This window comes from Sphaerisporangium sp. NPDC004334 (genome assembly GCF_053602655.1).
Window position 1 is genome coordinate 1 of the sequence record NZ_JBSGDZ010000030.1, and the last position, 57,401, is coordinate 57,401.

The 57,401-nt window shown below is 71.7% G+C and carries 50 protein-coding genes (1 of these 50 running past the window's edge); 30 read left to right on the forward strand and 20 right to left on the reverse strand.

What is annotated here, in order from left to right:
* The 4 genes from ACWEN6_RS32235 to ACWEN6_RS32250 form a co-directional block, all read right to left on the reverse strand.
* On the reverse strand, window positions 1–622 hold a 622-nt coding region (locus ACWEN6_RS32235), incomplete at its 3' end, for a substrate-binding domain-containing protein (RefSeq protein ID WP_452575523.1).
* Between the two features lie 82 nt (window positions 623–704).
* Window positions 705–1,736, reverse strand: a complete 1,032-nt coding sequence (locus ACWEN6_RS32240; protein ID WP_354852060.1) for an ABC transporter permease — start codon at window positions 1,734–1,736, stop codon at window positions 705–707.
* A complete protein-coding gene (locus tag ACWEN6_RS32245; protein ID WP_452575525.1) occupies window positions 1,733–3,220 on the reverse strand; it encodes a sugar ABC transporter ATP-binding protein in 1,488 nt (495 codons plus the stop codon). The genes ACWEN6_RS32240 and ACWEN6_RS32245 overlap by 4 nt, the downstream gene beginning before the upstream one ends.
* Before the next feature lie 260 nt (window positions 3,221–3,480).
* On the reverse strand, window positions 3,481–4,767 hold the full coding sequence (locus ACWEN6_RS32250) for an ROK family protein (protein WP_452575527.1): 1,287 nt from the start codon (window positions 4,765–4,767) through the stop codon (window positions 3,481–3,483).
* Window positions 4,768–5,006: 239 nt separating this feature from the next.
* Here ACWEN6_RS32250 and ACWEN6_RS32255 point away from each other — a divergent pair, with 239 nt between their 5' ends.
* The 4 genes from ACWEN6_RS32255 (at window position 5,007) to ACWEN6_RS32270 (ending at window position 13,895) form a co-directional block, all read left to right on the forward strand.
* Window positions 5,007–6,290 carry an ROK family protein gene (locus tag ACWEN6_RS32255; RefSeq protein ID WP_452575529.1) on the forward strand — a complete coding sequence of 428 codons (1,284 nt, stop codon included), beginning with the start codon at window positions 5,007–5,009 and terminating at the stop codon, window positions 6,288–6,290.
* A gap of 212 nt (window positions 6,291–6,502) precedes the next feature.
* Window positions 6,503–12,265, forward strand: coding sequence for a ThuA domain-containing protein (locus ACWEN6_RS32260; RefSeq protein WP_452575531.1), 5,763 nt, complete (start codon window positions 6,503–6,505; stop codon window positions 12,263–12,265).
* Window positions 12,266–12,711: 446 nt separating this feature from the next.
* A complete protein-coding gene (locus ACWEN6_RS32265; RefSeq protein ID WP_452575533.1) occupies window positions 12,712–13,320 on the forward strand; it encodes a hypothetical protein in 609 nt (202 codons plus the stop codon).
* Complete coding sequence (locus ACWEN6_RS32270; protein ID WP_452575535.1) at window positions 13,317–13,895, forward strand: hypothetical protein; 579 nt, start codon at window positions 13,317–13,319, stop codon at window positions 13,893–13,895. Before ACWEN6_RS32265 ends, ACWEN6_RS32270 begins: the two co-directional genes overlap by 4 nt.
* Before the next feature lie 120 nt (window positions 13,896–14,015).
* Here ACWEN6_RS32270 and ACWEN6_RS32275 read toward each other — a convergent pair whose 3' ends face one another.
* Window positions 14,016–14,507, reverse strand: a complete 492-nt coding sequence (locus tag ACWEN6_RS32275) for a hypothetical protein (RefSeq protein ID WP_452575537.1) — start codon at window positions 14,505–14,507, stop codon at window positions 14,016–14,018.
* 154 nt (window positions 14,508–14,661) lie between these two features.
* On the opposite strand from ACWEN6_RS32275, the gene ACWEN6_RS32280 reads away from it, so the two are divergent.
* Window positions 14,662–15,279: an ArsR/SmtB family transcription factor gene (locus ACWEN6_RS32280; protein ID WP_452575539.1), complete on the forward strand. Its 618-nt coding sequence runs from the start codon at window positions 14,662–14,664 to the stop codon at window positions 15,277–15,279.
* On the forward strand, window positions 15,266–16,573 hold the full coding sequence (locus tag ACWEN6_RS32285) for an MFS transporter (RefSeq protein WP_452575541.1): 1,308 nt from the start codon (window positions 15,266–15,268) through the stop codon (window positions 16,571–16,573). The genes ACWEN6_RS32280 and ACWEN6_RS32285 overlap by 14 nt, the downstream gene beginning before the upstream one ends.
* 67 nt (window positions 16,574–16,640) lie before the next feature.
* On the opposite strand, the gene ACWEN6_RS32290 is transcribed toward ACWEN6_RS32285, so the two are convergent.
* On the reverse strand, window positions 16,641–17,243 hold the full coding sequence (locus ACWEN6_RS32290; RefSeq protein ID WP_452575543.1) for a nucleotidyltransferase family protein: 603 nt from the start codon (window positions 17,241–17,243) through the stop codon (window positions 16,641–16,643).
* Between the two features lie 102 nt (window positions 17,244–17,345).
* Here ACWEN6_RS32290 and ACWEN6_RS32295 point away from each other — a divergent pair, with 102 nt between their 5' ends.
* From ACWEN6_RS32295 to ACWEN6_RS32310, 4 genes are all read left to right on the forward strand, one after another.
* Entirely contained in the window at window positions 17,346–17,903 is a 558-nt protein-coding gene (locus ACWEN6_RS32295) for a DUF1360 domain-containing protein (RefSeq protein WP_452575545.1), read from the forward strand.
* Between the two features lie 32 nt (window positions 17,904–17,935).
* Window positions 17,936–18,184 carry a hypothetical protein gene (locus tag ACWEN6_RS32300; RefSeq protein WP_354852040.1) on the forward strand — a complete coding sequence of 83 codons (249 nt, stop codon included), beginning with the start codon at window positions 17,936–17,938 and terminating at the stop codon, window positions 18,182–18,184.
* Window positions 18,181–18,714 carry a DUF6328 family protein gene (locus tag ACWEN6_RS32305; RefSeq protein WP_452575547.1) on the forward strand — a complete coding sequence of 178 codons (534 nt, stop codon included), beginning with the start codon at window positions 18,181–18,183 and terminating at the stop codon, window positions 18,712–18,714. Before ACWEN6_RS32300 ends, ACWEN6_RS32305 begins: the two co-directional genes overlap by 4 nt.
* A gap of 176 nt (window positions 18,715–18,890) precedes the next feature.
* Window positions 18,891–19,040, forward strand: a complete 150-nt coding sequence (locus ACWEN6_RS32310) for a GPGG-motif small membrane protein (protein ID WP_189166679.1) — start codon at window positions 18,891–18,893, stop codon at window positions 19,038–19,040.
* Window positions 19,041–19,249: 209 nt separating this feature from the next.
* On the opposite strand, the gene ACWEN6_RS32315 is transcribed toward ACWEN6_RS32310, so the two are convergent.
* Together ACWEN6_RS32315 and ACWEN6_RS32320 are read right to left on the reverse strand one after the other, a co-directional pair.
* Window positions 19,250–19,981 (reverse strand): metallophosphoesterase family protein, encoded by a 732-nt coding sequence (locus tag ACWEN6_RS32315; RefSeq protein WP_354926242.1) that lies wholly within the window; start codon window positions 19,979–19,981, stop codon window positions 19,250–19,252.
* Window positions 19,978–20,274 carry a BON domain-containing protein gene (locus tag ACWEN6_RS32320; RefSeq protein ID WP_354852034.1) on the reverse strand — a complete coding sequence of 99 codons (297 nt, stop codon included), beginning with the start codon at window positions 20,272–20,274 and terminating at the stop codon, window positions 19,978–19,980. Before ACWEN6_RS32320 ends, ACWEN6_RS32315 begins: the two co-directional genes overlap by 4 nt.
* A 412-nt stretch (window positions 20,275–20,686) precedes the next feature.
* Here ACWEN6_RS32320 and ACWEN6_RS32325 point away from each other — a divergent pair, with 412 nt between their 5' ends.
* The 4 genes from ACWEN6_RS32325 to ACWEN6_RS32340 all read left to right on the forward strand — a co-directional run bounded on the left by ACWEN6_RS32325 (window position 20,687) and on the right by ACWEN6_RS32340 (window position 24,271).
* Complete coding sequence (locus tag ACWEN6_RS32325; RefSeq protein WP_452575549.1) at window positions 20,687–21,904, forward strand: glycosyltransferase; 1,218 nt, start codon at window positions 20,687–20,689, stop codon at window positions 21,902–21,904.
* Between the two features lie 34 nt (window positions 21,905–21,938).
* Complete coding sequence (locus ACWEN6_RS32330) at window positions 21,939–22,835, forward strand: glycosyltransferase family 9 protein (protein ID WP_452575551.1); 897 nt, start codon at window positions 21,939–21,941, stop codon at window positions 22,833–22,835.
* A gap of 171 nt (window positions 22,836–23,006) precedes the next feature.
* Window positions 23,007–23,261, forward strand: a complete 255-nt coding sequence (locus ACWEN6_RS32335) for a hypothetical protein (protein ID WP_452575553.1) — start codon at window positions 23,007–23,009, stop codon at window positions 23,259–23,261.
* Entirely contained in the window at window positions 23,258–24,271 is a 1,014-nt protein-coding gene (locus ACWEN6_RS32340) for an SDR family oxidoreductase (protein ID WP_452575555.1), read from the forward strand. The genes ACWEN6_RS32335 and ACWEN6_RS32340 overlap by 4 nt, the downstream gene beginning before the upstream one ends.
* 176 nt (window positions 24,272–24,447) lie before the next feature.
* Here ACWEN6_RS32340 and ACWEN6_RS32345 read toward each other — a convergent pair whose 3' ends face one another.
* The 6 genes from ACWEN6_RS32345 to ACWEN6_RS32370 form a co-directional block, all read right to left on the reverse strand.
* On the reverse strand, window positions 24,448–24,711 hold the full coding sequence (locus tag ACWEN6_RS32345) for a DUF4235 domain-containing protein (protein ID WP_354852026.1): 264 nt from the start codon (window positions 24,709–24,711) through the stop codon (window positions 24,448–24,450).
* Between the two features lie 2 nt (window positions 24,712–24,713).
* On the reverse strand, window positions 24,714–25,172 hold the full coding sequence (locus ACWEN6_RS32350; protein WP_452575557.1) for a hypothetical protein: 459 nt from the start codon (window positions 25,170–25,172) through the stop codon (window positions 24,714–24,716).
* Between the two features lie 93 nt (window positions 25,173–25,265).
* Window positions 25,266–25,658: a ChaB family protein gene (locus tag ACWEN6_RS32355; protein ID WP_452575559.1), complete on the reverse strand. Its 393-nt coding sequence runs from the start codon at window positions 25,656–25,658 to the stop codon at window positions 25,266–25,268.
* 216 nt (window positions 25,659–25,874) lie between these two features.
* Entirely contained in the window at window positions 25,875–26,159 is a 285-nt protein-coding gene (locus tag ACWEN6_RS32360) for a DUF6458 family protein (protein ID WP_354852021.1), read from the reverse strand.
* 122 nt (window positions 26,160–26,281) lie between these two features.
* Window positions 26,282–27,271: an NlpC/P60 family protein gene (locus ACWEN6_RS32365; RefSeq protein WP_452575561.1), complete on the reverse strand. Its 990-nt coding sequence runs from the start codon at window positions 27,269–27,271 to the stop codon at window positions 26,282–26,284.
* Between the two features lie 139 nt (window positions 27,272–27,410).
* Window positions 27,411–29,057: an ABC-F family ATP-binding cassette domain-containing protein gene (locus ACWEN6_RS32370; RefSeq protein ID WP_452575563.1), complete on the reverse strand. Its 1,647-nt coding sequence runs from the start codon at window positions 29,055–29,057 to the stop codon at window positions 27,411–27,413.
* A gap of 185 nt (window positions 29,058–29,242) precedes the next feature.
* On the opposite strand from ACWEN6_RS32370, the gene ACWEN6_RS32375 reads away from it, so the two are divergent.
* The 3 genes from ACWEN6_RS32375 (at window position 29,243) to ACWEN6_RS32385 (ending at window position 31,369) form a co-directional block, all read left to right on the forward strand.
* A complete protein-coding gene (locus ACWEN6_RS32375; protein ID WP_354852063.1) occupies window positions 29,243–30,097 on the forward strand; it encodes a metallophosphoesterase family protein in 855 nt (284 codons plus the stop codon).
* 121 nt (window positions 30,098–30,218) lie between these two features.
* Window positions 30,219–30,800 carry a DinB family protein gene (locus tag ACWEN6_RS32380; protein WP_354926225.1) on the forward strand — a complete coding sequence of 194 codons (582 nt, stop codon included), beginning with the start codon at window positions 30,219–30,221 and terminating at the stop codon, window positions 30,798–30,800.
* A gap of 266 nt (window positions 30,801–31,066) precedes the next feature.
* Complete coding sequence (locus ACWEN6_RS32385; protein ID WP_452575565.1) at window positions 31,067–31,369, forward strand: putative quinol monooxygenase; 303 nt, start codon at window positions 31,067–31,069, stop codon at window positions 31,367–31,369.
* Window positions 31,370–31,404: 35 nt separating this feature from the next.
* On the opposite strand, the gene ACWEN6_RS32390 is transcribed toward ACWEN6_RS32385, so the two are convergent.
* Window positions 31,405–32,454, reverse strand: coding sequence for an alpha/beta hydrolase (locus ACWEN6_RS32390; RefSeq protein WP_452575567.1), 1,050 nt, complete (start codon window positions 32,452–32,454; stop codon window positions 31,405–31,407).
* A gap of 210 nt (window positions 32,455–32,664) precedes the next feature.
* Between ACWEN6_RS32390 and ACWEN6_RS32395 the strand changes: the two genes are divergently transcribed.
* A complete protein-coding gene (locus ACWEN6_RS32395) occupies window positions 32,665–33,234 on the forward strand; it encodes an NADPH-dependent FMN reductase (RefSeq protein WP_452575569.1) in 570 nt (189 codons plus the stop codon).
* A 344-nt stretch (window positions 33,235–33,578) separates the two neighbouring features.
* Window positions 33,579–34,466, forward strand: coding sequence for an SAM-dependent methyltransferase (locus tag ACWEN6_RS32400; RefSeq protein WP_452575571.1), 888 nt, complete (start codon window positions 33,579–33,581; stop codon window positions 34,464–34,466).
* 114 nt (window positions 34,467–34,580) lie between these two features.
* Here ACWEN6_RS32400 and ACWEN6_RS32405 read toward each other — a convergent pair whose 3' ends face one another.
* From ACWEN6_RS32405 to ACWEN6_RS32415, 3 genes are all read right to left on the reverse strand, one after another.
* Complete coding sequence (locus ACWEN6_RS32405) at window positions 34,581–35,189, reverse strand: hypothetical protein (protein WP_452575573.1); 609 nt, start codon at window positions 35,187–35,189, stop codon at window positions 34,581–34,583.
* A 4-nt stretch (window positions 35,190–35,193) separates the two neighbouring features.
* The gene (locus ACWEN6_RS32410; RefSeq protein ID WP_452575575.1) at window positions 35,194–35,526 is read right to left on the reverse strand and encodes a PadR family transcriptional regulator; all 333 of its coding nucleotides are present in this window, start codon (window positions 35,524–35,526) and stop codon (window positions 35,194–35,196) included.
* A gap of 244 nt (window positions 35,527–35,770) precedes the next feature.
* A complete protein-coding gene (locus ACWEN6_RS32415; protein ID WP_452575577.1) occupies window positions 35,771–36,412 on the reverse strand; it encodes a class I SAM-dependent methyltransferase in 642 nt (213 codons plus the stop codon).
* Window positions 36,413–36,582: 170 nt separating this feature from the next.
* On the opposite strand from ACWEN6_RS32415, the gene ACWEN6_RS32420 reads away from it, so the two are divergent.
* Window positions 36,583–37,143, forward strand: coding sequence for a sigma-70 family RNA polymerase sigma factor (locus ACWEN6_RS32420; protein WP_452575579.1), 561 nt, complete (start codon window positions 36,583–36,585; stop codon window positions 37,141–37,143).
* Between the two features lie 115 nt (window positions 37,144–37,258).
* On the opposite strand, the gene ACWEN6_RS32425 is transcribed toward ACWEN6_RS32420, so the two are convergent.
* Complete coding sequence (locus ACWEN6_RS32425; RefSeq protein ID WP_452575581.1) at window positions 37,259–39,007, reverse strand: LysM peptidoglycan-binding domain-containing protein; 1,749 nt, start codon at window positions 39,005–39,007, stop codon at window positions 37,259–37,261.
* Between the two features lie 194 nt (window positions 39,008–39,201).
* Here ACWEN6_RS32425 and ACWEN6_RS32430 point away from each other — a divergent pair, with 194 nt between their 5' ends.
* From ACWEN6_RS32430 to ACWEN6_RS32440, 3 genes are all read left to right on the forward strand, one after another.
* A complete protein-coding gene (locus tag ACWEN6_RS32430; protein ID WP_452575583.1) occupies window positions 39,202–41,358 on the forward strand; it encodes a putative T7SS-secreted protein in 2,157 nt (718 codons plus the stop codon).
* 88 nt (window positions 41,359–41,446) lie between these two features.
* A complete protein-coding gene (locus tag ACWEN6_RS32435) occupies window positions 41,447–41,740 on the forward strand; it encodes a WXG100 family type VII secretion target (RefSeq protein WP_354851990.1) in 294 nt (97 codons plus the stop codon).
* A 97-nt stretch (window positions 41,741–41,837) separates the two neighbouring features.
* The gene (locus ACWEN6_RS32440; protein WP_452575585.1) at window positions 41,838–46,223 is read left to right on the forward strand and encodes an FtsK/SpoIIIE domain-containing protein; all 4,386 of its coding nucleotides are present in this window, start codon (window positions 41,838–41,840) and stop codon (window positions 46,221–46,223) included.
* 112 nt (window positions 46,224–46,335) lie between these two features.
* Here ACWEN6_RS32440 and ACWEN6_RS32445 read toward each other — a convergent pair whose 3' ends face one another.
* On the reverse strand, window positions 46,336–47,052 hold the full coding sequence (locus tag ACWEN6_RS32445; protein ID WP_452575587.1) for a hypothetical protein: 717 nt from the start codon (window positions 47,050–47,052) through the stop codon (window positions 46,336–46,338).
* Between the two features lie 137 nt (window positions 47,053–47,189).
* Here ACWEN6_RS32445 and ACWEN6_RS32450 point away from each other — a divergent pair, with 137 nt between their 5' ends.
* From ACWEN6_RS32450 to ACWEN6_RS32480, 7 genes are all read left to right on the forward strand, one after another.
* The gene (locus tag ACWEN6_RS32450; protein WP_452575589.1) at window positions 47,190–47,468 is read left to right on the forward strand and encodes a hypothetical protein; all 279 of its coding nucleotides are present in this window, start codon (window positions 47,190–47,192) and stop codon (window positions 47,466–47,468) included.
* A complete protein-coding gene (locus tag ACWEN6_RS32455) occupies window positions 47,465–48,079 on the forward strand; it encodes a hypothetical protein (protein ID WP_452575591.1) in 615 nt (204 codons plus the stop codon). The genes ACWEN6_RS32450 and ACWEN6_RS32455 overlap by 4 nt, the downstream gene beginning before the upstream one ends.
* A gap of 150 nt (window positions 48,080–48,229) precedes the next feature.
* Window positions 48,230–51,349, forward strand: a complete 3,120-nt coding sequence (locus ACWEN6_RS32460) for an AfsR/SARP family transcriptional regulator (protein WP_452575593.1) — start codon at window positions 48,230–48,232, stop codon at window positions 51,347–51,349.
* A 247-nt stretch (window positions 51,350–51,596) separates the two neighbouring features.
* The gene (locus ACWEN6_RS32465; RefSeq protein ID WP_452575595.1) at window positions 51,597–52,733 is read left to right on the forward strand and encodes an ROK family protein; all 1,137 of its coding nucleotides are present in this window, start codon (window positions 51,597–51,599) and stop codon (window positions 52,731–52,733) included.
* Between the two features lie 114 nt (window positions 52,734–52,847).
* Entirely contained in the window at window positions 52,848–55,013 is a 2,166-nt protein-coding gene (locus ACWEN6_RS32470) for a discoidin domain-containing protein (protein ID WP_452575597.1), read from the forward strand.
* A 182-nt stretch (window positions 55,014–55,195) separates the two neighbouring features.
* Complete coding sequence (locus ACWEN6_RS32475; protein WP_452575599.1) at window positions 55,196–56,557, forward strand: beta-1,3-glucanase family protein; 1,362 nt, start codon at window positions 55,196–55,198, stop codon at window positions 56,555–56,557.
* Window positions 56,558–56,581: 24 nt separating this feature from the next.
* A protein-coding gene (locus ACWEN6_RS32480) for a discoidin domain-containing protein (protein WP_452575601.1) crosses the window boundary here: on the forward strand, window positions 56,582–57,401 show its beginning. It continues 2,255 nt past the right edge of the window; 820 of the gene's 3,075 nt are visible here — the first part of the coding sequence; it begins with the start codon at window positions 56,582–56,584; its stop codon lies off the right edge, out of view.

Genomic DNA, 57,401 nt, shown 5'->3' on the forward strand with positions numbered 1-57,401 from the left:
CGGCGAACCCCTTGCTGCGGTCCTGGGTCAGCGGCAGCGTCGCGATGCCCTGGATCTCCAGGATCACCGGGTTGGACACACCCTTGTCCTTCAGCATCTTGCCGATGAAGGTGCCCGCGGCCACGCCCATGCCGTAATTGTCCCCCCCGATCCAGGTGCGGTACGAGAGCTTGTCGGGGAAGACCCGGTCGACGTTGATCACCGGGATGCCGGCGTCCATCGCCTTGCGAGCCACCTGGTTCAACTGCTCACCATCATTGGGCAGGATCACCAGCGCACTCACCTTGGCGGCGATCAACGACTCCACCGCCGAGATCTGCTGGTTGATGTCATTGGTCGGCTCGACCGGCTTGAACTCCACATCGGAGTACTTCTTCGCCGCGTCCTGCGCGTTCTTGGTGATCGCCGCGATCCAGCCATGGTCGGCCGCCGGCGCCGAGAACCCGATGACCACCTTCTCGCCGGGCTTGTCGTTGTCCGTCCCCGCCGCCGCGGCGGCCTGGGTGGCGGCGGTGGAGGGCGCGGCGGCCGGCTCGTTGCTCGTGCAGGCGCTCACCAGGGCGCCGGCGCCGACGACGGCGCCGCTCACCAGGAAACCGCGCCGGCCTACGTTCTTTTCCATGATCTCTCCTTTGGGTGCAGCTGATCGCGTGCGCGATCCGGCCGCGAAGCCTTCGCCGCGAAGCGGAGAGGGCTCCGCGGTTTCAGGTGCCTGTCGCCAGGCTTCGCCGCTGCAACAGCACGGCGACGACGATGATGATCCCCTTGGCGATGAGCTGGTCGCTGGTGTTCAGCCCGTTCAGGATGAACAGGTTGGTGATCAACGTGAAGATCAGCAGCCCGAGGATGGAGCCGATGATGCTCCCCCGGCCGCCGGTGAGGAGCGTGCCGCCGATGATGACCGCGGCGATCGCGTCCAGTTCGTACAGATCGCCGTGCGTCGACGAACCGGTCGTCGTCCTGGCCATGATCAGTACCGCCGCGATGCCGCAGCACAGGCCGGACAGCACGTACAGCAGCACGGTGTGGCGGCGCACGTCGATGCCCGCCAGGCGCGCGGCCTCGGGGTTGCCGCCGACCGCGTAGGTGCGCCTGCCGAAGGTGGTGCGGTTCAGCAGGATCCAGCCCAGCAGCACGACGACGGCGAAGATGTACACCAGCACGGGCAGGCCGAGAACCCGCGTCGTGGACAGCCCCACGATCGCGTCGTTGCCCTGCTGCACGAGCTGGGTCCTGCGGTCCGACATGCGCTGCGCCAGTCCGCGGGCGGCCACCAGCATCGCCAGCGTGGCGATGAACGGCACCATCCGCCCGTAGGCGATCAGCAGCCCGTTGACCAGGCCGGCGCCGGCGCCCACCAGGACGGCGCACACGATCATCACGAACGGGCCGTAGGCCTGCGTGGCCAGCGTGGTGGCCCACACCGAGGCCAGCGCCATCAGGGCGCCGACCGACAGGTCGATGCCGCCGCCGATGATCACGAAGGTCATGCCGACGGTGATCACGCCGATGGTCGCGGTCAGCGACAGCACGCTCACCAGGTTGGACCCGGTGCCGAAGGCGTCGGGCACCGTCACCATGCCCACCGCCGCCAGCAACGCGAGCGCGATGATCAGTCCGAGATGGGGGATCGCCCCCAGGCGGTTCAGCGTCGTCGTGCCAGAGGCGGGTCCGCCGGTCCGTGACCGGCCGGTCGTCCCCTGTTCGTCCACCGCGGGCTTCAGGGAGTCGCTCACGCCGGTCTTCCTTCCATGATCATGTCGAGGACGTTGTGTTCGTCGAGGTCCCGGGCGTCGCTCTCGTGGATCACGCGCCCCTCCCGGATGACCAGCACCCGGTCGGCCAGGCCGAGCACCTCGGGGACCTCGCTGGAGACCAGCAGCACGCCGATCCCCTCGTCGGCCAGCTTCCTGATGACGGCGTACAGCTCCGCCCGGGCCCCGACGTCGACGCCGCGGGTCGGCTCGTCGAGCAGCAGCAGCCTGCGGCCGTTGATCAGCCAGCGCGCCAGCACCGCCTTCTGCTGGTTGCCGCCGGACAGGTTCTTGATCGGCCGTTCCAGGTGAGGGGGGCGGATGCCCAGGTCCTCGACCTGGCGCCAGGCGTCGGACGCCTCCCGGCGGCGGTCCATCCAGCCGAACCTGGCGTAGCGGCCGAGGCTGCTCAGCGAGATGTTGCGCATGACGCTCTGGTCGAGCAGCAGCGCCTGGGCCTTGCGCTCCTCGGGAGCGAGCCCCATGCCGGCCCGCACGGCGCGGGTGGTGCTGCCACCCCTCACCGGGACACCCTCCACGACGACCCGGCCCGCGGCGCGACGGGCTCCGTAGACCGCTTCGATGATCTCCGAGCGGCCCGACCCCACCAGCCCGGCCAGCCCGACGATCTCCCCGGCGCGCACGGTGAGCGACACGTCCCTGACCCGGCCGGGGACGCTCAGCCCTTCCACGCGCAGGATCTCCGGACGGCCTTCGTGGCTGCCGGACGCGGGCCGGGGCGGGAAGACGTGCTCGACGTTGCGGCCGGTCATGAGCGAGACCACCTGCGAGGTGGGCGTCTGCTTGGCCGGCAGTCCGACCGCGACCGTGCGCCCGTCCTTCAGGACCGTCACCCGGTCGCCGATCTCGCGGATCTCCTCCAGCCGGTGCGAGATGTAGATCACCGCCACGCCGCGCGCGGTGAGGTCGCGGATGATCCGGAACAGGTTGGCCACCTCGTCGTGGGCCAGGGCCGCCGACGGCTCGTCCATCACGATCAACCGGGTGTCGTACGACAGCGCCCGCGCCATGCTGACCACCTGCTTGGCCGCGGGCGCCAGCCGGCCCACCTCGGTCGCCGGGCGGATCTCGCCGTGGCCGAGCCCGCTCAGCAACTCCCGGGCGGCGCGGTTGACCTCGCCCTGGCTGACGAACCCCATCCGGGCCGGCTCGTGGCCGAGGAAGATGTTCTCGGCCACGCTCAGCCCGTCGACCAGGTCCAGTTCCTGGTAGATCGTGGAGACGCCCAGCCTGATCGCGGCGGTCGGACTGGTCAGGCGAACCGATTCGCCCCCGAAGGTGATGGTGCCCTCGTCCGGCTGGTGCGCTCCGGCCAGCACCTTGATGAGGGTCGACTTGCCCGCGCCGTTCTGGCCGAGCAGGCAGTGCACCTCCCCGGCGCGGACGTCGAGGTCGACGCCGTCGAGGGCGCGCACGCCGGGGAACTGCTTGACGATTCCTCGCATGACGAGGAGAGAAGCCGAGTCGGGAGATGACCGCGGCACGGGGAGCCTCCGGGGGTGTGTCTGGACGGCCGAGCGGGGAGAGGGGATCCCGTTCGCCGGCCGGGTCAGACGGCACGACTGGGACGGCACCGAAGTCGGCGAGGACGGTGACGTCACAGCTCTGACCGGCGGCCGGCGAACGGGACGCTTGGTGAAGGGCGGTGAGGACTGAAGGGAAGCGTCAGGGTGCGGTGGTGGTCGTTGCCTTCCGTGCCAGGGATCTACGAGTGGCGGATCGCGATGGTGGTGGGGTCGGACAGCACCCGCTGGATGACGACGTTGACCGCGCCCCGTGCGGCCGCGCCGAAGCCCAGGGTGGAGGCGAGGAAGCGGCAGCGGCCGGTGACGGCGGTCATGCCCAGCCCGTCCAACTCCGTCTGCGCGACGGGGATGAGCCGGTCGGCGAGCCGGGCGAAGTATCCGCCCAGCACGACGGCCCGCGGGTTGAACAGGTTGATCAGCAGCGCGGTTCCGCGCCCGAGCCACCGGCCCACCTCGGTGATGGCGGCGTCGACCCGGGGATCTCCTTCGGCCCGCCGTTGGTCGATCTCCGCCAGTCGCTCCTCGGGATCGCGCAGGAGGTGCCGGTCGGTGCCGTAGGCGTGGTCGGGGACCGCCATCCGCACCAGCGCCGCCAACCCCACCTTGGTCTCCCAGCAGCCGGTCCTGCCGCAGCCGCACGGCTCGCCCGACGGGTCGACCACGACGTGGCCGACCTCGCCCGCGAACCCGTCCGCTCCGCTCAGAGGACGGCCGCCGGAGATGATGCCGCAGCCCACACCGACCTCCCCGGTGAGGTAGACCAGGTCGGGCGTGCCCATGGCGACCCCTGAGGTGTACTCGGCCAGCGCGGCGAGGTTGGCGTCGTTGTCGATGGTGACGGGCACCCGCGCGGAGATGCCGGCGGACTTCAGCCGGTCGACCACCGGCACCTGGTGCCAGCCGAGGTTGGGGGCGACGACGACGGTGCCCGTGGCGGCGTTCACCAGTCCGGGGATGGCCACGGTGATCCCCGCCAGCGCGACTCCGAGCCGGTCGAGGTCCGTGACGGCCTTGTCGATCACCTGGGAGAGCTTGCCGAGGGAGCGGCCGGGGCCGGCCCCCATCGCGTCGAAGCCGATCCTGCGGTCGATGAGCACCCGTCCCGCCAGGTCGGTGGCGAACGCGGCGACGTAGTCGACGTTCACCTCCACTCCGAGGGCGCCGACCCTCGCGCCGTCGAGGGTGAGCGCGAGGCTCGGCCGCCCGACGGAGCCCGCGTGCTGCGGCCCGATCTCCTTGATCAGTCCCCGCGCCTGCAACTCCCCCACCAGGCTGGTGATGGTGGTCTTGTTCAGGCCGGTCTCGACGGCGACCGCCGACCGGGAGCATTGCCCGCGTTCGCTGACATGGCGAAGCACCAGGGAGAGGTTGGAACGGCGAACCGTGGTCTGGTCGGCGGGAAGCCCCGCCGGTCGGCCGAGACCCCTCGGTTCGACGAGGCGGCCGTCGGGCTGGTTGTGCTCCACGGCCCTCCCTTAATTGATTCGCATGGCTCGCCGAATTAAAGACATACACACCCGGATGAGACAAGCGGCGAGGGGCGACGAGCTGTGTAACGTTCCCGTAACGCGAGGTTTTTTGCTGCTGACCTGCCGTTCTCCGGCGCGATGCCAACTCGTTACCTCGCAATGGAGTGCATACCGGACATCTCCGTGTTACAAACCTCATTAATTGATCACAGAGATAAACGAAGGGCGGTGACCGCGTGACCCAGGACCCCCGCCTTATCCGCGCGGCGAGCGGCACCGCCCCGCCCACGAGCGCCACCGCACTGCGCAGGGCCAACCTGTCATCGGTGCTGCGGCAGCTTCGCGACCATGTGTCACGTTCCAGAGCCGACATCGCCGAGGCGACCGGCCTGCACCGGGCCACGGTCTCCAACCTCGTGGCCGAGCTCCTCGAATGGGACCTGGTGCGGGAAGTGGGCATCGAGCACGTCGGCGCGGTCGGCCGTCCCCGGCGGGCCGTGGCGCTGCACGGCGCCCACGTCGGCGCGCTGGGACTGGAGATCAACGTCGACTACATCTCGGTCCACGGCCGCGACCTCAGCGGTCACGTCCTGGTGGAGCGCCGGGTCAGCTTCGACGCGGTGGGCAGCGGCGCCGACAGGTCACTGCGCCGGCTCGGCCTGGTCGCCCGGGAGGCCATCGAGGCGATGAAGCGGGCCGGGGCCGTCCCGGCCGGCGTCGCGGTGGCGATCCCGGCCCTGGTCGACGTCGCGTGCGGCGTCGTGAGGTTCGCGCCCAACCTCGACTGGCACGACCTGCCGCTGGCCGATCGGCTGTCCTCCGCGCTCGGCCCGCTCAGCGTGCCGGTGATGGTGGACAACGACGCCAACCTGGCGGCTCTGGCCGAGTACACCTCGGGCGTCGCCGCCGGCACGCCGCACATGGTCTACCTCACCGGCGAGGTCGGCGTGGGCGGCGGGATCATCGTCGACGGCAGGCTGCTGCGCGGCGCGGACGGCTTCTCCGGGGAGGTGGGGCACCTGCCCGTCGACCCGGCCGGCGCCCGCTGCGGATGCGGGCGGCACGGCTGCTGGGAGACCAAGGTGGGCCTCGCGGCGCTGGCGCGTGCGGCGATGCCCGAGCAGGCGTACACGCTGCCCGGCCTCCCGGTGTCCGACCCGGAGGAACGGGCGACGGAGATCGCCCGGAGGCTGGCCGCGGGCGACCGCGACATGCTGGAGGCGGTCACGCAGGTCGGACGGTGGCTCGGGCTCGGCGGCTCGATCGTGGCCAACCTGTTCAACCCGCGCGTGATCGTCGTCGGCGGCTACTTCGCCACGCTGGCCGAGTGGCTGCTGCCGCACGCCCAGGCGGAGCTGGAGCGGCTCGTCGTGGCCGGCCCCGCCCCCCAGTGCAGATTCATCGCCTCTGATCTAGGTTTCGGCGCCGCGTCCCGCGGCGCCGCGAGCATGGTGGTCAACCACCTCATCGACGACCCAACGACGATCATGAGTTCCTTACCCAGGCCGGCGGTTCCCTGACGGCCTCCCAGTACCTGGAGACGGCACATCTCCAGTCACCGCAGTGTCCATCTCAGCAAGCGGCAACAAGCGCGGCGGCGCGCGCCTTGCCTGACGTCCCCCCGGTCAGGAAAGGGTTTCCCATGTCACCACGTTCTCGAACGTGGGCCAGGCCGTTCACCGCGGTCCTGCCAGCAGATCACCGTCGTCTCATTCGGACGACGGCGGCGACGATGGCCCTCGCCCTCGTCCTCCCCATCCTCACCTTCCTGGTGTCCTCGCCGAGCGCCGCGAACGCCGAGAGCACGGCGAGCGCCGCGGCCCCCGACTTCAAGGTCCTGGTCTTCTCCAAGACCACCGGCTTCCGGCACGACGCGATCCCCGAGGGCATCGCGGCCGTCCAGAAGCTCGGCCAGGAGAACAACTTCGCGGTCGACACGACCGAGGACAGCACCAAGTTCACCGACGAGAACCTGGCGCAGTACCAGGCCGTCATCTTCATGTCCACGACCGGCGACCCGCTGGGCACGCAGGACCAGAAGGACGCCTTCCAGCGCTACATCCAGGCCGGCGGCGGTTACGCCGGTGTCCACGCCGCCTCCGACAGCGGCTACAACTGGGCGTGGTACGGCAAGCTGGTCGGCGCGTACTTCAAGCAGCACCCGGCCATCCAGCAGGCAACCGTCAAGGTCGAGGACCCGGCGCACCCCTCCACCCAGGGGCTGCCGACGTCGTGGACCCGCACCGACGAGTGGTACGACTACCAGTCCAACCCCCGCGGCACCGTGCACGTGCTGGCGTCGATGGACGAGAAGTCCTACACCGGCGCCACCATGGGCATCGACCACCCGACGGTGTGGTGCCAGGACTACGACGGCGGCCGCTCCTGGTACACCGGCCTCGGCCACACCAAGGAGAGCTACGCCGAGCCGAACTTCCTGAAGATGCTGCTCGGCGGCATCGAGACCGCCGCGGGCGCCGTGAAGGCCGACTGCTCGGCCTCGCAGAGCGACAGCTTCGACAAGGTCAGCCTCGACGAGAACACCTCCAACCCGATGATGCTGGACGTGGCCAAGGACGGCCGGGTCTTCTACATCGACCGGCTGGGCGACGTCAAGATCATCAAGACCAGCGGCGGCTCCGTCACGGCCGGTCACCTGAACGTCTTCACCGCCAACGAGAGCGGCCTGCTCGGACTGGCGCTGGACCCGGCGTTCGACACCAACCACTGGCTGTACCTGTACCACTCGCCGGCGGGTGAGAACGTCGACCGGCTCAGCCGGTTCACGGTCACCGGGGACACCCTCGACATGTCCAGCGAGAAGAAGATCATGGACGTGCCGGTGCAGCGGGCCGAGTGCTGCCACCACGGCGGCGGCATGGTGATCGACGCCAAGACCGGCGACCTGTGGCTCGCCACCGGTGACAACACCAACCCGTTCGCCTCGGACGGCTACGCGCCGCTCGACGAGCAGGCGGGCCGGTCCTCCTGGGACTCCCAGCGCAGCGCCGGCAACACCAACAGCCTGAGCGGCAAGCTGCTGCGCATCCACCCCGAGACCAACGGCACCTACACCGTCCCCTCCGGCAACCTGTTCCCCGCGGGAACGGCGAAGACCAAGCCCGAGATCTACGGCATGGGCTTCCGCAATCCGTTCCGCATGGGCCTCGACCCGAAGACGGGCCGTCCCATGGTCGCCGAGTACGGCCCGGACGCCAACTCCGCGAACGCCAACCGCGGTCCGGAGAACACCGTCGAGTGGAACCTGGTCACCAAGCCGGGCAACTACGGCTGGCCGTACTGCAACGGCAACAACAAGCCGTTCGTCGACTACAACTTCGCGACCAAGACCTCCGGAGCGCCGTTCAACTGCGACGCGCCGGTCAACGACTCGCCCAACAACGACGGCCTGACCAACCTGCCGCCGGTGATCCCGGCGACGGTCTGGTACCACTACAACACCGACGCGCAGAACTTCCCCGAGCTGCACGGCGGGGCGCCGATGGGCGGACCGGTCTACCGGTACAACCCCGACCTGCAGTCGGCCACCAAGTGGCCGGCGTACTGGGACGGCAAGGCGATCTTCGGTGAGTGGAACAACAACCAGATGTTCTCGTTCCAGCTCGACGAGAACGGCGCCAAGCTGGTCAAGATCAACCAGATCCTCAAGACCCTGAGCTTCAAGAAGCCCATGGACATGAAGTTCGGCCCCGACGGTGCGCTGTACCTCATCGAGTGGGGATCGGGCTTCGGCGGCGACAACGCCGACTCGGGGGTCTACCGCGTCGACTACACCAAGGGCGTGCGCCCGCCGGTCGCCCGCGTCTCGGCCGACAAGACCGACGGCCCGGCGCCGCTGACCGTGCAGTTCTCCAGCGAGGGCTCACGGGACCCGGACGGCAAGACCATCACCTACGCGTGGGACTTCGACGCCGACGGCACGACCGACTCGACCGACCCCAACCCGTCGTACACCTACACCAAGGCGGGCAATTACAGCGCGGTCCTGACGATCACCAACCCCGAGGGCGTCACCGCCAATGCCAGCGTGCCGATCGTCGCGGGCAACACCCGCCCGACCGTCACCCTGCTCCCGCCGCCGGACGGAGGCTTCTTCGAGTTCGGTGACCAGGTGAAGTACAAGGTCGCCGTCACCGACCCCGAGGACGGGGACATCGACTGTGACAAGGTCCAGGTCCAGGCGTTCCTCGGTCACGACAGCCACTCCCACCCCCTCGACCAGCACACCGGTTGCGAGGGTGTGCTGCAGACGCTCACCGACAACGGTCACGGAATCGACGACAACCTCTTCTACGTGATCGAGGCCACCTACGCCGACAAGGGCGGCGCCGGCGGCGCGGCCAAGTCCCTCACCGGACGCGGCCAGGTCATCCTGCAGCCCAAGCGCAAGCAGGCCGAGCACTTCACCCAGACCGGCCGCGCCGCGGGCGGCACGGGCACCGACGCCCCGGGCGTCCAGGTGGAGGACACCACCGACCCGCAGGGCGGCACCAAGAACATCGGCAACATCCAGGACGGCGACTGGTGGTCCTACTCCCCGGTGTACCTGGGGAACATCAGCGCGGTCCGGCTGCGCGTCTCGTCGGCCACCTCCGGCGGCACCGTCCAGGTGCGGCTGGGCGACCCGGTGAACGGACAGCTGATCGGATCGGCCGACGTGCAGGGCACCGGAGGCTGGCAGACGTTCACCGACGTCACGATCAACCTGACCGACGCCCCGGCGCAGACCGGGACGCTGTACTTCGTCGTGCGCAAGCCGGCGAGCGCGGCCAACGACGCCTTCCTGATCAACGCCAACTGGGTCGACTTCATCGGCAAGGGCGTCACCGAGAACCAGCGCCCGCTGGTCACCGCGTCGGCGAAGCCCACGACGGGAACCTCTCCGCTGAAGGTCGACTTCACCGCGACGGCGACCGACCCCGACGGCGACGAGCCGCTCACCTACAAGTGGAACTTCGGCGTGGCCGGGGCTCCGGAGCCGACGACCGCCGCGGCGAGCTACACCTACAACGCGCCGGGCACCTACACCGCGACGGTGTCGGTGACCGACACCAAGGGTGCGGTGGCCACCGCCAAGGTCACGGTCAAGGTGGACGCGCCGGCCACGCAGTGCTTCACCGGCCGCTCCGACGACTTCCTGGGGACCACGCTCGACCGTGACCGCTGGTCGGTCATCCGGGAGAACCAGGACCTCAAGGTCGTGGACGGCAAGCTCATCATCCCGACGTCCACCACCGACATCTACAGCGCGGGCGGCAACACGACCAACATCGTCGTGCAGCCGGCGCCGTCGGGGGCCTGGACGGCCACCACCAAGCTGACGATGAACGCCCGCGACCAGTACCAGCAGGCGGGCCTGATCATCTACGGCGACGACGACAACTACGCCAAGATGGTGCTGCAGGCGCGGGGCAACAACTCCCACGCCAACCGCGTCTTCCAGTTCATCCGGGAGGACAAGGGCGCCCCCAACGAGGTCACGGCGAGCAACTCCGCCCAGCTCGGGGACACCTATCCCGACACGGTGTACGTGCGGTTCGTCAGCGACGGCACCAACATCACCGCCCACTACTCCTCCGACGGCGTCACCTTCACGGCCATGTCGCAGACCAAGCCGCTCGCCGGGATGACCAACCCGAAGATCGGTTTCCTCTCGCTGGCCGGCGCCAACCACCCGGTGGTGGACGCGGCGTTCGACTGGTTCCAGATCACGCCGGACGACAAGGCCACCAGGCCGGGCACGGACGACGAGTTCGACGGGACCTCCCTCGACGGCTGCCGCTGGGACGCCTCGGTGCGCCCCGACCCCACCGCGGCGCGGGTGACCGGCGGCAACCTGGAGATCGACACCCAGGCGGGTGACATCTACGGGACCGGCAACAGCTCGCCGAAGAACTTCATCCTGCAGCCGGCGCCGGAGGGCGACTGGACGCTGGAGACCAAGCTCGACGGATCGGCTATCAGCGAGCAGTACCACCAGGGTGGTCTGATCGTCTACACCGGTGACGACGACTACGTGAAGTTCGACCTGGTCGCCGACAGCACCCCCGGCTCGGCGGTCGCCCGCCGTCTGGAGTTGCGCAGCGAGGTCGGCGGCGCCGTGCAGGACCCGCAGCCGCAGCTGGGCAATGTCACCAGCGGCGTGTGGTGGCTGCGCCTGGTGAAGAAGGGTGACGCCTTCAGCGGGTTCTACTCCGCCGACGGCACCACCTGGACCGAGATCGCCGCGAACACCCCGGTGCGCAACAGCGTGGTGGCCAACGGCGGCAAGATCGGCCTGTTCGCCTTCGGCGCGAGCCAGACCAAGTCCGCGACCGTCAAGTTCGACTACTTCCACCTCTCCAAGGTGGTCGAGCAGTCCGACAAGACGGCCCCGGTGACGAGCGCCACGACCGACCCGGCGCAGCCGGACAGCGGCTGGTTCACCGCGTCGGCGCAGGTCACGCTGACCGCCGCCGACGAGGAGAACGGCAGCGGGGTCGACCGTACCGAGTACCAGCTGGACGGCGGCGCCTGGACCGCCTACACCGAGGCGATCGTCGTCTCCGGTGACGGCGCGCACACCCTCGCCTACCGTTCCGCCGACAAGGCGGGCAACGTCGAGGACGCCAAGACCCTCGAGGTCAAGGTGGACACCACGGCTCCGACGACCACCGCGGCGTCCGCTCCGGCGAACGACGACGGCTGGCACAACGGCGCCGTGCCGGTGACCCTGACCGCGGCGGACCAGGCGTCCGGCGTGGCCTCCACCGAGTACTCGCTGGACAAGGGCGCCTGGACGCCGTACACCACGGTCGTCGACATCTCCGGTGAGGGACAGCACGAGCTGCAGTACCGATCGACCGACAAGGCCGGCAACGTCGAGGACGTCAAGGCCGTGACGGTCAAGATCGACACCAAGGCCCCGACCGTCATGGTCACCGGGGTCGCCAACGGCGCCCAGTACGGCGACAGCCAGGACCTGAAGGTCGCCTGGCAGGCCATCGACAACGGGTCCGGCCTGAAGTCGGTCACCGGCACGCTGGACGGCCAGACGATCACCTCCGGGACCGTCGTCGCGCTGTACCCGCTGTCGCTGGCCGAGCACACGCTCACCGTCACCGCCGTCAACAAGGCCGGCAACACCACGGCACAGACGGTGAAGTTCACCATCGCCACCTCTACCGCCGAGATCGGCCGGTTGATCGACCGCTTCGAGAAGGAGAAGAAGCTCGACCGCAAGGCCGCCGAGAAGCTGCAGAAGGCGATCGCCGAGGTCCGCAAGGCCGAGGACGACAACGGCCACGGCCACGGCCACGGCGACAAGGGCAAGGGCAAGGACCAGAACAACGACAAGAAGATCGTCAAGGCTCTGGAGGACTTCAAGAAGGTCGTCAACGACAAGAAGGTCGTCAAGGACGCGCAGGTCCGCACCACGCTCGTGCGTGACGCGGACACGCTGATCGTCCGGTACGGCGGCACGCCGAAGAACTGATCACCAGCGGGGCCCCGGCCCCCAGGGGCGCCGGGCCACCGGAAGGAGACCCGGTGCCCCGCTGAACCCAGGGTGCCCCGTGACACGCGTCACGGGGCACCCGCCCCACTATCCCCCGAAAGCGCCCTGAGGAGGTGGCGGTCATCGGCCAGAACAGGAAAGCGACGCCGGTCCGGAACTCGTCAGCGTCCCAGAACCCCCCGGCCGGCGGTTCACCCGTCCGCACTCCGTCCCGGACCAAGAACGCACCTCGCACCGAGAACGCGTCTCGAACCGAGCACGCGTCCCGGACCGGGAGCACGCCCCGGACCGCAAGCACACCCCGCGCCGGCAACGCGCCCCGAGCCGGAAGCGCGTCCCGGACTTGGAACGCGCCCCGGCCCGGAAGCGCACCTCAGGCCTGGAACGCACCCAGGACCTGGAACGCGTCCCGGGTCTGGACGCTCGTGGCCGCGTTCGTGCTCGGGGCGCTTCTGTCCGGCGGCCTGGTCTTCGCGGTGACCGGGCCGGACTCCACCGAGCGGATGGCCGACCAGCTGCGGACCCAGGCCGCCCTCCGCGACAAGACGCAGATCAAGGACCTCACCGCGCTGGCGCGCACCACCCGCGACCGGCTCGCGCCCGTGCTGGAGGGACTGGCCCTGGCCATGCCCGACGGCGACGCCGCCGCCGGCCCCGCCGCGGTGACCTCCGCGGACGTCGACAAGTGGCGCGAGGCGGCCACCGCGGCCGTCGCGAGCTTCGCCGACCCGCCCTCGGGCGAGACCGCGACCAACGTGGCCAGGTCGAGTCTCGCCTCCGCCGTCCGGCAGCTCGCCACCACCGTCGACGCCTACGCCGCGGCGCGCGACCTGCGCGGACCGTCCGCCGCGAGCGCGCTGGAACGGGCCGCGCGGCAACGCTCCGACGCGCTGTTCACCTGGTCGGTCGGAGCCACCGCACTGGACGCCGTGAACGTCGAGGCCGGCTACGGACACCAGCACGTCTTCCTGCAGGCACCACCCGGCGACGGGGCGCTCACCCCCGACACCGAACCCGAGGGGCACCACCCGTGAACATGACACTCAGATACGCCATGACCGTCCTGCTGTCCGGACTCGCGCTGCTGCTCGGCGCATCGGCGGCCTCCGCCCACGGCGGGCCGATCAAGCTGGAGGTGGTCGGTGACGGCGCCCACAACATCAACGTCCTGGTGACCTACAAAGAGGACAACCACCCCGTCACGGAGACCGTCACCGCGACACTGCTCGCCACCTCCACCGACGGCCGCTCCTTCGGCCCGATCCCCCTCAGATCCTCATCCGAGGGCCAGAACCTCTACCACGCCGCCGAGCCGCTGCCGAGCGGCGAGTGGAAGGTCACGGTGACCGCCACCGACCCCGGCAAGGCACACAAGACGGTCAAGGTGACCGCCCAGGACCCCACCGCCCCCGCCGAGCAGGCGGCCGCCTCCCCCGCACCGCTGAACAACGCGGCGCCGAAGGCCCCCGCCCTGGACAACGCCGCGGCGGCCAACTCGGAGTCCGGCGACGACAGCCCCCTCGGCACCCTGCTCCTCATCGGCGCCCTCACCCTCGCCGCCGCCACCGCCGCCGTCCTCTACCTCCGCCGCACCCGCTCCCACCCCTGACCCGCGCCACGGCCGAGTCCGGCGAGCCCCACGAGCCCGGCGCCACGGCCCCGGCACCCCATCCTGGACGGGTGCCGGGGAGATCGCGGCGGAAGGCACGCCCGAGCGTGCTCCTGGGCGTCACTGACCGGTGGCAGGCCAGAATTGCAGGAGGAAGGACTCCGCCTCGTAGTCCTCGGCGTCCAGTTCGTATTCCGCGATCTCGTCATCGGTCAGGCGCCGCACACGGACATGGGCTCTGACGTACCAGACTTGACCGCTTGCGCCCAGGTCGATCGTTACGGGCGATGTCCCGCCTTCGATGTCGGTCAGGTTGATCCGGCCCGAGGTCAACAGAACCTGGTCGCTCACGTACGTGTCCCACGCTTCTGCCGACGACGATGGTGGACTGCCGTTCCACGTCTCGAATGCGAAGCCGGCAGTGTGCAGTCCGAGCGGGTCCTCACTCGCGGCGGTTCTGATGACCATGACATTGGGTGTGGTCTCGAACCAGTCGCCGCCGAGCTCCCACGGCTGTTCGCTGTCATCGGTGAGGCCATCCTGGTCGGCCAGAATGAAGTGGCCGTACAGAGGCTTGAACAAGTCGGTCGCCGACGACATCAACACAGCCACGGACACGTCCTTCCCGCTGTTCCAGGGCATTCGAGCCCGGCGCGGTCGAGAACAATACCTGCCGGATCGTTCATTCGGCTGTCAGATCCTTGGTGGCCCGGCGCTGGAGATGTGAGAGTTGACTCTCAGGATATGTGAGAGGACACTCTCACGTATGGAGACTGGGAATCGTCTGGGTGATATCGAGATCACTGATCCGCAGGCGATGCGGGCGTTGGCGCATCCGGTGCGGCTGGCGATCCTTGAGCGGCTGCAGCGGTACGGGGCGGCGACGGCGACGGAGCTGTCGCCGTACGTGGGAGCGACGCCGTCGGTGACGAGCTGGCATCTGCGGCACCTGGCCGGCTTCGGGCTGGTCCGCGATGCCGAGCCCGGCCCTGATCGCCGCCAGCGGCGATGGGAGGCGGTGGCGCGCGGCTTCCGGTTCGAGATGCCGGAGGATCCCGACGATGCGGAGGGCAGGGCGGCCGCGCGGGTTCTGTCCCGGGAGATGTTCCTGCGCTCGGCGGACCTGGCGAGCCGGTGGGCCGCCGAGGTCGAGCCCGAACTCGAACCGGAGTGGCTGAGGCTCGCGGGTCTGGCCAACACCCGCGTCGTCGTCTCCCCTGACGAACTCGCCGCCATCGAGGACGCGATCGAGCGGGTTCTCGCGCCCTACGTGACGCGTGAGCAGGCCGCGCGTCCGGCCGACGGCCGTGGCGTCCGGCTGCTGCGCTACGTCCTGCCGGAGGTGGCGAGGAGCAGACCAGCGGGCCGTCATGAGCGCCGTTGACCAGGCCGTAGCCGTATCGCTGTGGCGTGATCGGCGGTTCCGCCGTTTCTGGGCCGGCCAGTCGGTCTCGCAGTTCGGCGACCGGATCACCGAGTTGGCCCTGCCGCTGATCGCCGTGGGGGCGCTGCAGGCCTCGGCCGATCAGGTGGCGTGGCTGACCGCGCTCATCTGGACCCCCAACCTGCTCGCGATCGTCCTCGGCGCCTGGGTCGACCACCGCGCCGACAAGCGGCGCCTGATGGTTCTCGCCGACCTGGTGCGCGCGGCCGTGCTGCTCTCCCTCCCGGCCGCCTACCTCCTGGGAGCGGTGACGCTGGTCCAGTTGTACGCCGTGGCCCTGCTGACGGGCGCGGCCGGAGTGCTGTTCAACACCGCCTATCCGCCCTTCTTCGCCCACCTGGTGGCCAGGTCGTCCTACGTCGACGCGAACAGCAAGCTCAGTGCCGGCCGGTCCGCGTCGTACGTCGCCGGACCGGCGATCGGCGGCGCTCTGGTCCAGGCGTTGACCGCTCCCCTCGCCGTCGTCGTCGACGCGCTGACATTCCTGGCGTCAGCGGTCCTGATCGGCCGGGTCTCGATCGGCGAACCGCCGGCCGCTCATGACCACGCGGCGCCCTCGCTTCTGCGGCGTGCCAGGGAGGGACTGGTGTTCGTCGTCCGCCACCCCGTGCTGCGGGCGGGCCTCGGGTGCGCCGCGACCGTCAACTTCTTCACCTTCGTCGCGGGCAGCGGGCTGCTCGTGCTGTACGCCAGCCGGAACCTCGGACTGACCGCCGGAGTCATCGGCATGGCGTTCGGGATCGGCGCCACCGGCTCGCTCCTCGGCGCGATGATCGCCCCCAGGATCTCGCGACGAATCGGCGTGGGCCGCAGCATCGTCGTCGGCGCCGTGTTGTTCCCGGCGCCGATCGCCATCGCCGCCGCTGCGGACGGCCCCCTCTGGGCTCGCGCCGGAGCCCTGGCCCTGGCCGAATTCCTCTCCGGCGTCGGCGTCATGCTCTTCGACGTCAACCTCAACTCCCTGCAGGCGAACGTGATCCCCGACGGCATGCGCAGCCGGGTAGCCGGCGCGTTCAGCACGATCAATTACGGCTCACGTCCGGTGGGCGCCGTCCTGGGCGGCCTCCTCGCCACCCTCATCGGCCTGCGGGGAACCCTCTTCATCGCCGCCGTCGGCGGGGCACTGTCGCTGCTCTGGCTACTCCCCTCGCCGATCCCCCGCATCCGCTCCCTGACCCCGGACCGTCAGATGGCTGAGGACAGCGGTACCGACATGCGATCATCGCCTCGCTGACCTAGACCGATGCCCTCGATCACGAACAAGGGACCCGGCGGCCCGTATGGGGTCGAGCCACCGGGGGTCAGGGCCAGGTGGTGTCGGCGTGTTCGGGGGGTGGTTTGGGGCAGGCGACGCCCAGGCGGTCCAGGAGGGTGAGGAACGTCGAGGCGTACGGCGAGGTGGAGGCGGCGACGGCGACCCGGTCCCAGTCGACCTGCTCCCTGAGCGCGCGCACCTGCGGCAGGATCGAGCCGTAGTCGCAGCTGTGCTCCGACATGGGCAGGATCCATGAGATCACCAGGTCGGTGGCGTCCAGCACCGGCAGGTTCAGCGCCGCGACGTTGATCATGGTCGACCGGGCGATCATCTCGGCGGTGATCGGGCGCTCTTCGATGCGGAAGATGAGGTCGACGAGCCGGTCGCCCTCGTCGAACGCCTTGACCAGCCAGTCCTCCGGGGGCTTCGCGGTGCGGAAGCCGACCCCTTTGAGCATCTCCAGCGCGCGCGGCACGTCCTCCTCGACCAGGACGAAGTCGACGTCGTGCAACGACGGCGCCGCTCCGCGCGCGTACGCCGCGCAGCCTCCGGCGAGGGCGAACCGCACCCCGTCGGCTTTGAGAACCGACCCGGCGCGCTTCAACGTGTCGATGATCGCGTCGGTGACCTCATGCGTGTGACTTCCCAAGGCTCACCCCCATACGAGCGATGGCTGGAGATCTTCCGTACCCGTCTCGCCCCTCGCCAAACGCTGGGCATGGTCACCGCGGCCGGGGGTAGGCGGCGACCTATGGCGAACAATCTGACCAAGACGCTGCGTAAGGAGGAACGGGCCTACGGGAACGGCGCAGACCGGCCGCTCGGCTCCTACCTGCGCGTCCTTGGCGTATACGGCGGCGCGGTGGCGGGCCTGGTGGCCTTGGGAAGGGCGACGGGCGTACGGCCGCCTGAGCGGATCGCCGTTCTCGACCTGCTGCTGATGGGTGTGAGCACGCATCGGCTCTCCCGAACGATCACCAAGGACCCGGTCACGAGCCCGCTCCGGGCACCTTTCACACGGTACGCCGGACTCAGTGGACCCGCCGAACTGAGGGAGGAGGTCCGCGGCCACGGCGTCAGGCACGCCGTCGGCGAGCTGGTGACCTGCCCCTTCTGCATCGCGCAGTGGATCGCGACCGGCTACGCCGCGGGCATGGTCTGGGCGCCGCGCTTCACCCGCCTGGCCGGGGCGACCATGACCGCCGTCGCGATCTCCGACTGGCTCCAGCTCGCGTACTCGCGGCTGATGCAGGCGGCGGAGAACCCCGGCGGGCGGGGCGGGAACGACGGGGACGGCGAGCAGAAATAAGAAGGACAGAAATTAGAAGAAGAGGAGGAGTGATGACGGAGATCCCCTTCGGCACGTCGCTGAAGGTGTTCCAGGACAACCCGTACGGCAGATGGTTCGGCTACGCGCTGATCGCCTTGGCGGCCTCCACCCTTCTCACAGTGGTGGCGAGCGCGGCCGGCGTCATGTGGCTGACGATCATGATGGGGCTGCTGGCCTACGCCTCGCTCGGGGCCGCCCTGCTCTATGGGCGGCGGGCTGCGCGGGCGCACCGCCGCGAAGGGTACAGGGCACGCCGATGACCTTGGGTGAGGTGACCGGGCACGACCCCACCGGGCAGGAGTCGGACGAGACCCACAAGGAACGGGTGGACCGCGAGCTCGGCGAGCTGCTGCAGGGGCTGCGGGTGGCGGCCACGGGCGTGCAGGTGCTGTTCGCCTTCCTGCTGACCCTTCCCTTCTCCGCGGGCTTCGGCAAGGTGGACGAGGCGGGCCGCTGGCTGTTCTACGTGGCGATGCTCAGTGCCGCGATGGCGTCGGTCTGCTTCATCGCCCCGGCGACGCAGCACCGCATCCTGTTCCGCAGCACGCTGAAGGAGATGATGCTGCACCGGGCCAACCGGCTCGGCGTGGTGGGCGGCATCGCGCTGGCCCTGTCCATGACCTGCTCGACCGGGCTGGTCGTGGAGGCGTTCCTCGGCGTGCTGCCCGCGGCGCTGCTGGCGGGCGGGGTGGCGGGGCTGAGCGCCTGGCTGTGGTTCGTGCAGCCGCTGGTGTCCCTCGCCAGAAGGCGTGAGAGCCGCGCGTCCGCCGTCCGGCCGGGGACCTCATGATCGGCGGCTCGGAGGTGGCCGGCGCGCCGGGCCCGGTCGGTGCACCGCGTGCGACCGGCGGAGAGACGGTGCCGGCGGAATCGGCTCGGCACCTGGGGCGGCGTCTTGACCAAGCCTTGAGAGAAGTTGATCCGCTAACACGTTAATAGGGCATTTGTCAGGGCAGTGGGATGCCCATGGGTACACTTCTCTGGCTCATCGCCGTCGTTCTGGTCATCGCCGGGATCTACGTCATCCTGGCCCGTCGCGATCTCCTCTGGGGGATCGTCCTCATCGTCGTCGGGTTGCTCGTCGGCCCGGGTGGCGTAAGCATCTTTCATCCTTAGGCACGCCCCGCACATCGCGGGGCGTGTGAGACGCGGAAACGGCGGACCGGTCATCCGGTCCGCCGTTCCCCGTTGCCCATTGCCCGTCCTCGTTCCTCGTTCCCCGTTCACGTCGATCCTCGCCGTTCCACGTCGTGCCCGCCGTCTCGGGATCTCCCCGTCCGGGCCCGCCGGGGGCGGTGGGTCGCGCCGCCCCCGGGGCGCGGCGGTCAGCGCTCGGGGTCCTCGCCGCCCAGGCCGTACACCGCGTACGCCCGGCGCAGCACCGGGAGCGCCACGTTGCGGACGCGGACGCCGCCCGGGGTGAGGCCCTTCTCCACGCCGGAGTGGGCGTGCCCGTGGATGAACAGGTCGGCCCCTTCGGCGTCGACCGCCTCGGCGAGCAGGTAGCTGCCGAGGAAGGGATAGATCTCCAGCGGCTCGCCCGCGAGGGTGTCCTTGACCGGGGAGTAGTGGCTGAGCACGACCCGGTGATCGGTGTCCAGGCTCTTGAGCGCCTTGTGCCAGAGCTCGGAGATCTCTCTGGTGTGCCGGACGAACGCCTTCATCTGCGGCTCGCCGAACTCGCTCGCGCACTTGCCGGCGAACCCTCCGCCGAAGCCCTTGCCGCCCACCACCCCGAGCCGCAGGTCGCCGCACTCGATGATCGTGGACTCGTCCTGGAGCACCTGGATGCCGGCGTCGCGCAACAACGCCACGATCTCGTCCTCGGCGTCGGACTGGTAGTCGTGGTTGCCCAGGACGGTGACGACCGGAATCGGCAGGTCGCGGAACTCCTCGGCCACGACCCTGCCCTCCTCCGGCGTGCCGTGCCGGGTCAGGTCACCCGCGAGCATCAGGACGTCGGCGTGTTCCTCGATGCCGTCGAGCCTTCTTCGGTAGTGCCCGCGCAGATCCTCGCCGAGGTGGACGTCCCCGACGGCCGCGACTCTGATCTTCACAGGGTCTCCTCTTCTCCCGGCCCTCTGATCTCGACCACCGTGACCTCGTTGTGGACCGTCAGGCCCGGCGCGGTGTCTCCTGCCACCGCGGCCACGAGCCGGCGCCGTTCGTCGCACTCCACCTGGCCGCGCAGGAAGAGCTGGTCGCCTCTGATGAGCACACGGATCCCCAGCTCGTAGGTGCGCTCATCCTCCGCCAGCGCCCGTTGCACACGGGCGGCCAGGTAGTGCGGAGCGTCGTAGTGCGGAGCGTCGTGATGCGGGACGACGTGATGCGGGGCCTCGTAAGACATCGTCTACCCCCCTTGGATCGGCCAATCAGGATTCGCATGCCCGCCGTTCAGGCCGCGAAACCGGGGAGGTTTGGTCCTCTGCTTTCAGGATAGAAGGGTGCCCTAACAGCAAGAGCGGGAGAACTCAAGCCTCCGGACGCCAAGCCCGCCTTCCGGACAACGGAACATCGCCGACGCGGAACGCACGAAGGCTCGGCCGGCGATCGATCGTGACAACCGTGCACCCTGCCCCCGTGCACCTCAGTGATCGGGCGCCGCTCCGGCGGCGCCGCGGACGTTCCTGTTCGCGCCCTTGCCGGACGGCGCTCGCCGAGCGAGGTCACCGATGCGGATCCGCCCATCCCCGGTCGCCCGGGCATTCTCGACCCGGCGATCTCGCCGTGGCGCGTCCGCCGGACTTGGAGGAGACACGGTGAAGATCGCCATGGTGTCCGAACACGCCAGCCCTCTGGCCTCGGCCGGCGGCGCCGACTCGGGGGGACAGAATGTCCACGTCGCGGCGCTCGCCCGCGGCCTGGCCGCACAGGGCCACGAGGTGACGGTGTACACCCGCAGGGAAAGCGCGCACATCCCCGAGCAGGTCGAGCTGGCCGAGGGGGTGAGCGTCGTCCACGTGCCCGCCGGGCCGCCCCGGTGCGTCTCCAAGGACGACATCCTGCCCTGCATCCCCGACTTCGGGCACTGGCTGCGGCAGCGCTGGACCTTCCAGCCCCCCGACGTGGTGCACGCGCACTACTGGATGAGCGGCCTGGCGGCCCTGGCCGCGACCCGCGGCCTCGGCGTCCCCGTCGTCCAGACCTTCCACGCACTCGGTGTCGTCAAGCAGCGGCACCAGGGGGCCGAGGACACCAGCCCGCGCGAGCGCCCGCAGGCCGAGGGCCTGGTCGCCCGCCGGGTGGACCGGATCATCGCCACCTGCCTCGACGAAGTGCAGGAGCTGACGCGGATGAACGCGCCGCCGCCGTCGATCCGGACGGTGCCCTGCGGCGTCGACACCGCGATCTTCCGCCCGGACGGGCCCGTCGTGCCACGCCCCCGCCGGCCCCGGTTGCTGTCCATCGGACGGCTCGTGCCGCGCAAGGGCGTCGGCACGCTGATCGAGGCGATGCGGATGATCCCGGACGCGGAGCTGATCGTGGCCGGAGGCCCGTCCGCGGGCCGGCTGGACGACGACCCCGAGGTGCGGCGCCTTCGCCGCGCCGCGTCCGAGGCGGGGGTGGCCGGGCGGGTCCGGTTCGTGGGCGGCGTCTCCCACGACGAGGTCCCCGCGCTCATGCGCTCGGCCGACGTGGCCGTCTGCGTGCCGTGGTACGAGCCGTTCGGCATGGTCGCTTTGGAGGCCATGGCGTGCGGGGTGCCCGTGGTCGCCTCCGCGGTCGGCGGGCAGCGGGAGACGGTGGCCCACGGCCGGACCGGCCTGCTGGTGCCGCCGCGCGACCCGCGAACGCTGGCCGTGGCCGTCAACACCCTGCTGGCCGACCCGCGGTTGCGGGCGGCGTACGGCAGGGCGAGCGCCGAGCGGGCCCGCGCGCTCTACGGCTGGGAGCGGGTCTGCGCGCGGACGCGTTCGGTCTACGAGGAGGTCGTCGCGGGCGGGGTGGGCGCGTCCGGCGAGAGGAAGGCGTCATGACCTCTTCGCCGGTGATCCCCGGGGTGCCGGGACCATGAGCATCGCCCTGGTGTTGCGCGCGCTCGGCGTCGGCGGGCTGCTGACCGCCGTGCCGGCCCTGCGCGCGCTGCGCCAGGGAGGGTTGAACGTGGTGCTCGCCGCGCCCGGCGAACTGCGCGACCTGGCCGTGCTGACCGGCGCCGTCGAGGGGTTCGTCCCCGTGCGCGGGCTGGAGGGGCTGACGTGGAGCGCCCGCCGGCCCGACGTCGCGGTCAACATGCACGGGCCCGGGCCGCGCAGCACCCGGCTGCTGATGGACCTGCGGCCCCGGCGGCTGTGGGGGTTCGCCGACCCCGCCTTCCCCCGGCTGAAGGGTCCCGGCTGGGAGGACGGCGAGCACGAGGTCGAGCGGTGGTGCAGGCTCGTGCGCTGGTACGGCTCGCGCGTGGACCCCGGTGACCTGGCGCTCCCCGTGCCGCTGGTGGCCAATCCGGCGCCGGGTTCGGTCGTGGTCCACCCGGGGGCGCGGGACGTGGCGCGGCGCTGGCCGCCGGAGCGGTTCGCGGAGGTCGCGAGGGCCCTGACCGCCGAGGGGATGCGGGTCGTGGTCACCGGCACGCGGCGGGAGCGCCCGCTGGCCCTACTGGTGGCGGCGCAGGCGGGGCTGGCCCCGCACCGCGTGCTCGCCGGGCGCACGTCCCTGCGCGAACAGTGCGCGCTGGTCGCGGGCGCGCGCCTGGTGGTGAGCACGCACACCGGGACGGCGCACCTCGCGACCGCGTACGGCGTGCCGTCGGTGACCGTCTTCGGCCCGGACTCCCCCGCCCGCTGGGGGCCGCCGGCGGACCGTCCGTTCCATCGGGCGCTCGCGGGGGGCGGCGACACCGGGGCGGTGACCGTGGAGGACGTCCTGTCGGCCGCCCGCAGAGTGCTGTCGGTCGCGTGCCACTGACCGGGGCGGGAGGTTTGGAGCGACCGCTCGACGGTAGCTGGACGGAGTCGGCACGACGGCGGTGGGAGGGGATGCGGATGCGCCGGTCGGCTCCGCCGCCACCTGGCAGGAGCGCACATGACGTCGGATTTGTCGGGTATGGGAAATGTTCACCGGAAAGGGGTGCCCACGATGAGTGAAACACCGGAACAGCGATCGGAGACGGGCAAGCCGATGGTGACCGCGACACCTCGCGATGTCATCCACATCCGCCTGGCCTCGTTCGCGATCTTCCTCGCGCTGGCCCTCGGCGCGCTCGCGCTGGTGGCCAAGGCGACCATCGTGGCCGTCGTCCTCGGCGTGATCGCCGTGATCGCCGTCGTGGACATCATCTTCGCCGTACGGCGCCAGCGCCGCCTCGGCCTCGGACCGCGCTCCACCGGATGAGAGGACCAGACGTGCTGAAGGACAAGGTCGTCGTGGTGACCGGCGCCAGCGGCGGCGTCGGCCGCGCGGTGGTGCGGATGCTCGGCGAGAAGGGCGCGAAGATCGCCCTCATCGCGCGCGGCGAGACCGGCCTCGCGAACGCCGCCGTCGAGGCCGGCGCCGAAGGCGGCACCGCCAAGGTCTACCCGGCCGACATGGCCGACCACGAGCAGGTCGAGGCCGTCGCCGACGAGATCGAGAAGGACCTCGGCCCCATCGACGTGTGGATCAACGTGGCCTTCTCCTCGGTGTTCGCGCCGTTCACCGAGGTCGAGCCGGCCGAGTACGAGCGCACCACGGCGGTGACCTACCTCGGGTACGTGTGGGGCACCCGCGCCGCGCTGCGCCGGATGCGCCCGCGCAACCAGGGCACCATCGTCCAGGTCGGCTCCGCCCTGGCCTACCGCGGCATTCCCCTGCAGGCCGCCTACTGCGGCGCCAAGCACGCCATCAAGGGGTTCACCGAGTCGGTCCGCACCGAGCTGTTCAACGAGGGCAGCGACGTCCAGATCACCATGGTCCAGCTGCCGGCGGTCAACACGCCGCAGTTCGACTGGGTGCTCTCGCGGCTGCGCCGCCACCCGCAGCCCGTCCCGCCGATCTTCCAGCCGGAGGTCGCCGCCCAAGCCGTCGTGTTCGCGGCCGAGCACCCCGCCCGGCGCGAGTACTGGGTGGGCGGCAGCACCGCGGCCACCATCATCGGCGAGCGGATCGCCCCCGGCCTGATCGACCGCTACCTCGGCAGGACGGGCGTCAAGTCGCAGCAGACCGACGACAAGCGGCCGACCGGCGTCGCCAACCTGTGGGAACCCGCCGACGACGACCGCGACTTCGGCGCCCATGGCAGCTTCGACGGGCGCTCGAAGGACCACAGCGTCCAGGTGTGGCTCTCCCAGCACCGCGCCCTGGTCCTGACCGCCCTGGCCACCGCCGCCGCCGCGACCGCCGCCGGACTCGCCACCCGCCGCTGACCCGGCCCTGACCCGACCCCGAAGGCCGGCCCCGCAGGGCCGGCCTTTCTCATGCGCCCTTTCCCTGCGGATCCCACGAAGCTTTCCCCGGCAGATCCCACGAAAAAGCGCCGGGCCCTGTGGGGCGCCGGCGCTTCTTTCGGTCGGAGTGAGGGAACCGCTGTGCGGCCGAGGCGTCAGTCGCCGGGCCATTCGCCGGTGGCGTTCTGGACGCCTTCGGCGGTGGCGCGGTCGATCGCGGCCTTGACCAGGCCGAAGATCGCTCCCTGGATGGCCGCGGCGACCAGGACCTCGCTCCAGCCGTACTGCTTGGAGGTCGCCTGGGGAGCGTCGTCCTTGCCGGCCACCAGCTTCCAGACCTGCTTGAAGATCAAGCTGGACACGAAGCCGCCGGCCATGCCGGACAGCGCTCCCACGGACCTGTAGGCGAGCTTCTTCACGGTTACTTCTTCCTCCGCAGGATCCTCCACAGGAGCAGGGCGCCGGCCGCCACGGCCGCGGTCACCCACGGCCGGTTCTTCGCCTGGGTGACCACCTTGTCGGCGGCGTCCTTGACCTCGTCGGGCATGGTGGAGCGCGCCCTGTCGGCCAGTTCCCCGGCCTTGCCGGCCAGGTCGCTGTTCTTGGCCCTGGCGGCCAGTTCGCCGGCCTTGTCCCCCGCCTTCACCGCGAACTCGCCGGCCTTGTCCCCCGCTCGGGCGGCCAGGTCGCCGGCCTTGTCGCCGGCCTTGGCCGCCAGGTCCCCGGCCTTGTCCCCCGCCTTGGCCGCCAGGTCCCCCGCCACGTCGCCGGCTTTGGAAGCCAGCACGCCGGCCTTGTCGCCGGCCTTGACCGCGAGGTCGCCCGCGTTCTTCTTCACATCGACCAGCGCGTCGTGCGCGCGGCCCGTGGTGTCCGCCATCGTGTCCTCCTTTGCCGTGGACCCCCTGCTACCCGTCGGAAAGGGGCTCTAACGTGGGATCCCTTCACCGGCAGGTGGACGCTGGCGCACCGGTCAGCGCGCCTTGGCGGTGGCCCGGCGGTTGGCCTTCTTGATGGCTTCGACCAGCTGCTCCTTGTCCATCTTGGAGCGGCCCGGGATGCCGAGACGCGCGGCGACCTCGGCGAGGTGCTTCTTGCTGGCGTTCGCGTCGACGCCTTCGGCCGTCTTGCCCTGCTCGGGGGTGCTCCGAGCGGCCTGCGCGTCGGAGGGACCCTTCTTGCTCTTGGGCTCCCAGTGGTCGCCGACCTTCTCGAACGAGTGCTTCAGGGCGGAGAAGGCGGTGCGGTGCGCCCGCTCGCCCTCACCGTAGGTCTCGACGGCCGAGTCGTGGGCCTTGATCCAGGTCTCCTGCGCCTTCTTCGGCGAGCGCTCGATCGTGGACGGAAGTTCCTGCTTTCCCGGCATGGCGTGTGCCTCCCTGTGACTGGACGGAGTGACTCGACGGCCCCGCTCGCTGGGACGACGGTTGACGTTCCCGGCGGCGCGGTGCTCGCGCGTGCCGGGTCGCGAACTTTGCGCAACCCGGCACACTCCTGGAGCAGGCCATGACATTTCGTGACACGTCCGTACTGGACGGCACTGCCGCGGCCTCCGCCGCCGTCCCGGCGGCCACGTCCGAGGTCAGATCATGGGGTCGTCGTAGCGCCGCTCCTCGTACACCTGGGTGCGCGTGCTGTCGACCGGGGTCACGGGGTTGACCGGCACCGTGCTGACGGGGGTCGTCCGGGTCACGGCGGTGCGGCGCACGTTCGTCAGACGCCAGATGCCGAACAGCAGTCCGGCGATGCCTCCGAGCATCAGGATCACACCGACGACGTTGATGTCGACGCCCGCGAGGTCGAACTCGACGGCCCATGTGAGAATGGCGCCGAGCATGATCAGGAAGATGCTTCCGGCTATGGTCATGGAAAAGCCTCCTTCGCTCCTCGCCCCCCCTTCTTTCCCGCACACGAATCTCAAACGTCGAACCCGCCTCAAGCTCGGAGAACTCCGCCAGGAGCCGGTGCGCACGAAGGCCCGCGCGGGTGTCAGGGGCGGACGGCGCCCATCAGGCGGCCGCGCCAGTAGGAGTCCAGCGCCACCACCTTCACCACGTCACCGGTGTGCGGGGCGTGCACCATCTTGCCGTCGCCCGCGTAGATGCCCATGTGTCCCAGGCCGTTGCTGAACAGCAGGTCGCCGGCCTGCAGGTCGTTCAGCGAGACCCGGCGGCGGGCCCCCCACGCCCACTGCTGGTAGGTGGTGCGCGGCAGCCTCACCCCCGCCTTGGCCCACGACGCCTGGGCGAAACCGGAGCAGTCGTACGCGCCCGGCCCCGTCGCCCCCCAGCGATACGGCTTGCCCACCTGAGCGAAGGCGAACTGCAGCGCCACCCTGGCATTGCCCGACGCCGGGCCGTCGTAGCGGATGCCCCGGCTTTGGGGGTCGCCCGCGTTGAACTGGTTGAGCCGCCGCAGCAGCCTCTCCTGCTCGCCGACGAGCTTCTCGACCTTCTTCTTCTCCTTGCCCACCTCGGCGAGGGTCCGGGCCATGTCGTCGTAGGCGGTCTTGGCCTTGCCGCGCCTGGCCCGCAGCCCGCGCGTGGCGACGTCGAACTCCCGCAGCGTGCGCGCCTGCCCCTCCGACACCTGGTTGGCCACGGCGAGCGCGGACAGCAGCCCCGACGGGTCGTCCTGGCTGATGATGCCGGACACGCTGGTCATCTCCCCGTACTGGTACAGGTTCGAGGCCGCCGACACGACGCTCCGGCGCAGGTCCTCGACCTTGCCCCGCTCGCGGCCCAGCTCACCGTCGAGCTGCCGGTACTTCTTCCTGGCGGCCTTGTAGCGCTCGTTGACGGTGTTGTAGCGCTCGACCATCGCGTCCGCCTGGTCCTGCAACTTCGTCAGGCGCGCCTTCGCCTGGGCGATGGTGGGGCGCGGCTCGGCGACGGCGCTTCCCTGAGACGTGAGCAGCACGGCGGCGGCCAGCGCGGCCGCCGCCGGGACCAGCCCCTTGCGGATGCTGCGCACCGGCACGGAGACCCCTTCCCGATCGACCCGCGCCGTGCCCGGGGCCGCCACGGCACGCGGAAGCCAGGGCACGGCGATTCGCGCCAGGAGGTACGCGGGACCCGCCCCACCGGTTCACACCAATTGGGATCCGCGAGCGCGGGCGTCAGGTCTGGGCGGCCTCGCGCACCTTGCCGCCGTCCACCCGCAGGTGGCGCGTGGTGTGCACGGCCTTCAGCATCCGCCGGTCGTGGGTGACCAGCAGCAGCGTGCCCGGGTAGGAGTCCAGCGCGGACTCGAGCTGCTCGATGGCCGGCAGGTCGAGGTGGTTGGTCGGCTCGTCCAGCACCAGCAGGTTCACCCCGCGCGCCTGGAGCAGGGCGAGCGCCGCCCGGGTGCGCTCGCCGGGCGACAGGGTGGCCGCCGGCCGCAGCACGTGCGCGGCCCTCAGCCCGAACTTCGCCAGCAGCGTCCGCGCGTCGGCCGGCGCCATGTCCGGCACGGCGGCGCCGAAGGCCGACATGAGCGGCTCGTCCCCGAAGAACATGCCGCGCGCCTGGTCGACCTCGCCGACCACCACGCCGGGGCCGAGAGCGGTGTGCCCCTCGTCGAGCGGCACCCGGCCGAGCAGGGCCGCGAGCAGCGTCGTCTTGCCCGCGCCGTTGGCCCCGGTGATCGCCACGCGCTCGGCCCAGCCGACCTCCAGGTCGACCGGCCCGAGGGCGAACGCGCCGCGCCTGACCACGGCGCCGCGCAGGGTGGCGACGACCGCGCCGGCCCGGGGCGCGACGGCGATCTCCATGCGCAGCTCCCACTCCTTGCGGGGCTCCTCGACGACCTCCAGCCGCTCGATCATGCGCTCGGTCTGGCGGGCCTTGGCGGCCTGCTTCTCGGTCGCCTCGCTGCGGAACTTGCGGCCGATCTTGTCGTTGTCGGGCGCCTTGCGGCGGGCGTTCTTGACGCCCTTCTCCATCCACGCCCGCTGCGTCAGCGCCCTGGACTGCAGCGCCGCCCGCGTGTCGGCGAACTCCTCGTACTCGGCGCGTGCGTGCCGGCGGTCGACCTCCCGCTCGGCGAGGTAGGCCTCGTACCCGCCGCCGTAGACGTGCACCTGCTGCTGGGGAAGGTCGAGCTCGACGACCTTGGTCACCGTCCTGGCGAGGAACTCGCGGTCGTGGCTGACCACCACGGTGCCCGCGCGCAGCCCGTTGACGAAGCGCTCGAGCCGGTCGAGGCCGTCGAGGTCGAGGTCGTTGGTCGGCTCGTCGAGCAGGAAGACGTCGTACCGGCTGAGCAGCAGGGACGCCATGCCCGCGCGGGCGGCCTGGCCGCCGGACAGCGAGGTCATCGGCTGGTCGAGCCGCACGGCCAGGCCGAGCTCGGCGGCGACCTCCTCCGCGCGCTCGGTCAGGTCGGCGCCGCCGAGAGCGAGCCAGCGTTCCAGGCCGGCCGAGTAGGCGTCGTCCGCGCCGGGACGGCCCTCCACCAGGCCCTCGGTGGCCGCGTCGAGGTCGCGCTGCGCGGCGTCGACGCCCGTGCGGCGGGCGAGGAACGCCGCGACGGTCTCCCCCGGCCTGCGCTCGGGCTCCTGCGGCAGGTAGCCGACCACCGCGGAGGGCGGGCTGAGCTGCACCGACCCCTGCTCGGGGGCGGTGATGCCGGCGAGGATGCGCAGCAGCGTCGACTTGCCGGCGCCGTTCACCCCGACCAGGCCGATCACGTCCTCGGGGGCGACGACCAGGTTCAGCCCGGAGAACAGGGCCCGTTCGCCGTGCCCGGCGGCGAGATCCTTGGCGACGATGGTGGCGCTCATGCCCAAACGCTATCCGGCCCGGACCACACCGTCGCACAACCCGCCCGCCACCCCGCACGGCGGTTCCGCGGCGACGGCCCGGCCGCCCCCTCCCCCTTGCCCACCCCTACCCGCCATGGGAAGGCGGGTGCGCCGCCCGTCGCGGCATGACCGGTCAGGGAGATCCCGGCTACGATCGCCGTGTGATGATCGGAGGCGCGGACGGCGGCAACCTGATGGCGATAAGCGACCTGCATGTCGCCTACGCCGAGAACCGCGAGATCGTCGAACGCCTGCGGCCGCAGTCCGACGACGACTGGCTCGTCATCGCCGGCGACGTGGGCGAGTTCGTCGCCGACATCGAATGGGCGCTCACCGTGCTGGCGCGGCGCTTCGCCACCGTCATCTGGACGCCGGGCAACCACGAGCTCTGGACGCCGAAGGACGACCCCGTGCAGTTGCGCGGCGAGGCGCGGTACCGCCACCTGGTCGGCATCTGCCGCCGCCTCGGCGTGCTCACCCCGGAGGACCCGTACGCCGTGTGGACGGGCCCCGGTGGCCCGGTGACCATCGTGCCGTTGTTCCTGCTGTACGACTACACCTTCCGCGCGCCCGGCACCACCAAGGAGGAGGCGCTGGCGGGGGCGTACCAGGCGGGGGTGGTGTGCACCGACGAGTTCATGCTCCACCCCGACCCGTATCCGAGCCGCGACGCCTGGTGCCGGGCCCGGCTGCGCGAGACCGAGCGGCGCCTGCTGTCACGGGACCCGTCGATCCCGACCGTCCTGGTCAACCATTTCCCGCTGGTGCGCGAGCCCACCGACGTCCTGCGGCACCCCGAGTTCGCGCAGTGGTGCGGCACGGTCGAGACCGCCGACTGGCACCTGCGCTACAACGCCGCGACGGTGATCTACGGGCACCTGCACATCCCGCGCACGACCTGGTACGACGGCGTGCGCTTCCAGGAGGTCTCCCTGGGCTACCCGCGCGAGCGCCACATGTACAACGTCCCCGGGATGGACTCCCTCCGCCACGTCTTCCCCGACCTGTCCCACGCCTGAGCCCCGGTCCCACCTCTGGGTTTCCGCCGCCGGTGCGCGGATTCTGTCGGACCTGGCTGCGATGATGCGAGTGTCGCGCGCGACGTTCCCATCCGCCGCTCTGCCGAGAGGTGTGCTTCTCATGCCCGGACAGGTTCCTCCCATCGCGGACGAGCGCGAGGGGCTGCTCGCCTTCCTCGCCCAGCACAGGTACGTGCTGCGCCTCGCCGCCCACGGCCTCACCGAGGAGCAGGCGCGGGCCACCCCGTCGGCCTCCTCCCTCAGCGTCGGCGGCCTGATCAAGCACGCCGCCACCGTCGAGCGCGGCTGGGTCGCCATGGTGCTCCAACGGCCGGGCGGCGACTCCGAGGAGGAGTACGACGCCAACTTCCGCCTGGCGCCCGGCGAGACGCTGGCGGAGGTCCTCGACCTGTACGACCAGGTGGCCAAGGAGACCGAGGCCGCCATCGCCGGCATTCCCGATCTCGGGCAGGCCGTCCCGGTGCCCAAGGGGGTGCCGTGGTTCCCCGACGACGTCGAGGCATGGTCGGTCCGCTGGGTCCTGCTCCACCTGATCACCGAGACGGCACGGCACGCGGGCCACGCCGACATCGTGCGCGAGTCGATCGACGGGGCCGCCGCGTTCCCGCTCATGGCCGCCGCCGAGGGCTGGCCCGCCACTCCCTGGCTCCAGCCCTGGAAACCCCCTACCGACCACGCCTAGCGGACCTGGTCGCACACCCGGCACGCCGGCACGTCGCGCCGGCTCCCGGCCTTGCGCCGTCACCGCTCGCTCTGGCCCCCGGCCTGATGCCCGGCTTGGTGCCCCGCGTCCGGGTGACCCGGCCGGGGGTTCCCCTGCTCGTCCCGGAGTCCACCAAGGGCGGGCAACTTCCGGTTTATGGTTGTTCGTCGTATTCCTACGCCGGGTAGGACCTTGGGACGGAGAAGGCGTTACGGAGCACGCGCCAGCGGGAGGAGGGATGCCCGATGTTGACCGTCGGCCTGCTGGTGCGCGTCCATGCGCGGCCGGGCAAAGAGGCGGAGATCGAGAGCTTCCTGCGCGAGAGCCTCGGCCGCATCGAGGACGACTCCGACCCGCCGACGTGGTTCGCGCTGCGCATCAACTGCGCGACGTACGGCATCTTCAACGCCTTCACCGAGGACACCGGGCGGCAGGCGCACCTGAGCGGCAAGGTGGCGGCGACCCTGATGGAAAGGGCGGACGAGCTCTTCGTCCGGCCGCCGACCGTCGAACGGGTCGACGTCCTCGCCGCCAAACTGCCGACCTGACCGCCGAAGTGCCGCTCCGGCTCAGGGGTGTGCCGCTACCGGGTAGGCGGGGTGGTTCCGGGTTGGAGGCGCTCGGCCAGCCAGGTCAGTGACAGCGTGTAGCGGTAGTCGATGCCGCCGTGGCCGGCGTCGAACAGCTCGAAGCGGATGATCTCCTCCGAGACGCCGTGGGCGAGCAGCGCCTCCCGGAACGCCTGCGCGCCGATGTCGAGCTTGAACTCGTCCCTGGTCCCCGCGTCGATCCACACCGCGCGCATCGAGCGCATGGCCTCGGCGTACTTCGGGACCATGCGCACGGGGTCCCAGTCGAGCCAGCGCTGCCAGACCTGCGGCCGCAGCACCCCGGTGCGCGGGTCGAACGGCAGCTCGGGTGTGCCGTCCTCGGCGGCCGAGAACGCCGACGAGCAGCCGAGGACGCCGAGCAGCGTGCCGTCCGCCGGGTCGGTGAAGGCGGTGCGGCCGAGGAAGGCGTCGAACCATCTCCCGATGTCGCCGTCGTAGGCCCGCAGGTGACGCACGGCGTCCGCGAACTCGGGCAGGTAGCAGAACTCGTAGAGGGTGTCGCCCGCGTGGGTGGCGAAGGCGCCGAACAGGTCGGGGCGCAGCATCGGGGTGATCATCGCGCCGAAGCCGCCGCTGGACTTGCCCGTGATCGCACGATGGTCGCGGCCGGCGAGGGTGCGGTAGTGCGCGTCCACCCACGGCACGATCTCGTCGCAGAGGTAGGAGTGGTAACGGCCGGTGCCCGGCGAGTCGACGAACTGGCTGCCCCCATAACCGGTCCAGGCGTCCACGTAGACCACGATCACCGGCGGGGCCTGCTCCATGGCGAACACATGGTCGGCCGCCTCGGGGAACGGCAGCCGGAACGGCGTGCGGTTGCGCCACATGGCCACGTGACCGGTGTAGCCCTGGATGACGTACACGGTGGGGTAGCGCCGCTCCGGCTCGTCGTCGTAGCCCGGCGGCACGTAGACCCACAGGGGTCGCTGGTGGGGGTCCTTCAGTGGGTTCCCGCGCAACAGCTCGCTGTCGAACACGTGCTCGTCGAGCCGTCCCGCAAGGTCAGCCTGCCAGGGCAACATCGGCATCCTCCTTAGGCCCTCACATGCGTATCACGAACCTCCCTGGCGCGCCTCTCCAGTCATCACCGAGCCCTTCGTTGACATATCAGCATTTGCTCGCTACCTTATTCCACGCCGCAACTATTGCTGTGGCAAGCATGTGGAGCCGGTCTCCGGGCGTACGCGCCGGGGACCGATCGGCCGTGAGCAAGACAAGGGATTCGGACCACCATGACCAAGATCGCCATCATCCTCGGCAGCACCCGCCCGGGCCGTAACGGCGAGGCCGTCGCCAACTGGGTCTACGACATCGCCAAGCACCGCGGCGACGCCGAGTACGAGCTGGTCGACATCGCCGAGTACAACCTGCCGCACCTCGACGAGGCGATTCCGCCCTCCATGGGCCAGTACGCCAACGCGCACACCAAGGCGTGGGCGGCCAAGATCGCCTCCTTCGACGGCTACGTCTTCGTCACGCCGGAGTACAACCACTCCACCTCGGGTGCGCTGAAGAACGCCATCGACTTCCTCTACGCCGAGTGGAACAACAAGGCGGCCGGGTTCGTCAGCTACGGCAGCATGGGCGGCACCCGCGCGGTCGAGCACCTGCGCCTGATCATGGGCGAGCTGCAGGTGGCCGACGTCCGCGCCCAGGTGGCCCTGTCGCTGATCACGGACTTCGTCAACTACAGCCAGTTCGCGCCCGCCTCGTACCACACCGCGGCCGTCGACACCATGCTCGACCAGGTCGTCGCCTGGAGCAAGGCGCTGTCCTCACTGCGCCGGCCGATCGCCGCCTGAACGGGCCACACCGCCCCCATCGCGACGACGTCACCCGCGACCCGGGACGAACGCCGTTCTGACCGCGACGACGTCACCCCGACCGGGGACGGACATCGCCTCAGCCGCGACGGACGTCACCCGGACCGGGGACGGACATCGGCGAGGCGGCCCGGTCGCCGCCTCGCCGGATCCCCGGGCCCTCGCCCGGGGATCTCGCGTTTTCCGGGCTTCTCTCTCCTGCTGCCGCGCTGACCTGGGGGTCGTCCCGCACGGGTCGCACGGGCCCGTCCGGGCCGTACGCCGCCGCGCTCCGACCGGCGTACCCTCCGAGCAGAACCAACGCAATGCAGGAGGCTTCCCCCATGGCCGAGGACCGCACCCCCTCGAATACCGCGTCCGAGACAGAGCTCCCGGCAGCCGAGACGGAGGTCCCGGCCAACGCGCCGGACGACCTGGAGCGTCCCGCGCCGCCGCGCATCAACACCTCGGTCCCGCACTCCGCCCGCATCTGGAACTACCTGCTGGGCGGGAAGGACAACTACCCGGTCGACCGGATGGCCGGGGACAAGGTCCGCGAGGTCTTCCCCGGCATGGTGGACATCGCCCGACATTCCCGTCAGATGCTCACCCGCGCGGTGCGATTCCTCGCCGACGAGGCCGGCATCCGGCAGTTCCTGGACATCGGCACCGGCCTGCCCACGGTGGACAACACCCATGAGGTCGCCCAGCGCCTGGCCCCGGATTCGCGCATCGTCTACGTCGACAACGACCCCCTGGTGCTGGTGCACGCGCAAGCCCTGCTGACCAGCACGCCGGAGGGGGCGACCGACTACATCGAGGCGGACGTGCGCGACCCTGAGCTCATCTTGGCGGAGGCGGCCAAGACGCTCGACTTCACCAAGCCCACAGCGCTCATGCTGATGGGCATCCTCGGCCTGGTCCCCGACTACGACGAGGCCCGCTCGATCGTGAACCGGCTGATGGACGCCCTGCCCCCGGGCAGCTACCTGGCCCTCTACGACGGCGCCGACACCGATCCGTCGTACGTCGAGGCGCTGCGGCGCCACAACGCCGGGCCCGACGTCGTGGGGTACACCCCGCGCAGCCCCGAGCAGATCGCCGGCTACTTCGAGGGGTTCACCGTGCTCGAACCCGGCATCGTCTCGGTGTCCCGGTGGCGCGTCGACCCGGGCCTGTGGAACCAGGCGGCCGAGGTCGCCTGCGTCGGCGGCGTGGCCCACAAGTCCTGACCCGCCGGACCTCCTCCTCCGGCCACCCTCCGCGTGGCCCGTCGCGTGGCCCGTCCGCGTCGTCACACCGGCTCGGACGGGCCACGCGGCTCGGACGGGCCACGCGGAACGAGGTCACCGGCCGGGTCGACGACGGCCCCATCTCCCAGCGGTCACGCCCCGGCCCGCCGGCCTCTCGTCGGGCGCGGGTATTCCGACCACCCGCTGGTCCGGCCGGGGCAGCACCGGCGGCATGGGCGTGCCGTCCGCATGGAACTCGTGCAGGGCCAGCAGTTTGCGCCGCCGCCGCTCGTCCTCCAGCCAGCTGATGACCCACACCGCCACCGGTCCCATCAGTACCTCCGGCACCAGGCCCCATGGGCGCGGCACGCCGACCATCCATGACAGCACGAGCAGCACGACCGGCGACAGAGCGGTTCGCACGGTGGCACGCCACGCGCGGCGCCCTCTCAGCAGGTCGTCGCGTGCCCACCACCGGTATTCGTACGGCAGGCGCCAGTCGAGCAAACGGTAGCGCAGCCACGCGGCGAGCCGTGGATGCTCGCGAAAGCGCAGCGCGATGCCTCCACGGACCATGTCGAGCGAGTCGCGCAGAGTCGGCCGGGTCTGGCCGGGCTCGGCCAGGTCTTGCAGCGTCGCGAGCAGTTCGTCGCCGCGATGCTCGCGATAGCGCGGAGGGTAGGCCAACATGAGCCGCCTGGCGGCGCGCTCGTAGGAGTCCACTCGGTCACACCCCCATCCCTGGTCGGGCACGCAGGTTGAGCCGCCGCTGTGCGCCGGCGGCCAGACGGGCCAGGCGGGCGGTCTCCTCGGTGAGGACTTCCTCGCCCGGGCCGGTGAGCTCGTAGTAGCGCCGGTGCCTGCCGTCGACGACCTCTTCCCCGCTCACCCGCACCAGCCCTTCGGTCGCGAGGCGGTCGAGGGCGCCGTAGAGCGTGCCAGGCCCCAGGCGGACGCGCCCCTCCGACACCTCACGCACGGTCTTGATCACCCCGTACCCGTGCGAAGGCCCCTCGGCGAGAGCCAGCAGAATCAGATAACTCTGTTCACGCAACGCCATATCCGATATATATCGCCAAACGATGTATCCCACAAGGGGCGGGCACCCACGACACGGGCTCCACACGGGTCGGCCTCCACACGACACGGCCTTCCTGCGGATCGGCCGCACGCGGGGCCGGCGAAGCACGCGGGGACGATCGGCGGCGGGTGCGGCGGCGGCGAACGAAAGGGAGCGGGCTACGGGACGGGCGCGGAGGTGACGGCACCGACGACCAGGCGCGGCCCCCGACACGCGAGGACGGTCAGCGGCGGGCGGCGAAGTACGCGACGGCGCCGTCGCGGTCGACGGCGATCTCGCCGAGCCCCGCCGCTTCGAGCCAGAACGCCAGCTCCGCCGCCGTCCCCACCTCGCCGAAGACGCCGAAGCGCCGGAGGACCGCGATCGCCGCGTCCTGCCGCCGCCCGCCACCGCGCACCACCGACGTCCCCCTCAGCAGCCCGCTTGGCCGCAACACTCTCGCCATGTCCGCGAGCGCCGCGGCCGGGTCGGGGAAGCAGTGCAGGCCGAAGTAGCTCAGGCACAGGTCGAAGGTCGCGCCGGCGAAGGGCAGCGCCGTCACGCTCGCCTGCGTAAGGACCAGGTTCGCGAGCCCGTGACGCTCCGCGACGGCCCGCGCCCGTCGCAGCATCACCGGCGCGAGGTCCACCGCGACATACCGCCACGAGCCGTCTCGGGGGATGCCCCGGAAGGCGACGCCTCCCCCGCACGGGACGTCGAGCACCCGCGCCCCGCGGTCCGCCGACGAGCCGAGCGTGGCGATGTCGCGGTAGTGGCGCCGCAGGTCCGCGCCCCACATTGCACGCCCGCCGATCAGGCCCAGCCACCTGTGCTCGATCCCGACGTCGTACAGGACTCCGATCAGCCCGGCATCACGCCAATCCATGGCCTCACCACCCGACCGACACGGCGGAACGTCCCTATGACCGATTTCAGCACTTTTTCGGCAGTGGCGTCGACCTAAGCTCTGCCCGGCTCACGGCCCCGGCCGCGCGCCCCCACGTGGCGGCGCGATCATCCGCCACGGATCGGCCTGTGGTCCCTCTGGAAGGGAATATGAGAACGTCCCAATCGCTCACCCCGTCGGCCGCGCCGCAGGAGAATGCGGAGGGCACACGGGAACGCCACCTCGGCACCCTCGTGCGAGAGCACGAGAAGGCCCTGCTGGCCTACACCGAGAAGCTCCTGAACGACCGCCATCTGGCGGAGGACATCGTGCAGGAGACCATGGTCCGCGCCTGGCACAACGCCGAGCGGCTGCGCGACGGCGAGGGGTCGGTCCGCGGCTGGTTGCTCACGGTCGCCCGCAACCTCGTGATCGACCGGTCCAGGAGCGGGTTCCACCGGCACGAGGTGACCGGCGCCGACATGTTCGACCCCACGCAGCGCGACCACGCGGACGCCGTGGTGGCCTCGGTGGCGGTCGCGGAGATGCTCGGCTCGCTGTCGGCCGAGCACAGGGAGGTGCTGGTGCACACCTACCTGCGCGGACGCACCCTCCGGGAGGCGGCCGACGACCTCGGCATCCCCGTCGGCACCGCGAAGTCCCGGCAGCACTACGCCCTGGACCACCTCAGAAGACGCGAGCGCCCCACGCCCTCCCCCGCCCTGACCTGATCCGGGCTCGTACCGCCGAGGGCTCACGCGGAAGCCGGCGCGGCCGAACCCGGCACGGGATACCCGCCAAGCCGTCCGGCATGGCCTGACCCGCCGAACTCGCACGGCCGGGGGCTCACGCGGGGGCCGACACGGTGAGGTTCAGCACGGGGATCTCGACCGAGCCGTCCGGCTGGGCCTGCCAGCGCCAGTGGGCGCCGTCGGCGTCGCCGCACACCAGGGCGGTCCATCCGGTGGCCGGGTCGCAGAACGCGGCCAGGTCCGCGGCCTCCTCCCCCGTCTGCGGCCCGGGGACCACCAGCAACGCCCGCAGGAGGCGGCGCTGAGCCGCCGCGCGCAGCGTCCCCGTACCGCGCGCGCCCGCGACGACGGCCGCCGAGCCGGGCCTCGGCGCCTCGACCCGCGGCAGGCCGGCCGGCACCGCCACCGCCTCGGCCCCCGGCCGCGGCAGCACGGCGACCGGCGTGGCCGGGGCGTTCCGCGCCACCTCGGCGAGCAGACCCCGCACCACGTCGCCGGTCACGGCACGGTCGCCGGTCACGCTCAGCACCCCGTCGAGCCGGCTGAGGTCCACGAACACCTTGCCGCCCTGGTCGTCCACCCCGACCCGCACCAGCAACGGCGTCGGAGTTCCGGGGGCGGGGTGGGCCCGGCGGGCGGCGGGCGTGGGGGCGTCGGCCGGACGCCGCCACCGCGACCCGCCCAGGTCACGCCACGGCGCCGGCGGTTCGTCCCGGGTCGCCACCCACGCGGTGACGCCCGCGTCGTCCACCGACATCGCGTGCACCGGGTACCCTTCCGGGCCGGTCAGCTCGGAGAGCGCCGCGTAGGCGCGGCGCGGCGCCTCCACGTCCCCGGCGAAGGCCTGGGCCAGCGACCTGCGGTAGGCCAGCCGGCGCGCACGGCGGGCCGGCTCGCCGAGGCGGCGGATCAGTCGCGGGACCCAGGCGAACGCCCGCCGGAGCCGCCGCCTGGCCACGATCGCCGCGGTCAGCAGCCCGAGGAGCAGCGCGCCCAGCACGGAGAGCACGATGGGCAGCGGCAGCACGACGGCGTTCGCGGCGGGCGAGCCGCCCACGGGAGCGGACTCGTCCCCTTGGCCGGCACCTTTCCCCTGGCTGAAACCATTCCCCTGACCGGCACCGTTCCCTTGGCCAGAACCGTTCCCCTGACCGGCGCCGTCACCCTGGCCAGAACCGTCACCTTGGCCAGAGCCGGTGCTCTGACCTGAATCGTTCCCTTGGCCGGAATCGTTCCCCTGACCGGAACCGTTCTCCTGGCCGGAGCCGGGGCTCGTCTCGCGGGCGAGTTGGACGTCGGGGCCGTTGGCGTCGGCGGGCAGCCGCAGGATCCAGCCGGGCCGCACTTCGCGCGGATCCCGCAACGACGATCCGTCGGACTGGGGACGCCCGGCGTTGAGCTGGAAGATCTCACCGGCTCTGTTGGCGTCGCCCAGCGTGCGCGCCGCGATGGCGGTGAGCGAATCCGGTCGCCCGCCGTTCCGCTCCGCCGTCCGCACCACGTACACCTTGATCAGGTCGTCGCCGTCCCGCGCGGAGGTCGCGGAGAAGATCGCGCGGGAAGGGAGGCTCCTCGCGGTGACGACGCCCATCGCCCACGACCCGGGCACCGTCCCCGCGGACAAGGCCGCGGCCGGGGCGACCATCCCCGCGGGCGGGACCGCGGTCGGGGCGACCATCCCTGCGGACAAGACCGCGATCGGGGCGACCGTCCCCGGAGGCGGGACCGCGGTCGCGGCGGAGGCGTTCGCCGCGACCGGCGTCCACGCCGAGAAGAAGATCGCCCACAGAGCCGGGATCACGATGGCCGCCCGCCGCGCCCTCTCCCACCGACCGCTCACCATGTGGCCCACCCATTCCCGGCACGGCACCCGCCGGCCTCACCTCATGCGGGGTCCACTCGGACCTGCGCCTCTTCCGGGCACACGTGATGGAAGGGGAGAAAGTTCGACCTGAATTTCTTCCATCCGACCATGAACCCTTCGGTCCGCCGTCCCCGTGTATCGGGCGACAGGAGCCATCACTTCGGGGGGATCACGTGGCACGACGGCATACCTCGGGCTTCGACGTGCTCGGGATGTCGGACGATCCGGCACCTGGTGACCCGGACGAGATCCGGCGACTCGCCGACCGCTACCAGGAGATCGCGGACCAGGCGAGCACCGCCGCGCAGATCCTCGGCAAGGGCGGCGCCGTCGAGCAGGGAACCGGCAAGGCGATGGACGCCCTGCGCGCCCAGCTCAAGTCCCTCCCGGACAAACTGGCCAAGACTCGCGACTCCTTCGAGTCGGCCGCGAGCGCCTACAAGACCTATGCCTCTCAGCTCCAGGAGGCGCAGTCGCAGGTGGACCGCGCTATGGACCAGGCCGGGCCCGTCGCCGGCACGGCCGGGCAGAGCGCGCCGTCCCTGCCCCCGGACGCGAGCGACGAGCAGAAGGACGCGGCCCGCAAGCAGGAAGATGGCATCAACGCCGCCAACCAGACCATGTCCGCCGCCCGGAGCCTCGCCGAGCAGGCCCGGAGCCTGCGCGAGCAGGCCTCCAGCCGGGCCGGCCGGGAGTTGGACGACGCCGCGGCGAAGGCGATCCCCGAACGCAACTTCTTCCAGAAGATCGCGGACTTCTTCAAGGACTTCCCGTTCGTGAAGATCCTTCTCGACATCCTCGTGGCGGTCGTCACGATCTTCTTCCCGGTGATCGGGTTCGTCCTCGGCGCGGCGCTGTTCGCATTCCAGACGATCCAGCAATTAGCGACAGGCGACTTCAAACTCGGCGACTTCGCCGCCGGTCTGATCGCCCTGGTGCCCGGCGGATCCGTGCTCCGTGCCGGTGGACGGGGGATCAGCGCCGTCGGCACGAAGATCGCACCCGGGCTGTTCAAGGGCGGCGCGGAGTCGGGCAAATTCTTCCAGACGGTCTCCGGCAACATCGGCAAGATCAGCGAGACCTTCACCACCAGCAAGCCGTTCACCATCGCCTTCGACAGCCCAGGCGGCAAGCTCATCACCGGGACGATCGGCCAGTTCGGCAAGGGCGTCGGCGAGGAGGCGGTCGTCAAGAAGCTCAACGGCGACGAGATCACCGCGGGCAACCTGCTGGGGGGCGCGGCCGCCGCCGCCGTCGGCGGCGGGATCTTCAAGGGCATCAAGGCCGGCCGCGGCGGCGACTTCGGCGGGGGCGCCTTCACCCCCCGGCCGGACGGCCCCGAGGCCCCCGCTCCGGCCGCCGCCGGCGCGGCCGGTTCCGGCGCCGCCGCGCCCAAGCCCACGTTCAAGGACAATGCCATCCAGCAGGCCGAGGAGCTGATCCCGGAGGGCGCGTCCGCCGGTGTCAAGGTCGGCGTCGCGATCAGCGAGGGAGCGGATCCCAAGGAGGCGATAGCCGGCGAGGCGGGCAACATCCTGCCGAAGACCGTCGGCTCGGTCGGCAAGCGCCCGATCGCCGACAAGATCGACTCGATCTTCCCCACCAAGGGCACTCCCCGCCCGACCACCGGCGACAACGGCCCCGGCACCACGCCGTCCACCAACCCGCCCGACACCATTCCCTCCACACCCACCACGGGTCCCGACGCCGCGCCAGGCTCCCCCACCACCGCTCCGGCCTCCCCACCAGCGTCACCGACCACCGGCACCGGCCCCTCCTCGCCCGCCGCGGGTCCCGATGCCGCGCCGTCCTCTCCGACCGCCGCTACCGGCTCGGCGGCCTCATCACCGGCCGCCGGTCCCGACGCGGCGCCATCATCACCGGCCGCGGGCCCTGCTTCCGCCCCCGCCTCTCCCGTGGCGGCTCAGGGTCCGGATTCCGCGGGCGGCGCGGGCGCCACCTCCGCCGGGACGGCGGCGGGCTCGGGGTCCGCGCCGAGTTCCGCGACCGGTCCGGCCCCGGCCACCGCGGACACCGCGGCCACGCCGACGTCCGGCACGTCCGGGACCGGCAGCGCGTCCGGGACGGGCGGCGCCTCTGGGACGGGCGGCGGCACACCTCCGCCGTCGCCCACCGGCGCCACCGCCCCGGGCACACCTCCGCCGTCGCCCACCGGCGCCACCGCCTCCCCGAGCAGCGCCACCGCCCCGTCGTCGGGTGACGCGCCCCCGCCGTCGCCGAGTACGCAGGCGCAGAACACGCCGCTTCCGCCGTCTCCCACGGTGTCCGAGACCCCGGACACCCTCCCGCCGCCACCGGCCGCCCCCTGACCCCATCGGCCCGGCCGGCCTCGGACGGGCCCCACGAGACCGCCACCTTTCGGTGGATGGATGACAACGACCGTTCAGGAGAGAGACCATGCCCAACTTCACCGTCAACTCCGACGAGACCGCCTCGACCTCGGCGGCGCTGCTCAACGACTTCTCGCAGCTCCAGGACAAGCTCAGCGAGGTCCGCGGCAAGATCCAGAACCTGCTGGCGCAGGGGTACAGCACCCCGGCCGCGCAGCAGAAGTTCCAGCCCTTCTTCGACGAGTTCGCCAAGGGCTTCGACTCGGTGAACCAGTCGCTGCAGGGCATCGGCCAGTACGTGAAGGCCGTCGGCGAGGCGTTCTCGCAGACCGACGACCAGCTCGGCTCGAACCTGTCCTGACGGCCGGCCGCCACGGCGCCATGCCGCGGCGGCCCCGCCCCCGGGCCGGCCACCGCCGGCCCTCACCCGACCGCTTCGCACAAGGGACTCGATCACCGTGCGTCTGAACGTAAGCGTCCGGACCCCCCTGGACATGGAGGTCTCCACGGCCGTCACCGTGGACACCGACCCCTCCGCGCCGGTGGGGCGACTGGCCGCGGAACTGGCGAACGCCGTCGACCTCGGCGGCCACGCCAGGACGGCGGGTCCGGTGCTCTACATCGGCGCCGAGCCGGCCGACCCGGCGGCCACCCTGTACGCGGCCGGGGTCCGTGACGGCATGGACCTCGGGCTCGACGTCCCCGTTCCCGGGGAGCGGGAGCCCGAGGGCCTGGCCGAGTTGCGCGTGGTCAGCGGACCGGCGGCCGGGACGTCCTTCCGGCTGCCGCCCGGTGACTACGAGATCGGCGGCGGGGCCGCCTGCCGCGTCCGGCTGTCGGCCGGGGCGCCGCCGATCGCGGCCCGGGCGCGGGTCCGGGTGGACGGCACCGTGGAGGTGACGGCGCACGGCCAGGCGTCGCTCGACGGCAAGGAGCTGTCGGGGACGGCGACCTGGCCGGAGGGCAGCCAGCTCACCGCGGGCGGCAGCCTGCTGGAGCTCGCCGTCCCGGTGAGCAGGCGGGTGCCGCTGACCCCGGCGGCGGACGGCCTGGGCCTTGAGTTCAACCGGCCGCCGCGATTCCGGCCGTCCGGAGGCGGCGGCCGCTTCCGGCTGCCCACCGCGCCGACCAAGCCGGAGAAGCGGCCGATCCCGCTGCTGCCGATCCTGCTGGTGCCGGTGGGCGGCGCGCTGGTCGCCATCCTTACCACCGGCCGCTGGTCGTTCGTGTTCCTCGCCCTGCTGTCGCCGCTCGGCGCGCTGCTGACCCAGTTCGGCGGGCGCAAGCAGACGCAGGCGAGTTATCAGGAGAAGCTGCGCGAGCACGAGGCGTCCATGGCGCGCGTGCGCGCCGCCGTGGACGACGCGGTGCTGCGCGAGCAGAACGCGCTCCGCCTGTCGCTGCCCGACCCGGCGTCGCTGCTGCAGACGGCCTCGTCGCCGTCCGAGCGGCTGTGGGAGCGCAGGTGGCGCGACCCCGACTTCCTGGACGTGCGGGTGGGCACCGCCGATCTGCCGTCCTCGCTGAGCGTCGAGGACCCGACCCTGGAGGAGTACCGCCGCACCACGACGCCCTGGCTGACCCAGGTGCCCGTGGCGATCCCGTTGCGCGGCTCCGGTGTGACCGGCGTCGCCGGCCAGGACGCGGCGAACCTCGCGGGCTGGATGACCGCGCAGGCCGCGGCCCTGCACAGCCCGTCCGACCTGCGCATCGTCGTGCTGGCCGGCCCGGACGGCGAGGACGCCTGGTCGTGGGTGCGCTGGTTGCCGCACTGCCAGCCGCAGGGCGAGGACGCCTACGCGCTGGTGGGCAGCACCAGCGATTCGATGGCCCGCCGCATCGGCGAGCTCGGGCAGCTCGTGGCCTCGCGCGCGGCGGCCGGGGCGGACGCGCAGCGCGGCGGGGCGGCGGGCTCGCCCGACATCCTCGTCGTCCTCACCCAGGCCCGCCGGGCGCGTTCGCTTCCCGGAGTGGTCGGCCTGCTGCGCGACGGCCCCGCCGTCGGCGTCTACACGATCTGCGTGGACCGCGAGGAGCGGTCGCTGCCGGAGGAGTGCGCGGCGGTGGTCGCCGTCGAGGAGGACGGCGTCCGGGTGCGGACCGCGCAGGGCGCGGCGCCGGAGAACGTGCGCGTGGACTTTCCCGAGCGTGGCTGGTATGAGCGGCTCGCCCGCGCGCTCGCGCCGTTGCGGGGCGTCGGCGACACCGACGAGAGCGCCCTTCCCGGCTCGGTGCGGCTGCTGGACCTGCTGGGCATCGAGCCGCCCACGTCCGAGGCGATCTCGGCCGGGTGGGCGCTGGCGGGGCGCAGCACGCGGGCCGTCCTGGGCGCCGGCTACGACGGAGACTTCTCGGTGGACCTGGTGCGGGACGGCCCGCACGCGCTGATAGCCGGGACGACCGGCGCCGGCAAGTCCGAGCTGCTGCAGACCCTGGTGGCCACCCTCGCCGTCGTCAACCGCCCGGACGAGATGACGTTCGTGCTGGTCGACTACAAGGGCGGCAGCGCCTTCGCCGAGTGCGCCGACCTGCCGCACACCGTCGGCCTGGTCACCGACCTGGACACCCACCTGGTGGAACGCGCTCTGGTCTCCCTGGGCGCGGAGCTGCGTCGCCGGGAGCATCTGCTGGCCGAGGCGGGCGCGAAGGACATCGAGGATTATCTGGACAAGCGGACGCGTGGCGGCGATGTCCTGGCCGCGCTGCCCCGCCTGCTCCTGGTGATCGACGAGTTCGCCTCGATGGCCAGGGAACTGCCGGACTTCGTCGCCGGCCTGGTCAACATCGCCCAGCGCGGACGGTCGCTCGGCATCCACCTGGTGCTCGCCACGCAGCGGCCGAGCGGGGCGGTGACCGCTGACATCCGCGCCAACACCAACCTGCGGATCGCGCTGCGCACGACCGACGGCACCGAGAGCCGCGACATCATCGACGCGCCCGACTCCGGCGCCATCTCCCCCGGCACGCCCGGCCGCGCGTTCGCGCGGCTCGGGCCCTCGGCGCTGCTGCCGTTCCAGGCGGGGCGGGTGGGCGGGCGCCGGCCGGCCGGCTCGGTCGTGGCCTCCACCGAGGTGAGGGTGCGGGCTCGGGGCGTCGGCTGGCCGGAGCTCGGCGGCCCGCTGCCGCCGGCCGTCCGCGCCAAGAACGCGGCGGACGCGCAGGAGGCCATCACCGATCTCGCCGTGCTGGTGAGGACCATCGCGGACGCCGCGCGGGCGACGGGTGTGCCCGCCCAGCCCAGCCCGTGGCTGCCGCCGCTGCCCGAGGTGCTGGAGTGGGCGCCGCCCGCCGGGCCCAAGCCGCGCGACGACCGGGACGCGGCGCTGCCGCCGGTCAACTACGGCTTGATCGACCTGCCCGCCGACCAGGCGCGGCGCCCGCTGGTGCTGGACCTCGACCGTTCCGGGCACCTGCACATCATCGGCTCGCCGCGCAGCGGGCGCTCCCAGACCCTGCGCACGCTGGCCGCCGGGCTGGCCTCCGCCCACGGGGCCGACGACGTGCACATGTACGGCATCGACTGCGGCAACGGCGCCCTGAACGCGCTCACCGCGCTGCCGCACTGCGGAGCGGTCGTGGACCGCAACCAGATCGAGCGTCTCGGGCGTCTGCTGGACCGGCTCACCGCGGAGCTGACCGCCCGCCAGTCGCTGCTCGGCGCCCGCGGCACGGCCGACCTGGCGGAGTACCGGCGGATGGCGCCCCCCGGCGAACGGCCGCCGCACATCGTGCTCATGGTCGACCGGTTCGAGGTGTTCGAGCGGGAGTTCAGCAGCTACGACAACGGCAGCTACCTGGAGCGCATGCTGCGTCTGCTGCGCGACGGCGCCGGGGTGGGGCTGCACGTCGTGCTGGCCGGCGACCGTATCCTCGGTTCGGGCCGGTACGCGGGCACCACCGAGGACAAGATCGTTCTGCGGTTGAACGACCGCGCCGACTACTCCTCGGTCGGCCTCAGCTCCCGGTCGGCGCCCTCCGCCCCCCCTCCGGGCCGCGGCATCCGGGTGCAGGACACCAGCGAGGTGCAGATCGCCGTCCTCGGGCCCGACCTGTCGGGAACCGCCCAGGCGTCCATCCTCACGGCCCTCGGCGAGGAGCTGACCGCCCGCGAGGCCGACGTCCCGCGGTCGCGGCGGCCGATCCGGCTGGACCTGCTGCCCGACCGGATCACCTACGAGAGCGCCTCGGCGCTGCGCGCCGCCCCGGGGCCGATGCGCCCGCTCGTCGCCATCGGCGGGGACACGCTGACCGCCCTCGGCCCCGACCTGGCCGACGTCCCGACGTTCGTCATCGCCGGGCCGCCCCGGACCGGCCGCAGCACCGCGCTGGTCACCGTGGCGCGCTCGCTGCTGGAACAGGGGACGGGCGTGATCATCCTCGCGCCGCGCCGTTCGCCGCTGCGCGACCTCGCGGGGACGCCGGGCGTGCGGATCGTCTTCACCGACGCGGAGGTCACGGTCGCGGACTTCCGAGCGGCGCTCGGCGACGTCCCGGAGGACAACGCGGTGATCATCGTGGACGACGCGGAGCTGTTCATGCAGTCGGAGATCGACGCCGACCTGTCGCTGCTCGCCCGCGGCGGCGCGGGGAACGGCTGGGGTCTGGTGCTGGCGGGCAACGCCGAGGCGCTGTCACTCGGGCTCGCCGGCTGGGTGGGGCAGGTGAAGCGGAACCGGTCGGGGATGCTGCTGTCCCCGCAGGGCCTCAGCGACGGCGAGGTCATCGGGGTGCGGCTCACCCGCGGCCTGGTCGGCCGCGCGCCGCAGCCGGGGCGCGGCCTGCTCCACCTCGGAGACGGCACATTGACCACCGTGCAGGCGCCGTATACGGCGCCCGCCGGCTGACGGCGGCGCGAACCGCCCGTCGATCGCGGTGGGGCGGATCCGGGACGATCTCCCTGACCCGCCCCACCGCCATGTCGCGGCCGGCCCGTTCCCGCGGCACCGGCCGGGGGTCTCACTTGATGGGGGTCGCCTTGGAGCCGTCGAGGGCGACGGCGAACCAGGTGCCGCCGACCCCCTGGCCCTTCTCGTCGCCGGGGACCTGGTCCTTGGAGAAGCGGTAGACCGGCCAGCCGCCGATGGTGAGCTGGATACGGCCGTCGCCGCGCCGGATCGCTCCGACGGCCGCCGGCCGGACGCCTCGGACGTACACCTTGCCGCCCAGCTTGATCGTGACGGGCGGCCAGGTGACGGCGCAGTCGCCTTCGCAGGTGGAGCGGGACGGATCGGCCGAATCCTTGTCGAACCGGTAGAGGGTCGACTGGTTGACGTCGACGACGTGGGCGTCCAGTGTGCGGGAGCGGACGCCGGTGAGCTGGACCCAGACCGGGGGCTGCTCCTGGACCGCGTCCCCGGTCACCGTCCCGCCGTCACCGGTCGCGCCGTTGTCCGCGGCCGATCCGTTGACGAGCTGCAGCGGGCCGCCGGGGCCGAACTCCTGGCCGCCGGTGTCGCCCGTGCCCGCCGGAGCGGACGAGGCGGGGTCCGCGGCGGGCGGCGCCGAGGAGGACGGCGGGGCGGGAGCCGGGGCGGAGGAGGCGGGAGCGGCGTCGTTGATGCTGATGACCTTGCCGCAGCCGGCCGCGCCGGTCATGCCGCACAGGGCGACGGCCACGGCCAGCGCGCGGACGCCCGCCCGGCCGGCCGGGCGGGGGTTGCTTTGGATTCTCACTCGCGGAACACGAGGCGAACGGCCCGAGGGGTTCAAAACCGTGCCGGAGTGTGAACCTTCGGGGGGCCCGGCTACGTGTGCAGGGGAGCAGACGGTACGCGGTACCGAGGAGAAGAGAGATCCGCCCGGGGGGCACGATGGCCAAAATCGATATTCCGGATGCCGAGCTGGAGCAGGTGTCGCGGGCGCTGGGCTCGGTACTGGACCACATCGACACCGACAAGTCGGGCATCGACCTGGATCGCGCCCTGGGCTCCCCGCTGATCGATCAGGGTGAGCACTTCGAGAAGCGCTGGAAGGACGGGCGCATCCAGCTCCACCACCAGTGCGAGACGATCAAGAAGGCCGTCGACCAGATCGTGCAGCAGATGAACGAGACGGACCAGAAGGCCGTGGCCCACCTGGACGCCAAATGATCGCCCCCGTCGACCGTTTCGTCCTCGACGTGCCGGACTCCTGGGCGGATCTCGACGTCTCGGGCGACGCGCTCGCCGAGACCCGCGCCGCCGCCCTCGCCATGACCAACGGCGTGCGGGAGAAGGCGGCGATCAACGACCTGTTCCGCCAGGCCCGCGAGGTCGCCAGGGCCGCGCGCCGCCGCGGCGCGCTGTTCGCCGCCGGCACCGCGACGATGTTCGACGACGGGCTCTTCATGGGGTACACGATGGTCTTCGCCGTCACCGTGCCGCCGGGCCGCGAGCTGACGCTGCCGGTGCTGACCGCCCAGTTGGCGCCCGGCGCGTCCGGGCCGGGCGCCGACAGGACGCCCACGGACCGGAAGGTGACCACCGTCACTCTGCCCGACATCGGGCAGGTGGCCAGGATCACCGGCACCGAGGACGCCTCCTTCACCACCGAACTTTCCGTACGGATGCTCACCATGCACACCGTGGTGCCGCTTCCGGGCGCCGAGCGCGACTATCTGATCATCACCTGCGCCAGCCCCAACCTCCCGCTGGAGGCGGCGGTCTACGCGTTGTTCGACGCGATCAGCGGGACGTTCCGGTTCCTGCCCGCCGGGGGATAGCGCCGGGCCGTTCCTACCGAATCCGAATCGCTTTCTGCACGGCCATACTCCTCCATCTCCCATACTTGACGAAAGTGACGCGCATGGCCGCGTCCATGATGATCGTCAAGAACGTGGCAGGTCAGGGGTACTGTGCCATTGGAATCGGAGATGACGCCCAACGGTCAGGTGCGGTTCGCGGTCCTCGGGCCCGTACTCGCCTGGCGGGGCGACGAAGAGATGGCGCTCGGGCCGCCGAAGCAGCGCGAGGTGCTTTCGATCCTGCTCGCCCGGGCCGGCCGTCCCACCGGGCTGGCCGAGATCGTCGACGTCCTCTGGAGACACGACCCGCCCGAGAGCGCGGTCAACGTCGTCCAGCGGCACATCGGGGCGCTGCGGCGGCTGCTGGAGCCCGGCCTGCCGCGGCGCGCGGTCGGACGCTGGCTGGTGCGCAGCGGCGGCGGCTACCGGCTCGATCTGGACGAACGCTCGCTGGACCTGCTCCGTTTCCGCGCCCTGACCGGCCGGGCGCGCGCGGCCTCCGACGACGAGACCGCGGCGAGCCTGCTGACCGAGGCGCTCGACCTGTGGCGAGGGCCGGCCGCCGACGGCGTCTCCGAAGAGGTACGGGTCCACCCGCTGTTCTCGGCCCTGGACCAGGAGTACCTGGAGGTGCTGAAGGAGGCGGCCGACACCGCGCTGCGGGCGGGCTCGGTCGCGCGGCTCGTCCCGCGGCTCCAGCAGGCGGCCGAGGCGAACCCGCTCGACGAGCCCCTGCACACGCGGCTGCTGCTCGTGCTGGCGGCCACCGGCCACCGCGCGGGGGCGCTGGAGGTGTACCGGGCGATGTACACCCGGCTGGACGAGGCTCTCGGCATCAGCCCGGGCCCCGGCCTGCGCGCGGCCCACGAGCGGGTGCTCCAGGAGACACAGGCCCCTTCGCCCGGCGCCTCGGCGCGCTCTCTCCTGTCGTCCGGGCCTGCCCCGCCGACCGGGTCCGCCCCGCCGACCGGGTCCGCCCCGCCGACCGGGTCCGCCGCTCCGGGCGGGTCCGCCGGGCCCGCGTCCGCGACCGGGCCGGACGCGAGCGCGTCCGCCGGTGACCAGGGGCCCGCGTCCTCCGCGGGCGGCGGGTCCGGGGCCGGCCGGGACGCGGGACACACCGGGCAAGCCGGGCCTATCGTGCAGGCCGGGCACACCGTGCAGGCCGGGCACACCGTGCAGGCCGGTCCCATCGGGCAAGCCGGGCAGACCGGGGAGATCGTGCGACCGGCGCAGTTGCCGGCGGACCTGCCGTCGTTCGCCGGGCGGCGCGCCGAACTGGCCGGCGTGCACGACCTGCTCCCTTGCGGGGACGGCCCCCCGGCGACCGCGGTGATCAGCACCATCGGCGGCATGGCCGGCATCGGCAAGACCACGCTGGCCGTGCACTGGGCCCACCGCATCGCGCACCGGTTCCCCGACGGCCAGCTCTACGTCAACCTGCGCGGCTTCAGCCCCGGCGGCCCACAGGACCCCTCCGAGGTGCTTCGCCACTTCCTCGGAGCGCTCGGCGTCTCGGCGCGCGACATGCCCAGCGGCCTGGACGTCCTCGCGGCACGGTACCGGAGCCTGCTGGCCGAGCGGCGGGTGCTCGTGCTGCTGGACAACGCCCGCGACTCAGAGCAGGTCCGGCCGCTGCTTCCCGGCACGCCCGGCTGCCTGGCCATCGTCACCAGCCGCCACCGGCTCTCGGGGCTGGTGGCAGGTGAGGGCGCCCGCTCGCTGACGCTGGAGGCGCTGTCGGACGCCGAGGCCCGCGAGTTCCTGGCGCTGCGGCTCAGCCCAGGCCGGGTGAGCGCGGAGCCGGCGGCGGTGCGGGAGATCACCGCGCTGTGCGCCCGCCTGCCGATCGCGCTGGCCATCGCGGCGGCGCGGGCGGCGACCAACCCGGCCTTCCCGCTCGCCGCCATCGCGGCCGAGCTGCGCGCGGCCCACGGCAGCCTGGACGCCTTCACCGGCGCGGACGGCGCGGACGTCGGCGCGGTGTTCTCCTGGTCCTACCAGGCGCTCACCCCGCCCGCGGCGAGGCTGTTCCGCCTGCTGGCCCTGCATCCGGGCCCCGACGTCAGCGTCTCGGCCGCCGCCGCGCTCGCGGGGGTCCCCGTCCGCCGGGCCCGTGCGCCGCTGGCCGAGTTGACCCGCGCGCACCTGCTCACCGAGCACGTCCCGGGCCGTTACACCGGCCACGACCTGCTGCGCGCGTACGCCGCCGAGCGGGGTGAGGCCGAGGACACCGAGGCCGACCGGCGGGCTGCGGTCCGGCGGATGGTGGACCACTACCTGCACTCGGCGCACCGGGCGGCCCGGCTGTTCACCTCGCACCGCGACGCGATCCCGTTGCCGCCGCCCGCGCCCGGGGTGCACCCCGACGAGCCGGCCGATCTGGAGGAGGCGTCCGACTGGCTGACCGTCGAGCACGTCGTGCTGCTCGCCGTCGTGGCGACGGCCGCGGACGCCGGTCTGGACGACTCGGCCTGGCGGCTGGCCTGGGCGATGGCCCACTTCCTCGGCAGGCGCGGGCACTGGCATGATCTCGCCGCCTCGCACCGCGTCGCCCTCAAGGCCGCGCAGCGCCTCGGCGACCGCACGGGCATGGCCCACTCCCACCGCGGCCTGTCCCGCGCCGCGGCCCACCTCGGCCGCCACGACGAGGCGATGCTCCACCTGGACCGCGCGCTGGAGCTGTTCGCCGACACCGGGGACGTCGTCGCGCAGGCGCACACCCACCGCATCCTCAGCTGGGTGCTCGAACTGCGCGGCAGGTACGAGAGCGCGCTGATCCACGCCCAGCGGGCCCACCAGTTGTTCCTGGTCGCGGGCCACCATCCGGGCCAGGCCGCCTCGCTGAACGCGGTGGGGTGGTACCACGCCCTGCTGGGCCGCCACGAGCATGCGCTGATCCACTGCCGGCGCGCCCTGACCCTGCTGGAGGGTCTCGGCGACCACTACGCCCAGGCCGACACGCTGGACAGCATCGGCTACGCCCTGCACCATCTGGGCCGCTACGAGGAGGCGACCGCGAGCTACGAGCGGGCCCTGGAGCTGTACCGGCGGTTCGGCATCCGGTACGCCGAGTCCGACACGCTGACCCGCCTGAGCGAGACCCACCTGGCGGCCGGCCGCCGGGAGAAGGCGCGCGGCGCCCTGCGGCGGGCGCTGGCCGGTCTGGACGAGCTGGGCCATGGGGGCGCCGACGACGTCCGGGCCAGGCTCCACGCTCTGGAGACCACCTCCGCCGCCCTGTCGTAGCCTCCCGGACACCGGTTCGGCCATGGCCGGTCTCCTCTCCTCGCCCGGAGGGATTTCCCGGAGCATAATCTAAGCCTTGAACAAAGTCGTCGCACCGGAGGACACGCTTCGGTAACGCGACCGGCGCGGCGCTCGCACGCAGGGGTTTCGGGCCTTGAATTAACATGACCGGGAATCAAGGGAGGCGGGGCCAATGGGCAGGCCGGAGCGCAGAACCGTGCGAGACGTGCGGCGGGGGAACCGGGCCATGCTCCTGCGTGCCCTGTATTTCGGCGGGGCCGCGAGCCGCAACGACCTGTGCGACGCGACCGGTCTGAGCGGCGCCACGGTCAGCACGATGACCGGAGACCTGCTCGGCGACAACGTCCTGGTCGAGGCCGGGCTGGTCGACTCCGACGGCGGCCGGCCCCGCGTGCTGCTGCGCGTCAACCCCGAGTTCGGCTTCGTGGTCGGCGTGGACGTGGGCGAGACGCAGGTCAGGGTCGAGCTGTTCGACCTGGACATGAACGAGCGGGCCCGGGCCCTGTACGCGGTCCACTCGGCGCGGCACGATCCCGAGCTGGTCGCGCGGCACATCCTGGTCGGCATCGACTCGGTGATCAGCGAGGGCGGGGTGTCCCCCGGCCAGGTACTCGGCGTCGGCGTCGGCGTGCCGGGCATCGTCGAGCCGGGGCCGGACGCGCTCGTCCAGGCCGAGACCTTCGGCTGGCAGGCGGTCCCGCTCGGGGCGATGCTGCGGGCGGGCACGTCGCTGCCGCTGCTGGTGGACAACGGCGCCAAGACGATGGGCCAGGCCGAGCTGTGGTTCGGCACGGGGCGCGGCACGTCGGACACGGTGGTCATGCTGATCGGCTCGCGGGTCGGCGGCACGATCGTCACCGACGGCGGCATCTACCGCGGGGCCGGGCACGCCGCGGGTGAGATCGGGCACCTGAAGATCGTCGCAGGCGGGCGCCTGTGCAAGTGCGGCGGTCGCGGCTGCCTGGAGGCCTACGTCGGCGCCGAGGCCATCTTGGACCGTGCCGGAGTGGTGGCCGACTCGGCCGAGGAGGAGACCGCGCTGGCCCGGCTGCTCGAATCACGCTCCCCGGTGCTCGACGAGACCGTCGAACTGCTCGGCGTCGGGCTGTCCAACCTCATCCACCTGTTCAACCCCGAGCGCATCGTGATCGGCGGCTGGGCCGGCCTGATGCTCGGGAAGAGCCTGCTGGTGGACATCCGCGCCGCGACGGCGGCCAACACCCTGCTCCAGCCCTACAAGACCACCTCGATCGTGCTGGGACGCCTCGGCCCGGAGGCCGTCGCCATGGGCGCGGCGACCCTGGTCATCGAGCAGTTCCTCCAGGACGCGCGGTTTCCCGCTCCTGCCGGCACTATGTCATAGAAGTTAAATTAAGCATTGACACTACGGCCCGCACATGTGCACGCTCTTGCGAGAGAGCGCTCTCCGCACCCCCGCCACTTCGGTGGCGCACCCCCCATGTCGTGAGGAGAAGCAGTGCACTTGTCCCGGCGCTCCGGCAGGCATGTCCTGTCGGGGACGTTTCTCGCCCTCGTCGCCTTCGTGGCGTCGTTCATGGTCACCGGGCCGGCCGCCGCGGCCGACACCCTGTTGTCGCAAGGCAGGCCGGTCACCGCCTCGTCCGCCGAGAACGCCGGCACGCCCGCCACCGCGGCGGTCGACGGCGACACCGGGACGCGCTGGTCGAGCGCGTTCAGCGACCCCCAGTGGATCCAGGTCGACCTCGGCGCGACCGCCACCATCAGCCAGGTCGTGCTCCGGTGGGAGGCGGCGTACGGCAAGGCCTTCAAGATCCAGGTCTCCGGCGACGCGTCCTCCTGGACCGACGTCTACTCCACCACCACCGGCACCGGCGGCACCCAGACGCTGGCCGTCTCCGGCAGCGGGCGCTACGTCCGCATGTACGGCACCGCCCGGGCCACCGGCTACGGCTACTCACTGTGGGAGTTCCAGGTGTACGGCAGCACCGGCGGTGGCGGCCCGAACCTGCCCGGCGGCGGCGACCTCGGCTCCAATGTGATCGTCTTCGACCCGTCCATGGCGAGCTCCACCATCCAGAGCAGGCTGAACTCCGTCTTCAGCACCCAGGAGTCCAACCAGTTCGGCACCCAGCGCTACGCGCTGCTGTTCAAGCCGGGCAGCTACAACGTCAACGCCAACATCGGCTTCTACACCTCCATCGCCGGCCTCGGCCGCAACCCCGACGACGTCACGATCAACGGCGGCGTCACCGTCGACGCCGGCTGGTTCGGCGGCAACGCCACCCAGAACTTCTGGCGGTCGGCGGAGAACCTGTCGATCACCCCGACCGGCGGCGAGAACCGCTGGGCGGTGTCGCAGGCGGCGCCGTTCCGGCGCATCCACGTGCGGGGCAACCTCAACCTCGCGCCTTCCGGCTATGGCTGGGCCAGCGGCGGCTACATCTCCGACAGCAAGATCGACGGCACCGTGGGCCCGTACTCCCAGCAGCAGTGGCTCACCCGTGACAGCCAGATCGGCGGCTGGACCAACGGCGTGTGGAACATGGTGTTCTCCGGCGTGGTCGGCGCTCCCGCGCAGAGCTTCCCGAACCCGCCGTACACCACCATCGGCCAGAGCCCGGTGACCAGGGAGAAGCCCTACCTGTACGTGGACTCCGCGGGCAACTACAACGTGTTCGTCCCCTCGCTGCGCCAGAACACCAGCGGCGCCTCGTGGTCGGGCGGGTCCACCCCCGGCTCGTCGCTCCCGCTCAGCGCCTTCTACGTCGCCAAGCCGTCCGACAGCGCCGCCACCCTCAACCAGGCGCTGGCCCAGGGCCTGAACCTGCTGTTCACCCCGGGCGTGTACCACCTCAACCAGACGCTCAACGTGACCAGGGCCAACACCGTCGTCCTCGGCATCGGCTACCCCACGCTGATCCCCGACAACGGCGTGACCGCGATGTCGACCGCCGACGTCGACGGCGTCAAGATCGCCGGTCTGTTGTTCGACGCCGGAACGGTCAACTCGCCGGTGCTGCTGCAGGTCGGCCCGAACGGCTCCTCGGCCGCCGGCCACGCGTCCAACCCGGCCTCCGTCCAGGACGTCTTCTTCCGCATCGGCGGCGCCGGCGCCGGGCGCGCGACCACCAGCCTGGTGGTGAACACCAGCAACACGATCATCGACCACATCTGGGCCTGGCGTGCCGACCACGGCGCCGGCGTCGGCTGGACCACCAACCCCGCCGACACCGGGCTGATCGTCAACGGCAACAACGTCACGGCCTACGGCCTGTTCGTCGAGCACTACCAGAAGTACGAGGTCATCTGGAACGGCCAGGGCGGTCGCACGATCTTCTTCCAGAACGAGATGCCCTACGACCCGCCGAACCAGGCGGCGTTCATGAACGGCGGCACGCGCGGTTACGCCGCCTACAAGGTGGCCGACTCGGTGACCAGCCACGAGGGCTGGGGCCTGGGCAGCTACTGCTACTTCAACGTCGACCCCTCGATCGTGGCCGACCGCGCCTTCGAGGCGCCCACCACGTCGGGCGTGCGGTTCCACGACCTGCTGACCGTCTCCCTCGGCGGCAACGGGACCATCGCCCACGTGATCAACAACACCGGCGGACCCGCCCAGGGCACCGCCACCGTCCCGAGCAACCTGGTCAGCTACCCCTGATCCCCGGCACCGCGGACGGCGCCGCGCCGCGGGCACACCATGCCCCGGCGCGCCGCCGGCGGGGGCCGCGGGCCGGACCCGCGGAGGGGCGGCGCCGACCGCCCCTCCCAGCAAGCACAAGCTCGCCGCGACGAGCGCGTTGTGCGCGAGGTTCGCGAAGGCCCCTCTTCCAGGAGCGCCACATGAGACTTCGTCCATCCACCCATCTGACGCCGCTGCTCGCCGTGATGACGCTGTGCGCGGCCTTCCTCGTCGGCCTGACCTCCTCCCCGGGCTCGGCCGCCGCCTGCGGCACCACCGACGCCGCGCAGGGCAGGACCGCGACGGCCTCCTCGGTCGAGAACGCCGCCTTCCCCGCCTCGGCGGCCGTGGACGGCGACCCCGGGACGCGCTGGTCCAGCGCGTTCAGCGACCCGCAGTGGCTCCAGGTGGACCTCGGCTCGGTCCAGTCGGTCTGCCAGGTCGTGCTGACCTGGGAGGCGGCCTACGCCCGCGCCTTCCGCGTCGAGGTCTCCACCAGCGGGACGAGCTGGACGCCGGTCTACTCGACGACCACCGGCACCGGCGGCACGCAGACCCTCGACGTCGCCGGCTCCGGCCGCTACATCCGCGTGTACGGCACCACGCGCGCGACGATCTACGGCTACTCGCTGTGGAGCTTCGCCGTCCGCGTCGCCGGCGGAACGACACCGACGCCGACGCCGACGCCGACCCCGACGACGCCGGACGCGTTCTGGGGCGACACCTCCACCATCCCCGCGCCGCGCAACGTCGTGATGGTCAAGATCCTCAACCGGACCAACGGCCAGTACCCCGACTCCCAGGTCTACTGGAGCTACAACGGCCAGGCGCACTCGATCGCCGAGCAGCCCTACTTCGACATGCCGGCCAACACCGCGGGCCGGATGTACTTCTACCTCGGCTCGCCCAACAGCCAGTACTACGACTTCATCGAGTTCACCGTCGGACCGTCGGTGTTCAACGGCAACACCACCCGGGTGGACGCGTTCGGCCTGAAGCTCGCCATGCGCCTGCACGCCCGCGACGGCTACGACGTGGCCGTGGGTGAGGACTACGCGACCTTCCAGGAGTCCCGTTCGGCGACGTTCCAGCGGTTCACCAACGAGGTGCCGACCGAGTTCAAGCCGCTGGCGCAGGTGCAGGCCCCCTACCGGATCCCGGCGCCGGGCAGCGCGGCGGTCTTCCAGCCCGGCGGGCAGTACGCGAACTACTTCACCGGCTACGCCTCGCAGAACGGCGTCAACGCCACCACCTCGCAGGTCACCGGCTGCGCCGGCCCGCTGTCGGAGAACCCCAAGCTGTGCGCGGCGCTGAACCGGCACGTCGCCGGGCTGTCCGACGCCCAGCAGTCCGACTCGAGCCAGTACTACAAGACGGCCCCGGCGAACTACTACTCAAAGTTCTGGCACGACCACGCGATCGGCAAGCGCGCCTACGGCTTCCCCTACGACGACTACGCCGACCAGTCGTCGTTCATCTCGCACGGCAACCCTCAGTACCTGCTCGTCGCCGTCGGCTGGTAGCCGCCCGTCCGCACAGGAGAGCCCATGAACCCCTCCCTTCCGCGACGGCGCCTGCCCCTCACCGTCCTGACGGTGATGCTGGCGGTGATCGCGAGCTTCCTGGCGGTGCCGCCCAGGGCGGCGTACGCCGCGCCCGTCCTGCTCTCGCAGGGCAGACCCGCGACGGCCTCCTCCGCCGAGAACGCCGGGACCCCGGCCTCGGCGGCGGTGGACGGCAACACCGGGACGCGCTGGTCCAGCGCGTTCGGCGACCCGCAGTGGCTCCAGGTCGACCTCGGCGCCACCTCGACGATCACCCAGGTCACCCTCAACTGGGAGGCCGCCTACGGCACCGCCTTCAAGATCCAGGTGTCGGCCGACGGCGCCGCCTGGTCCGACGTCTACGCAACGACCACCGGGGCCGGCGGCGTCCAGAACCTGGCCGTCAGCGGGTCCGGGCGGTACGTGCGGCTGTACGGCACGGCCCGCGCCACCGGCTACGGCTACTCCCTGTGGGAGTTCCAGGTCTACGGCACCACGTCCACCGACCCGCCTCCCTCCGGCGGAACGCCGATCTCGGCCTACAAGCAGGTGACGGCCTCCTCCTTCGAGGGCGGCAACGCTCCGGCGGCGGCCCTCGACGGTCGGACGAACACCCGCTGGTCCAGCCAGTTCTCCGACGCCCAGTGGCTGCGGGTGGACCTCGGCGGCTCCGGGCACATCACCGGCATCACCCTCAACTGGGAGTCGGCCTACGCCACCGCCTACCGGATCGAGGTGTCGGCCGACGGCACGTCCTGGACCTCTCTGTACGCGACGACCACCGGCAGGGGCGGCGTCGAGAACCTGAACCTCACGGGCGACG

Bases quoted from the DNA above. Each gene is read 5' to 3' on its own strand.
- ACWEN6_RS32395 (WP_452575569.1), top strand. From the start codon at position 32,665: ATGACCAAGATCGCCATCATCCTCGGCAGCACCCGCCCGGGCCGTAAC.
- ACWEN6_RS32335 (WP_452575553.1), top strand. From the start codon at position 23,007: ATGAGTGAAACACCGGAACAGCGATCGGAGACGGGCAAGCCGATGGTG.
- ACWEN6_RS32295 (WP_452575545.1), top strand. From the start codon at position 17,346: ATGGCGAACAATCTGACCAAGACGCTGCGTAAGGAGGAACGGGCCTAC.
- ACWEN6_RS32375 (WP_354852063.1), top strand. From the start codon at position 29,243: ATGATCGGAGGCGCGGACGGCGGCAACCTGATGGCGATAAGCGACCTG.
- ACWEN6_RS32450 (WP_452575589.1), top strand. From the start codon at position 47,190: ATGGCCAAAATCGATATTCCGGATGCCGAGCTGGAGCAGGTGTCGCGG.
- ACWEN6_RS32380 (WP_354926225.1), top strand. From the start codon at position 30,219: ATGCCCGGACAGGTTCCTCCCATCGCGGACGAGCGCGAGGGGCTGCTC.
- ACWEN6_RS32330 (WP_452575551.1), top strand. From the start codon at position 21,939: ATGAGCATCGCCCTGGTGTTGCGCGCGCTCGGCGTCGGCGGGCTGCTG.
- ACWEN6_RS32350 (WP_452575557.1), bottom strand. From the start codon at position 25,172: ATGGCGGACACCACGGGCCGCGCGCACGACGCGCTGGTCGATGTGAAG.
- ACWEN6_RS32390 (WP_452575567.1), bottom strand. From the start codon at position 32,454: ATGTTGCCCTGGCAGGCTGACCTTGCGGGACGGCTCGACGAGCACGTG.
- ACWEN6_RS32370 (WP_452575563.1), bottom strand. From the start codon at position 29,057: ATGAGCGCCACCATCGTCGCCAAGGATCTCGCCGCCGGGCACGGCGAA.
- ACWEN6_RS32260 (WP_452575531.1), top strand. From the start codon at position 6,503: ATGGCCCTCGCCCTCGTCCTCCCCATCCTCACCTTCCTGGTGTCCTCG.
- ACWEN6_RS32300 (WP_354852040.1), top strand. From the start codon at position 17,936: ATGACGGAGATCCCCTTCGGCACGTCGCTGAAGGTGTTCCAGGACAAC.
- ACWEN6_RS32465 (WP_452575595.1), top strand. From the start codon at position 51,597: ATGCTCCTGCGTGCCCTGTATTTCGGCGGGGCCGCGAGCCGCAACGAC.
- ACWEN6_RS32460 (WP_452575593.1), top strand. From the start codon at position 48,230: ATGACGCCCAACGGTCAGGTGCGGTTCGCGGTCCTCGGGCCCGTACTC.
- ACWEN6_RS32360 (WP_354852021.1), bottom strand. From the start codon at position 26,159: ATGACCATAGCCGGAAGCATCTTCCTGATCATGCTCGGCGCCATTCTC.
- ACWEN6_RS32400 (WP_452575571.1), top strand. From the start codon at position 33,579: ATGGCCGAGGACCGCACCCCCTCGAATACCGCGTCCGAGACAGAGCTC.
- ACWEN6_RS32420 (WP_452575579.1), top strand. From the start codon at position 36,583: ATGAGAACGTCCCAATCGCTCACCCCGTCGGCCGCGCCGCAGGAGAAT.
- ACWEN6_RS32280 (WP_452575539.1), top strand. From the start codon at position 14,662: ATGGAGACTGGGAATCGTCTGGGTGATATCGAGATCACTGATCCGCAG.
- ACWEN6_RS32310 (WP_189166679.1), top strand. From the start codon at position 18,891: ATGGGTACACTTCTCTGGCTCATCGCCGTCGTTCTGGTCATCGCCGGG.
- ACWEN6_RS32245 (WP_452575525.1), bottom strand. From the start codon at position 3,220: ATGCGAGGAATCGTCAAGCAGTTCCCCGGCGTGCGCGCCCTCGACGGC.
- ACWEN6_RS32340 (WP_452575555.1), top strand. From the start codon at position 23,258: ATGAGAGGACCAGACGTGCTGAAGGACAAGGTCGTCGTGGTGACCGGC.
- ACWEN6_RS32475 (WP_452575599.1), top strand. From the start codon at position 55,196: ATGAGACTTCGTCCATCCACCCATCTGACGCCGCTGCTCGCCGTGATG.
- ACWEN6_RS32320 (WP_354852034.1), bottom strand. From the start codon at position 20,274: ATGTCTTACGAGGCCCCGCATCACGTCGTCCCGCATCACGACGCTCCG.
- ACWEN6_RS32305 (WP_452575547.1), top strand. From the start codon at position 18,181: ATGACCTTGGGTGAGGTGACCGGGCACGACCCCACCGGGCAGGAGTCG.
- ACWEN6_RS32425 (WP_452575581.1), bottom strand. From the start codon at position 39,007: ATGGTGAGCGGTCGGTGGGAGAGGGCGCGGCGGGCGGCCATCGTGATC.
- ACWEN6_RS32435 (WP_354851990.1), top strand. From the start codon at position 41,447: ATGCCCAACTTCACCGTCAACTCCGACGAGACCGCCTCGACCTCGGCG.
- ACWEN6_RS32285 (WP_452575541.1), top strand. From the start codon at position 15,266: ATGAGCGCCGTTGACCAGGCCGTAGCCGTATCGCTGTGGCGTGATCGG.
- ACWEN6_RS32385 (WP_452575565.1), top strand. From the start codon at position 31,067: ATGTTGACCGTCGGCCTGCTGGTGCGCGTCCATGCGCGGCCGGGCAAA.
- ACWEN6_RS32455 (WP_452575591.1), top strand. From the start codon at position 47,465: ATGATCGCCCCCGTCGACCGTTTCGTCCTCGACGTGCCGGACTCCTGG.
- ACWEN6_RS32415 (WP_452575577.1), bottom strand. From the start codon at position 36,412: ATGGATTGGCGTGATGCCGGGCTGATCGGAGTCCTGTACGACGTCGGG.
- ACWEN6_RS32355 (WP_452575559.1), bottom strand. From the start codon at position 25,658: ATGCCGGGAAAGCAGGAACTTCCGTCCACGATCGAGCGCTCGCCGAAG.
- ACWEN6_RS32410 (WP_452575575.1), bottom strand. From the start codon at position 35,526: ATGGCGTTGCGTGAACAGAGTTATCTGATTCTGCTGGCTCTCGCCGAG.